The sequence below is a fragment of the Micromonospora sp. HK10 genome (assembly GCF_000982955.1).
Taxonomy (GTDB): Bacteria; Actinomycetota; Actinomycetes; order Mycobacteriales; family Micromonosporaceae; genus Micromonospora.
The window spans coordinates 1-57,671 of the sequence record NZ_KQ058874.1; the positions used below are offsets into that span (position 1 = coordinate 1).

The 57,671-nt window shown below is 74.9% G+C and carries 47 protein-coding genes and 1 pseudogene; 9 read left to right on the forward strand and 39 right to left on the reverse strand.

From position 1 onward, the window contains the following. Positions 1 to 15 precede the first annotated feature (15 nt). The 3 genes from hisB to hisD all read right to left on the reverse strand — a co-directional run bounded on the left by hisB (position 16) and on the right by hisD (position 3,192). Positions 16 to 627 carry an imidazoleglycerol-phosphate dehydratase HisB gene (hisB, locus tag LQ51_RS24940; RefSeq protein ID WP_046569734.1) on the reverse strand — a complete coding sequence of 204 codons (612 nt, stop codon included), beginning with the start codon at positions 625 to 627 and terminating at the stop codon, positions 16 to 18. A gap of 53 nt (positions 628 to 680) precedes the next feature. Continuing rightward, positions 681 to 1,802, reverse strand: a complete 1,122-nt coding sequence (locus LQ51_RS24945) for a histidinol-phosphate transaminase (protein WP_046569736.1) — start codon at positions 1,800 to 1,802, stop codon at positions 681 to 683. A gap of 67 nt (positions 1,803 to 1,869) precedes the next feature. After that, the gene (hisD, locus tag LQ51_RS24950) at positions 1,870 to 3,192 is read right to left on the reverse strand and encodes a histidinol dehydrogenase (RefSeq protein WP_046569737.1); all 1,323 of its coding nucleotides are present in this window, start codon (positions 3,190 to 3,192) and stop codon (positions 1,870 to 1,872) included. A 107-nt stretch (positions 3,193 to 3,299) separates the two neighbouring features. On the opposite strand from hisD, the gene LQ51_RS24955 reads away from it, so the two are divergent. Further along, on the forward strand, positions 3,300 to 4,001 hold the full coding sequence (locus LQ51_RS24955; protein WP_046569739.1) for an LON peptidase substrate-binding domain-containing protein: 702 nt from the start codon (positions 3,300 to 3,302) through the stop codon (positions 3,999 to 4,001). Here the strand turns inward: LQ51_RS24955 and LQ51_RS24960 are convergent. The 25 genes from LQ51_RS24960 to mraZ form a co-directional block, all read right to left on the reverse strand. After that, positions 3,967 to 4,743, reverse strand: coding sequence for a DUF2567 domain-containing protein (locus LQ51_RS24960; protein ID WP_369799892.1), 777 nt, complete (start codon positions 4,741 to 4,743; stop codon positions 3,967 to 3,969). The genes LQ51_RS24955 and LQ51_RS24960 overlap by 35 nt on opposite strands. A 605-nt stretch (positions 4,744 to 5,348) precedes the next feature. Beyond that, complete coding sequence (locus LQ51_RS24970) at positions 5,349 to 6,926, reverse strand: MinD/ParA family ATP-binding protein (protein WP_046569743.1); 1,578 nt, start codon at positions 6,924 to 6,926, stop codon at positions 5,349 to 5,351. 140 nt (positions 6,927 to 7,066) lie between these two features. Then, on the reverse strand, positions 7,067 to 7,948 hold the full coding sequence (locus LQ51_RS24975; protein ID WP_046569746.1) for a hypothetical protein: 882 nt from the start codon (positions 7,946 to 7,948) through the stop codon (positions 7,067 to 7,069). 12 nt (positions 7,949 to 7,960) lie between these two features. Continuing rightward, entirely contained in the window at positions 7,961 to 8,905 is a 945-nt protein-coding gene (locus tag LQ51_RS24980; RefSeq protein ID WP_046569749.1) for an RluA family pseudouridine synthase, read from the reverse strand. Continuing rightward, complete coding sequence (gene lspA, locus LQ51_RS24985) at positions 8,902 to 9,504, reverse strand: signal peptidase II (protein ID WP_046569751.1); 603 nt, start codon at positions 9,502 to 9,504, stop codon at positions 8,902 to 8,904. Before lspA ends, LQ51_RS24980 begins: the two co-directional genes overlap by 4 nt. A 68-nt stretch (positions 9,505 to 9,572) precedes the next feature. After that, positions 9,573 to 9,992, reverse strand: a complete 420-nt coding sequence (locus LQ51_RS24990; RefSeq protein ID WP_046569752.1) for a TraR/DksA family transcriptional regulator — start codon at positions 9,990 to 9,992, stop codon at positions 9,573 to 9,575. A gap of 224 nt (positions 9,993 to 10,216) precedes the next feature. Beyond that, positions 10,217 to 11,716: a potassium/proton antiporter gene (locus LQ51_RS24995; RefSeq protein WP_046569754.1), complete on the reverse strand. Its 1,500-nt coding sequence runs from the start codon at positions 11,714 to 11,716 to the stop codon at positions 10,217 to 10,219. A 22-nt stretch (positions 11,717 to 11,738) separates the two neighbouring features. Beyond that, positions 11,739 to 12,041, reverse strand: a complete 303-nt coding sequence (locus LQ51_RS25000; protein ID WP_082159633.1) for a DUF167 domain-containing protein — start codon at positions 12,039 to 12,041, stop codon at positions 11,739 to 11,741. Further along, positions 12,038 to 12,685 (reverse strand): hypothetical protein, encoded by a 648-nt coding sequence (locus tag LQ51_RS25005; RefSeq protein WP_046569755.1) that lies wholly within the window; start codon positions 12,683 to 12,685, stop codon positions 12,038 to 12,040. Before LQ51_RS25005 ends, LQ51_RS25000 begins: the two co-directional genes overlap by 4 nt. Before the next feature lie 75 nt (positions 12,686 to 12,760). Further along, positions 12,761 to 13,564: a DivIVA domain-containing protein gene (locus tag LQ51_RS25010; protein ID WP_046569757.1), complete on the reverse strand. Its 804-nt coding sequence runs from the start codon at positions 13,562 to 13,564 to the stop codon at positions 12,761 to 12,763. 41 nt (positions 13,565 to 13,605) lie between these two features. Continuing rightward, positions 13,606 to 13,911 (reverse strand): YggT family protein, encoded by a 306-nt coding sequence (locus LQ51_RS25015; protein ID WP_046569758.1) that lies wholly within the window; start codon positions 13,909 to 13,911, stop codon positions 13,606 to 13,608. A gap of 28 nt (positions 13,912 to 13,939) precedes the next feature. Further along, entirely contained in the window at positions 13,940 to 14,635 is a 696-nt protein-coding gene (locus LQ51_RS25020) for a cell division protein SepF (protein ID WP_046569760.1), read from the reverse strand. Positions 14,636 to 14,832: 197 nt separating this feature from the next. Continuing rightward, a complete protein-coding gene (locus tag LQ51_RS25025; RefSeq protein ID WP_046569761.1) occupies positions 14,833 to 15,579 on the reverse strand; it encodes a YggS family pyridoxal phosphate-dependent enzyme in 747 nt (248 codons plus the stop codon). A 9-nt stretch (positions 15,580 to 15,588) separates the two neighbouring features. Then, on the reverse strand, positions 15,589 to 16,704 hold the full coding sequence (ftsZ, locus tag LQ51_RS25030; protein WP_046569762.1) for a cell division protein FtsZ: 1,116 nt from the start codon (positions 16,702 to 16,704) through the stop codon (positions 15,589 to 15,591). 232 nt (positions 16,705 to 16,936) lie between these two features. Then, the gene (locus LQ51_RS25035; protein WP_046569764.1) at positions 16,937 to 17,755 is read right to left on the reverse strand and encodes a cell division protein FtsQ/DivIB; all 819 of its coding nucleotides are present in this window, start codon (positions 17,753 to 17,755) and stop codon (positions 16,937 to 16,939) included. Beyond that, positions 17,752 to 19,239, reverse strand: a complete 1,488-nt coding sequence (gene murC, locus LQ51_RS25040) for a UDP-N-acetylmuramate--L-alanine ligase (RefSeq protein ID WP_046569766.1) — start codon at positions 19,237 to 19,239, stop codon at positions 17,752 to 17,754. The genes LQ51_RS25035 and murC overlap by 4 nt, the downstream gene beginning before the upstream one ends. Before the next feature lie 31 nt (positions 19,240 to 19,270). Beyond that, positions 19,271 to 20,377 (reverse strand): undecaprenyldiphospho-muramoylpentapeptide beta-N-acetylglucosaminyltransferase, encoded by a 1,107-nt coding sequence (murG, locus tag LQ51_RS25045; RefSeq protein WP_046569826.1) that lies wholly within the window; start codon positions 20,375 to 20,377, stop codon positions 19,271 to 19,273. Then, complete coding sequence (locus LQ51_RS25050) at positions 20,377 to 21,792, reverse strand: FtsW/RodA/SpoVE family cell cycle protein (RefSeq protein ID WP_231605875.1); 1,416 nt, start codon at positions 21,790 to 21,792, stop codon at positions 20,377 to 20,379. Before LQ51_RS25050 ends, murG begins: the two co-directional genes overlap by 1 nt. Positions 21,793 to 22,035: 243 nt before the next feature. After that, positions 22,036 to 23,166 (reverse strand): phospho-N-acetylmuramoyl-pentapeptide-transferase, encoded by a 1,131-nt coding sequence (gene mraY, locus LQ51_RS25055; protein WP_046569770.1) that lies wholly within the window; start codon positions 23,164 to 23,166, stop codon positions 22,036 to 22,038. Next, positions 23,163 to 24,602 carry a UDP-N-acetylmuramoyl-tripeptide--D-alanyl-D-alanine ligase gene (murF, locus tag LQ51_RS25060; RefSeq protein WP_046569772.1) on the reverse strand — a complete coding sequence of 480 codons (1,440 nt, stop codon included), beginning with the start codon at positions 24,600 to 24,602 and terminating at the stop codon, positions 23,163 to 23,165. Before murF ends, mraY begins: the two co-directional genes overlap by 4 nt. Then, positions 24,599 to 26,173 (reverse strand): UDP-N-acetylmuramoyl-L-alanyl-D-glutamate--2,6-diaminopimelate ligase, encoded by a 1,575-nt coding sequence (locus LQ51_RS25065; protein ID WP_197087903.1) that lies wholly within the window; start codon positions 26,171 to 26,173, stop codon positions 24,599 to 24,601. The genes murF and LQ51_RS25065 overlap by 4 nt, the downstream gene beginning before the upstream one ends. Positions 26,174 to 26,226: 53 nt before the next feature. Continuing rightward, positions 26,227 to 28,431 carry a peptidoglycan D,D-transpeptidase FtsI family protein gene (locus tag LQ51_RS25070; protein ID WP_046569776.1) on the reverse strand — a complete coding sequence of 735 codons (2,205 nt, stop codon included), beginning with the start codon at positions 28,429 to 28,431 and terminating at the stop codon, positions 26,227 to 26,229. Positions 28,432 to 28,434: 3 nt separating this feature from the next. Next, positions 28,435 to 29,025, reverse strand: coding sequence for a cell division protein FtsL (locus LQ51_RS25075; protein ID WP_046569778.1), 591 nt, complete (start codon positions 29,023 to 29,025; stop codon positions 28,435 to 28,437). Continuing rightward, positions 29,022 to 30,125, reverse strand: coding sequence for a 16S rRNA (cytosine(1402)-N(4))-methyltransferase RsmH (rsmH, locus tag LQ51_RS25080; RefSeq protein WP_046569828.1), 1,104 nt, complete (start codon positions 30,123 to 30,125; stop codon positions 29,022 to 29,024). The genes LQ51_RS25075 and rsmH overlap by 4 nt, the downstream gene beginning before the upstream one ends. Positions 30,126 to 30,332: 207 nt before the next feature. Then, positions 30,333 to 30,764 (reverse strand): division/cell wall cluster transcriptional repressor MraZ, encoded by a 432-nt coding sequence (gene mraZ / locus LQ51_RS25085; protein ID WP_046569779.1) that lies wholly within the window; start codon positions 30,762 to 30,764, stop codon positions 30,333 to 30,335. 355 nt (positions 30,765 to 31,119) lie between these two features. Between mraZ and LQ51_RS25090 the strand changes: the two genes are divergently transcribed. Genes LQ51_RS25090 through LQ51_RS25100 form a run of 3 tightly spaced genes read left to right on the forward strand, consistent with a single transcriptional unit; the run spans position 31,120 to position 33,795 of the window. After that, the gene (locus LQ51_RS25090) at positions 31,120 to 32,367 is read left to right on the forward strand and encodes a MurT ligase domain-containing protein (RefSeq protein WP_046569830.1); all 1,248 of its coding nucleotides are present in this window, start codon (positions 31,120 to 31,122) and stop codon (positions 32,365 to 32,367) included. Further along, positions 32,357 to 33,079 (forward strand): type 1 glutamine amidotransferase, encoded by a 723-nt coding sequence (locus LQ51_RS25095; protein WP_046569781.1) that lies wholly within the window; start codon positions 32,357 to 32,359, stop codon positions 33,077 to 33,079. Before LQ51_RS25090 ends, LQ51_RS25095 begins: the two co-directional genes overlap by 11 nt. Then, complete coding sequence (locus tag LQ51_RS25100; RefSeq protein ID WP_046569784.1) at positions 33,076 to 33,795, forward strand: TVP38/TMEM64 family protein; 720 nt, start codon at positions 33,076 to 33,078, stop codon at positions 33,793 to 33,795. The genes LQ51_RS25095 and LQ51_RS25100 overlap by 4 nt, the downstream gene beginning before the upstream one ends. Before the next feature lie 112 nt (positions 33,796 to 33,907). Here the strand turns inward: LQ51_RS25100 and LQ51_RS25105 are convergent, their stop codons facing one another. Together LQ51_RS25105 and LQ51_RS25110 are read right to left on the reverse strand one after the other, a co-directional pair. Next, the gene (locus tag LQ51_RS25105; RefSeq protein WP_046569786.1) at positions 33,908 to 34,585 is read right to left on the reverse strand and encodes a CHAP domain-containing protein; all 678 of its coding nucleotides are present in this window, start codon (positions 34,583 to 34,585) and stop codon (positions 33,908 to 33,910) included. A 26-nt stretch (positions 34,586 to 34,611) separates the two neighbouring features. After that, a complete protein-coding gene (locus LQ51_RS25110; protein WP_046569788.1) occupies positions 34,612 to 35,010 on the reverse strand; it encodes a hypothetical protein in 399 nt (132 codons plus the stop codon). 172 nt (positions 35,011 to 35,182) lie between these two features. On the opposite strand from LQ51_RS25110, the gene LQ51_RS25115 reads away from it, so the two are divergent. After that, positions 35,183 to 37,999: an AfsR/SARP family transcriptional regulator gene (locus LQ51_RS25115; protein WP_046569791.1), complete on the forward strand. Its 2,817-nt coding sequence runs from the start codon at positions 35,183 to 35,185 to the stop codon at positions 37,997 to 37,999. A gap of 42 nt (positions 38,000 to 38,041) precedes the next feature. On the opposite strand, the gene leuS is transcribed toward LQ51_RS25115, so the two are convergent. Continuing rightward, a complete protein-coding gene (gene leuS, locus LQ51_RS25120; protein ID WP_046569792.1) occupies positions 38,042 to 40,882 on the reverse strand; it encodes a leucine--tRNA ligase in 2,841 nt (946 codons plus the stop codon). A 401-nt stretch (positions 40,883 to 41,283) separates the two neighbouring features. Here leuS and LQ51_RS25125 point away from each other — a divergent pair, with 401 nt between their 5' ends. From LQ51_RS25125 to LQ51_RS25135, 3 genes are read left to right on the forward strand one after another with little or no spacing between them, the layout of a single operon-like run. Then, on the forward strand, positions 41,284 to 42,336 hold the full coding sequence (locus LQ51_RS25125) for an AAA family ATPase (RefSeq protein ID WP_046569796.1): 1,053 nt from the start codon (positions 41,284 to 41,286) through the stop codon (positions 42,334 to 42,336). A gap of 1 nt (position 42,337) precedes the next feature. Next, on the forward strand, positions 42,338 to 43,636 hold the full coding sequence (locus LQ51_RS25130; protein ID WP_046569798.1) for a DUF58 domain-containing protein: 1,299 nt from the start codon (positions 42,338 to 42,340) through the stop codon (positions 43,634 to 43,636). Between the two features lie 16 nt (positions 43,637 to 43,652). Further along, entirely contained in the window at positions 43,653 to 46,118 is a 2,466-nt protein-coding gene (locus tag LQ51_RS25135) for a transglutaminase TgpA family protein (RefSeq protein ID WP_046569800.1), read from the forward strand. A 309-nt stretch (positions 46,119 to 46,427) separates the two neighbouring features. Here the strand turns inward: LQ51_RS25135 and LQ51_RS25140 are convergent, their stop codons facing one another. The 6 genes from LQ51_RS25140 to LQ51_RS25165 form a co-directional block, all read right to left on the reverse strand. Beyond that, positions 46,428 to 46,820, reverse strand: coding sequence for a DUF3040 domain-containing protein (locus LQ51_RS25140; protein ID WP_046569802.1), 393 nt, complete (start codon positions 46,818 to 46,820; stop codon positions 46,428 to 46,430). 115 nt (positions 46,821 to 46,935) lie between these two features. Next, positions 46,936 to 48,195, reverse strand: coding sequence for a DNA polymerase IV (locus LQ51_RS25145; protein WP_046569805.1), 1,260 nt, complete (start codon positions 48,193 to 48,195; stop codon positions 46,936 to 46,938). Between the two features lie 38 nt (positions 48,196 to 48,233). Then, positions 48,234 to 49,397, reverse strand: coding sequence for an alkaline phosphatase family protein (locus tag LQ51_RS25150; RefSeq protein WP_046569807.1), 1,164 nt, complete (start codon positions 49,395 to 49,397; stop codon positions 48,234 to 48,236). After that, positions 49,394 to 50,143, reverse strand: coding sequence for a methyltransferase domain-containing protein (locus LQ51_RS25155; protein ID WP_046569809.1), 750 nt, complete (start codon positions 50,141 to 50,143; stop codon positions 49,394 to 49,396). The genes LQ51_RS25150 and LQ51_RS25155 overlap by 4 nt, the downstream gene beginning before the upstream one ends. Positions 50,144 to 50,157: 14 nt before the next feature. Further along, positions 50,158 to 50,337: a hypothetical protein gene (locus LQ51_RS25160; protein ID WP_046569812.1), complete on the reverse strand. Its 180-nt coding sequence runs from the start codon at positions 50,335 to 50,337 to the stop codon at positions 50,158 to 50,160. A 96-nt stretch (positions 50,338 to 50,433) separates the two neighbouring features. Further along, the gene (locus LQ51_RS25165) at positions 50,434 to 54,039 is read right to left on the reverse strand and encodes an error-prone DNA polymerase (protein ID WP_231605873.1); all 3,606 of its coding nucleotides are present in this window, start codon (positions 54,037 to 54,039) and stop codon (positions 50,434 to 50,436) included. 183 nt (positions 54,040 to 54,222) lie between these two features. Between LQ51_RS25165 and LQ51_RS33525 the strand changes: the two genes are divergently transcribed. Beyond that, positions 54,223 to 54,417 (forward strand): hypothetical protein, encoded by a 195-nt coding sequence (locus LQ51_RS33525; protein WP_197087904.1) that lies wholly within the window; start codon positions 54,223 to 54,225, stop codon positions 54,415 to 54,417. A 1,220-nt stretch (positions 54,418 to 55,637) separates the two neighbouring features. Here LQ51_RS33525 and LQ51_RS34605 read toward each other — a convergent pair. Together LQ51_RS34605 and LQ51_RS25180 are read right to left on the reverse strand one after the other, a co-directional pair. Continuing rightward, positions 55,638 to 56,883: pseudogene (locus tag LQ51_RS34605) on the reverse strand (DNA polymerase Y family protein); the annotation flags it as partial. Then, on the reverse strand, positions 56,880 to 57,653 hold the full coding sequence (locus tag LQ51_RS25180; protein WP_046569817.1) for a hypothetical protein: 774 nt from the start codon (positions 57,651 to 57,653) through the stop codon (positions 56,880 to 56,882). The gene LQ51_RS25180 and the pseudogene LQ51_RS34605, both read right to left, overlap by 4 nt. Between the last annotated feature and the right edge of the window lie 18 nt (positions 57,654 to 57,671).

The following is a 57,671-nucleotide window of genomic DNA, read 5'->3' on the forward strand; positions in this document are numbered from 1 at the left end:
CACTCCTCGCGCTCATCAGAGCGCGCCCTTCGTGCTGGGGATCGCGCCGGCGTTGCGCGGGTCGATCCCGGTCGCCTCGCGCAGCGCCCGGGAGACCGCCTTGAACTGCGCCTCGACCACGTGGTGGGCGTCCGGGTGGCCGCCCGGCCGGGCCGCCCGCAGCACGTCCACGTGCAGGGTGATCCGGGCCGCCTGGCCGAACGACTCCCAGATGTGCCGGGTCATGCTGGTCGGATAGACCGGCCCGATGTACGGCGCGAGCACCGGCTCGTCGTGCAGCACGTACGGCCGGCCGGAGAGATCGACCGCGGCCCGGACCAGCACCTCGTCCATCGGGACGGTGGCCGAGCCGTACCGCCGGATGCCGGCCTTGTCCCCCAACGCCTGGTCGAACGCGGCGCCCAGGGCCAGCGCGGTGTCCTCCATCGTGTGGTGGGCGTCGATCTCCAGGTCGCCGAGGGTGTGCACGGTCAGGTCGAAGCCGCCGTGCCGGGCGATCTGGTGCAGCATGTGGTCGTAGAAGCCGACGCCCGTCTCGATGTCGGCCTTGCCGGTGCCGTCGAGGTCGATCTCGACGAGGACCTTGGTCTCCTTGGTGATCCGCTCCACCCGGGCGGTCCGGCTCATTGCTCGCCTTTCGGTCGCGACTGCGGGGCCCGCGCTCACTCCTCGCGCTCCCACTACAGCTCCTCCATGGCCGACAGGAAGGCGTCGGTCTCGGCAGGGGTGCCGGCGGTGACCCGCAGCCAGCCGGGCAGGCCGACGTCGCGGACCAGCACACCGGCGTCGAGCAGGGTACGCCAGGCGGCGGCCTGGTCGACGACTCCGGGTCGGGGCGCGGCCTCAGACGGGCCGCGCAGTTGCCGGTCGCCGCCGACCTCGAAGAGGACGAAGTTGGCGTCGCTGTCGGCGACCCGGTGCCCGCGGGCGCGCAGCTCGGCCACGATCCGGTCCCGCTGCCGCATGATCGCGGTGACGGTGCCGAGCAGGGCGTCCCGGTGCGCCAGCGCCGCCCGCGCGGCGGCCTGGGTGAGCGCGGAGAGGTGGTACGGCAGCCGGACCAGCTGCACCGCGGCCACCACCGCCGGGTCGGCGGCCAGGTAACCCAGCCGGCCGCCGGCGAACCCGAACGCCTTGCTCATGGTGCGGGTGACCACCAGCCGCGGGTGGCCGGGCAGCACGGCGAGCGCGCTGACCGTGCCCGGCCGGGCGAACTCGGCGTACGCCTCGTCCACGATCACCATGCCGGGCGCCTCGGCCAGCACTGCGGCGACCACCGCGGGGTCGAGCGCGGTGCCGGTCGGGTTGTTCGGCGAGCAGAGGAAGACCACGTCCGGCCGGTGCGCCCGGACCTGGGCCGCGGCCGCGTCGGCGGTCAGCCCGAAGTCGGCGTCGCGGGCGGCCGGGATCCAGCCGGTGCCGGTGCCGAGCGCCAGCAGCGGGTGCATCGAATACGCCGGGGTGAAGCCGAGCGCGGTGCGCCCCGGCCCGCCGAACGCCTGGAGCAGCTGCTGCTGGATCTCGTTGGAGCCGTTGGCCGCCCAGACGTGGTCGACGGTGAGCCCGTGGCCGAGGTACTCCGCCAGGTCGGCGCGGAGCGCCACGGCGTCGCGGTCCGGGTAGCGGTTGAGGTCGCGCAGCTCGGCGGCGAGGGCCTTGCCGATCGCCTCCACCACCGGCTCCGGCACCGGATACGAGTTCTCGTTGGTGTTCAGCCGCACCGGCACGTCCAGCTGCGGCGCCCCGTACGGCCTCAGGCCGCGCAGGTCGTCCCGGATCGGCAGGTCCTCCAGGGCGGTCATGCCGCCACCTCGCTCCGGTACGGGACGCCCGGCGGCCGGCACGGGCCGGGCCGGCGGGTACGCCCGGTCACGAGCCGGCCCCCGGGAAGCGCGCGCTGACCGCCTGGCCGTGCGCCGGCAGGTCCTCGACCCCGGCCAGGGTGACCACGTGCGGGGCCACCTCACGCAGCGCCTCCTGGCTGTATTCGACCAGGTGGATGCCGCGCAGGAAGGACTGCACCGACAGCCCCGAGGAGTGCCGGGCGCAGCCGCCGGTGGGCAGCACGTGGTTGGAGCCGGCGCAGTAGTCACCGAGCGACACCGGCGACCACGCGCCCACGAAGATCGCCCCTGCGTTGCGGACCCGCAGCGCCCACTCGCGGGCGTCCACGGTCTGGATCTCCAGGTGCTCGGCCGCGTACGCGTCGACCACCCGCAGCCCCGCCTCGAGGTCGGCGACGAGGACCACGCCGCTCTGCTCGCCGCCCAGCGCGGTGCCGATCCGCTCGGCGTGCTTGGCGGCCGGCACCTGCCGGGCCAGCTCGACGTCGACCGCGTCGGCGAGCGCCACCGACGGGGTGACCAGCACGCTGGCGGCGAGCGGGTCGTGCTCGGCCTGGCTGATCAGATCGGCGGCCACGTGCACCGGGTCGGCGGTGTCGTCGGCCAGGATGGCGATCTCGGTGGGGCCGGCCTCGGCGTCGATGCCGACCACGCCGCGCAGCAGCCGCTTCGCGGCGGTGACCCAGATGTTGCCCGGACCGGTGATCATGTCGACCGGCTCGCAGCGCTGGGCGCCGTCCGGGTCGACGTCGGCACCGTAGGCCAGCATGGCCACCGCCTGGGCGCCGCCGACGGCGTACACCTCGTCGACGCCGAGCAGCGCGCAGGCCGCGAGGACCCGCTGGTCGGGCAGGCCGCCGTTCTCCTTCTGCGGCGGGCTGACCACCACCAGCGAGCGCACCCCGGCCGCCTGGGCGGGGACCACGTTCATCACCACGGTCGACGGGTACATGGCCAGGCCGCCGGGGACGTAGAGACCGACCCGGTCGACCGGCACCCAACGCTCGGTCACCGTGCCGCCCGGCACCACCTGGGTGGTGTGGTCGGTGCGCCGCTGGTCGGCGTGCACCCGGCGGGCCCGGGTGATCGACTCCAGCAGCGCGGCGCGGACCTGCGGATCGAGGCTGCCCTCAGCGGCGCGGATCGTCTCGGCCGGCACCCGCAGGTGCTCGGGGGAGACGCCGTCGAACCGTTCGCTCGCCTCGCGGATCGCCGGGTACCCATGCGCCCGGACCGCCTCCACGAGGGGGCGGATCCGCTCGACGGCCACGGAGACGTCGAGCTGGGCACGGGGCAGCAGGTGGCGCGGGTCACGGAACCCGCCGCGCAGGTCGATCCGGTTCAGCACCCTTGCGAGTCTAGGCGGCCCGCCGCCGGCCCCGCCCACGCCGCCCGCACGGCGGGACGGTGAGCCGGGACACGCCCGCGCGGCGCGCGCGGGATACCCTCGATCACGTGACCGCACGGCTGCCGGTGTTCCCGTTGGGGACGGTCCTGTTCCCCGGGTTGGTCCTCCCGCTGCACATCTTCGAGGAGCGCTACCGGGCGCTGGTGCGCCACCTGGTCGGCCTGCCGGAGGGGGCGCCCCGGGAGTTCGGGGTGGTGGCGATCCGGGCCGGCTGGGAGGTCGCCCCGACCGGGTCGCCGGGCGGGCCGGCGCTCGACGGCGAGGTGACCCTGCACGAGGTCGGCTGCACCGCCGAGCTGCGGCAGGTCACCGAGCTGGCCGACGGTGGGTTCGACATCGTGACCGTGGGACGGCGGCGGTTCCGGATCGCCGACGTGGACTCCGACGCCGCGCCCTACCTGACCGCCGCGGTGGAATGGCTGCCCGAGCCGGCCGGCCCGGACGAGGGCGCCGGCCTGCTGGCCGCCCGGGTGATCTCGGTGTTCCGGCAGTACCTCGGCCTGGTCCGGCCCGACCCGCAGGAGATCTCCGAGCAGCTGCCGGAGGACCCGACCGTGCTCTCGCACCTGGTCGCCGCGACCGCGGCGCTGACCGTTGACGACCGGCAGGGGCTGCTCGCCATCGACGACACCGCCGCCCGGCTCCGCGCCGAGCTGCGGCTGCTGCACCGGGAGACGGCGCTGCTGCGCCACGTACGGGCGGTGCCGGTACCGCTCAGTGAGCTGGCCGGTCCTCCGGCCCCGAACTGATCCCGGGCCATCCGGCGTCCGGGCCCGGTCCCGTCGGCGGCCGACCGGTCGCCGGATCCGGCCCGGGCGGCGGCCAGCCGGTCGCCGGATCCGCGCCGGCCAACGGCCAGGTGGCAGCCGGCTCCGGCCGCAGCGACGGCCACCGCGACCAGCCGGCCAGCAGGGTGTACGTCACGGCCGCGCCGAACGCCGCCAGCAGCAGGTCGCCGTGCGGCACGGGGAGCAGCCCGAGATACCAGTCCACGCCGCCGGCGCGCAGGTCGGCCGGCTTGGTGAAGTCCGTCCCGTCCGGCGCGCCGGCGAGCAGCCGCTGGTAGGTGCCGAGCCCGATCCGGCGGCCGACCTGCCAGGCCAGCACGGCCGCGCCGAGCCCACCCAGCACCCCGGCGAACAGGCCGACCGGGCCGCGCCGGCGGCGCAGCAGGATCCAGAGCGCGATCGCGACGAGCACCCCGAAGCCGAGGCCGAGCAGGCTGAACCAGCCGTCGGCGGCGATCGGCTGCTCGGGCTGGCTGGTGGCGTAGACCGCGCCCTCGGCGGTCTTGCGTACCGGGGTGTCCGGCGCGACGGCCGCCCAGAGCAGCCCCAGCGGCGCCCCGAGCACGCTCACCAGCAGCGCGGCCAGGACGGTGGTGGCGACCGCCCGCAGCCGGCCGGTGCGGCGGCTGGTGGTCGGCGCCCCGGTCACCAGGCCGGCGACCCCGGGATGGCCGGCGAGCGGGTCGGCCCCGGGCGCGGTCACCGGGGTGCCGGCGGCCACCGGCAGGCCGGCCGGCCAGTCGGGCAGCTCGGGCGACGCGGTCCCGAGGCGCTCGGCCTCCGGGCCGCGCCCCGGCGACAGCTCGGGCCGCTCGGCGGCACCGGCTGCCGCGGCACGGTCAGCCTCGCCCGACGCGGCGACACGGTCAGCCTCGCCCGGCGCAGCGGCACGATAAGTCTCGCCGGGCGCGGCGACACGATCAGCCTCGCCCGACGCGGCGACACGATCAGCCTCGCCCGACGCGGCGACACGATCAGCCTCGCCCGACGCGGCGACACGATCAGTCTCGCCCGACGCGGCGGCACGGTCAGCGGCGCCGGGTCCACCGGTACGGTCGGCGGGCCGCTCGGGATCAGGGGTGTCCGGACTCACCGGGTGATCCTCTCAGGCGAGCGCCCGCCGCGGGGCCGCGGTGGCGGCGCCGGCGCGGGCGGCGGCGTCCCGGGCGGGAAGCGGCGCGGGTTGCGGCAGGTCGTGGCTTCGGGCGGGACGGATACCCCGACTTGCCGCAACCGGAGTTGATCACGCCGGTTCCCGCCGGCGACAGGCCGGCAGGCCGGCCGAGCGGCGCGCAGCGGGTCAGCGGATCAGCGGGCGAAGGGTTCCAGCATCACGGCGGCCGCCTTCAGCCACGCCTGCCGGGTCTCCGCCTGGAGCTGGTGGTACTCGATCGAGGAGCCGGTCTCCAACGCCGGGTCGTAGGGCACCACGGCGACGGCCCGGGTCCGGGTGGCGAAGTGCCGCTCCAGGTCGTCCTGGAGCGGGCTGCGCCCCGGCGTCGGGCAGGAGATCAGGGTGACCGCGTTGTCGGCCAGCTCGCCCATGCCCACCTCGTGCAGCAGGTCGAGCATCCAGTCCGCGCTGAACGCGGCGTCCTCACGCGGCACGGTGGTCACCACGAGCTGATCGGCGGCCTGCATGACGGTGCGCCAGTTCGCGCTCTCCACGTTGTTGCCGGTGTCCACGCAGACCACCTCGTGGGTACGCCGCAGCAGCTCCAGCACCCGCTTGACGGTGAACTGGTCCAGCCGCTGGGCGAAGCGCGGGCTCTCCTCGCCGGCGAGCACGTCGTAGGAGCCGTCGGAGGCGTGCCGCAGGTAGTCGTCGAGGTGCGACAGCAGCGTGTTGCCCTCCAGGATCTCGATCTGGGCGAGATCCTGGACCAGGTGCCGGATGGTACGGGCGTGCCGGGCGCTGCCGGCGCGCAGGCCGAGGGTGCCACGCAGCTCGTTGTCGTCCCAGGCGAGCACGCCCCGCCCGCGCACGCTGCCGACGGTGGCCGCGCCGAGCACGGTGGCGGTGGTCTTGTGTACGCCGCCCTTGGGGTTGGCGAAGGCGAGCACCCGGGGGGTGCCCAGCTCGCGGCGGAGCACCGCGGTGGCCCGCTCCAGCTCGGCGTCCGGTTCGGGGGCGCGCCACTCGACCCGGGCCGCGCCCGGGTAGCCCGGGGTGGGGGCCGCCGGCTCCGGATAGGACGGTTCGGTCGGCCGGTAGCGGCCGCGCTCCAGCAGCGCGTACCGGGACTCGGCCGGGGGCGGCGGCGCGGGCCGGTAGCCGCCGTCGTCGAGCAGCGAGTAGCGGGACTCGACCGGGGCGCTGGCCCGACCGCGCGGCTCCGGCTGCGCGGGCTCGGCCCGGTAGGCCGGCTCGGGCTGCGCGGGCTCGGCCCGGTACGCCGGCTCGGGCTGCGCCGGCTCGGCCCGGTACGCCGGCTCCGGCTGCACCGGCTCGGCCCGGTACGCCGGCTCGGGCCGCCAGGCCGGCTCGGGGCGGTGTTCCGGTCCCGGAGGGCGGTAGGCCGGCTCGGCCCGGTAGGCCGGTTCCCCGGCGTACCCGGGCTCGACCCGGTAGGCCGGCTCGACCCGGTAGCTGGCCTCGGCCCGGTACGCCGGCTCCGCCCGGTACGCCGGCTCGGCCCGGTACGCCGGCTCGGCGTCGTACGGCAGCTCACCGGGCGGGGCGGCCGACGCCCGGCCGGTCCAGCCGCTGCCGGCGGGCCGCCGGGGCAGCGGCGCGGCCGGTGGGCGGGGCGGGGTCTCGTCGGGGTGCCGCTCGGCCTCGCTGTGCTCCGCGCCGCGGCCGCCGAGCCGGGCCCGGTCCAACAGCGCCCGCCACCGCGGTGCCGGCTCAGTTTGCCGACCCCAGCCGGTTTCGCTGCCGTCCAAGGCTCCGTCCTCCCCCAGCCCATCGATCTCCGCCTGACAGGCTACGAACGAAACCCTATTCGGACCACACCCCTATCCGCACATCCCCCGGGGGGTCAGCACACCGGCGTCCCCGGTGGCCGGCCCCGAGCAGGCATGTCTCAGGAGGTGGGAGCCGGATTCGGCCGGTCGCGGCCGGTCGGCGTCGCGCCGGAGGGCGGTGAGAATCCGCTCACCGTCGGTGCGGCTTCCGACGAATCGCCCACCGCGGGGGCGGCCAGCCCGCTGTCGACCGGGGGTCGGGCCACGTCCCGCTGCTCGGGCAGCGGCGGGGTGAAGACCGCGCGGTCCAGCCGGATCACCTCGGGCGCCGGGTCGACCGCCCGTACGCCGGGCTGGCCGGCGAGGGCGCGCAGCACGTCCGGGGCGGCCCGCACCACGGCCGCGTACACGCACGCGCAGCCGGCCCGGTAGGCGGCCGCCTCGCGGGCCGCGACCGCGGCGCCGGTCGCGTACACCCGGCCCGCCTCGGGGTCGGCGGAGGCCGCCGGGGCGGCGGCGCGGGCCCGGTAGTCGGCGGCCTCCCGGTCCTTGCGGGTGGCCACCTCGGCCATCCCGGCGACCACGTCGTCGGGCAGCCGCAGGGCGGCGATCCGGACGATCTCGGTCTGCCGGCCGGCCAGCGGCACCCGGGCCAGCACGGCGGCGACCGGGGTGTCGCCGAGCGCGGCGGCCGCCCGCGCCGGTGTCAGGTACGTGCCGAACGAGACCAGGGCGTAGTCGCCCGGGCCGGGGGTGGCCGGGGCGGCCAGCCCGGCCAGCTCGGCGGCGGCGGCCCGCAGGTAGTCCGGGACCGAGCCGCCGTCGGCCACGCCGACCCGGGTCACCTCGCCCACGGTACGGTCGCCGGCCGGCGCGTCCCGCCGCTGCGCGACCGCGACCAGCAGCACGGCGAACGCGCAGGCCAGCGCGATCCAGGTGAGTACGGCGGGGCGCCGGGTCGGGGACGCCGGCGGTTCGGGGGGCGGTGGGTGGCGGGTCATCGGCCGGGCCGGTCAGTCGCGCAGGATCTCCAGCGCCCGGGCCAGGTCGTCCGGGTACTCGCTGACGAAGGTGACCTCCTCGCCGGTGCGCGGGTGCAGGAAGCTCAGCGAGCGGGCGTGCAGCCACTGCCGGGCGAGCCCGAGCCGGGCCGAGAGGGTGGGGTCGGCGCCGTAGGTCAGGTCGCCCACGCAGGGGTGCCGCAGCGTGGAGAAGTGCACCCGGATCTGATGGGTCCGACCGGTCTCCAGCCGTACGTCGAGCAGGCTGGCCGAGGGGAACGCCTCGATGGTGTCGTAGTGGGTGATGCTCGGCTTGCCGCCGGAGACCACCGCCCAGCGGTAGTCGTGGTGCGGGTGCCGGTCGATCGGCGCGTCGATGGTGCCGCGCAGCGGGTCCGGGTGGCCCTGCACCACGGCGTGGTAGCGCTTCTCGACCTCGCGGTACTTGAAGGCGCGCTTCAACGCGGTGTACGCCTGCTCGCTCTTGGCCACCGCCATGATCCCGGTGGTGCCGACGTCGAGCCGGTGCACCACGCCCTGCCGTTCGGCGGCCCCGCTGGTGGAGATCCGGTGGCCGATCCCGGCCAGCCCGCCGATCACCGTGGGGCCGGTCCAGCCGGGGCTGGGGTGGGCGGCCACCCCGACCGGCTTGTCCACCACCACGATGTCGTCGTCGGCGTAGACCACGGTCAGCCCCGGCACGGCCTGCGGCACCACGGTCGGCGGGGCGGCCGGCGCGGGCAGCGTCACCTCCAGCCAGGAGCCCGCCTTGACCTTGTGCGAGTTGGGCCTCGCGATCCCGTCGACCAGCGCGTCGCCGGCGTCGATCAGGCCGGCCGCGGCGGTGCGGGAGAGCCCGAAGAGCCGGGACACGGCCTGGTCCAGGCGCATCCCGTCGAGACCGTCGGGCACGGGCAGCGAGCGGTGGTCGCCGCCGGCGGCGAAGGCGGAGGTCACGCGACCTCCCGCCGGTCGGCCGGGGCGTCGCCGGCCGGCTGCTCGGCGGTGGCCCGGGAGCCGTCCCGCTGCCGGCCGGTCAACTCCAGGAAGATCGCCAGCAGCACGCCGCAGACCAGTGAGCTGTCGGCCAGGTTGAACACCGGCCAGACCTGCCCGTACGGGTCGAAGAGGCTGACCATGTCGACCACGTGGCCGACGAAGTGGCCGGGGGCGCGGAAGATCCGGTCGGTCAGGTTGCCCAGCGCCCCGCCCAGCACCAGGCCCAGCGAGACGGCCCACGGCAGCGAGCGCAGCCGCAGCGCCATCCAGGCGATCCAGCCGACCACCCCGATGGTGATCAGCGGGAACACCCAGGTGTGGTCGGAGCCGATGCTCCACGCCGCGCCGCTGTTGCGGGTCAGGGTGAGATAGACCGCGCCGCCGAGCAGGGACACCGGGCCCCGCCCGCTGAGCGAGCTGAGCGCGAGCTGCTTGGTGCCCAGGTCGGCGAGGAGCGCGACCACGGCGACGCCGACAAGGATGCCGACCGCCTTACGGCGGGGGGTACGGCCCCCTGATTCCACGGTGCCGGACCCGGCGGGCGGTGCTGCGGTCATCTGCTCCCCATCGACGCTCTCCGACGGTGGTCCTCACCGCCTGCGGTACGGCCGCCGGGGAGCGGATGTCAGCGCCGCTCCTCCAGCTGCTTGCAGGTCACGCAGAGGGTGGCCGACGGGAAGGCGGCGAGCCGCTCCACCGGGATCGGGTTGCCGCACCGCTCGCACCAGCCGTACCCGCCCTCGTCGAGCCGCTCGAGGGCGCGCTCGACCTGCGTGATCCGCTCCTTGATGCTGTTCGCGAGAGAGATCTCCTGCTCCCGCTCGAACGTCTTGGTGCCGGTGTCGGCCTGGTCGTCCCCGGCCGAGTCGGTCAGCCGATCGCGCTGCAGCTCGGTGATCTCGCTCAGCGTCTGATCGTACTCGGCATTCAGCTCGTCCCGCCGTGCCGCCAGGGCGGCCCGGATCTTCTCGGTCTCCGCCGCGCTGCGGGTGGCCTTCGCCACCGGCTTGCGGCCGGCGGTCTTGGTGTCGGCTGGCTTCGCCATCGTCAGCTCCCTCGGCCGCTTGCCGCGGCGGTCGGCGGTGCCCGGGCAGGGGTCACCTGCCGGGGCGGTCCCCACGTACGGAACGGGCGCGCGGCAAGGACGGCCGCGCACTCCGGAGGGTGGCAAGAATACGGAACGTACAGGCGTCCGACAACGTGCCGCACCGTCGCACCGCGTTTCAGCCCCGAACAGCCACCAATTGGGGCAAAAGGAACGCTAGCAGATCAGGCGTCCTGATCCTCCCCGTACTCGCCAAACCAGCGGGCCAACCGGCCCCGGCGACTCACCGCCCGCAACCGCCGCTCCGCCTCGTCGCGCACCTCGGCGGTCGCCACGATGAGCAGGCTGTCGCCCACCTTGAGCCGGGTGTCCGGGCCCGGCACGAAGCCGGTGCCGTCGCGCAGCACCAGGGTCACCGAGGCGCCCACCGGCAGCCGCAGCTCGTCCACGTGCACGCCGCCCAGCCGGGAGCCCGGCGGCACCTCGACCTGGAGCAGGTCGGCGCGCATCCGCTCCAGCGGCGCGACGTCGACCCGGATCTCCGCCGCCTCGGCGGGCGCGGTCACCCGGAGCCGGCGGGCCGCCGGGGCGAGCGTCCCCGCCTGGAGCAGCGTGAAGATCACCACCAGCACGAAGACCGCGTCGAAGAGCCGGTCCGCGCCCGGCACCCGCAACGAGAGCGGGATGGTGGCCAGCACGATCGGCACCGCCCCGCGCAGCCCCGCCCAGGAGAGGAAGAGCTGCTCGCGCAGCGCGAACCGGAACGGCAGCGCGGAGACCATCACCGACAGCGGCCGGGCCAGCAGCAGCAGGGCCAGCCCGGTCACCACGGCCGGCAGCAGGGCGGCGTCCAGCCGGCTCGGCGACACCAGCAGGCCCAGCAGCACGAAGAGCCCGATCTGGGCCAGCCAGGCCAGCCCGTCGGCGAAGCCCAGGATGGCCTGCCGGTGCGGCAGCCGGGCGTTGCCGAGCAGCACCCCGGCGACGTAGACGGCGAGGAAGCCGGAGGCGTGCAGCACCGAGCCGGCCGCGTACGCCAGCACCGTGAAGCCCACCACCGCGATCGGATAGAGCCCGGCCGAGGGCAGCGCGGCGCGGCGCAGCGCGTACCGGCCGGTGAGCCCGGCGGCCACCCCGACCGCCGCCCCGATCCCCAGCTCGTAGCCGACCAGGGCGACCTCGTACCACCACGGGTGGGCGGTGAGGTCCCGGGACAGCAGCAGCACCAGGATCACCACGGGCGCGTCGTTGATGCCCGACTCGGCCTCCAGGGTGGCCACCAGTCGCGGTGGCAGCCGAAGCCGGCGCAGGGTGGCGAAGACCGCCGCCGCGTCGGTCGAGGAGAGCACCGCGCCGTAGAGCAGCGCCAGCCGCCAGTCCAGGCCGAGCAGCAGGTGCACCACCACCCCGACCACCACGATGCTGACCACCACGCCCACCGTGGAGAGCGCGGCGGCCATGCCGAGCACCGGGCGCAGCGTGCTCCACCGGGCGCTCAACCCGCCCTCGGCGATGATCACGATCAGCGCGCAGAAGCCGAGCACCCGGGTCAGTTCGACGTCGTCGAAGCGGATGCCCAGCCCGCCTTCGCCGATGGCCACCCCGAGCGCCAGGTAGACCAGGAGACTCGGCACGCCGAGCCGGGTGGAGAAGCGCACCGCGCCCACCGCCACGAGCAGCACGGTCGCGCCGACCAGCAGCGCGACGTCGAGCCCGGCCGTCATCGACCAGCGGCCCGCGCGGGCCTCACTCGGCCGATCCGTCGCGCAGCCGGCGCAGCGCGTCGGGCACCCCGGGCGCCGCCGGCTCGACCAGGAAGAGTTTGTCGCGGCTGGCCGCGCCGGCGCGCAGCGAGACCGCCGCCGGTCGGACGCCGAGGGCGTCGGCCAGCGCCCGGCGGGCCGCCTCGGTGGCCCGCCCGTCCACCGCGGGAGCGTGCACGGCGATCACCAGGGCCGGCCCGTGTGGACCGTCGAAGCGGCCACCGACCCGGGCCCGGGACGCGCCGGGCTTCACCCGGACGGCGACGGTGAGCGGCTCCCCGCTCACCAGGACCGGTCCCGCGGCGGGTCGGGCAGCAGCGCGGTGGCCGGCGCGCAGTCGGCACACGGGGTGAAGCCCAACTGCACCGCCTCGCCGACCGGCAACGGCTCGTCGTCACGGCCGATCAGGTGGGGACAGTCGGGCAGGTGGAACCGCGGGTGGCCGTCGACCACCTGGACGTCGGCGAGGACCCCGGCCAGGCGTTCGGCCTGGGTCGGCGAGAGCGGCTGCGCGGGCGGCTCGCCCTCGAACCCGCCCCCGGCGGCCGGTGAGGTGGGCGCCGGGGCGTCCGACGCCAGGCCGGCGTCGTCGAGGACCGGCTCGCGTGGGGAGTACGCCGGCTCCGGCGCCTCGGGTGGTTGCCGCCACCCCGACGTGCCGGTGCCGACCGTCGACGGCATGTGCTGGAGCGGGATCTCCGGCTCCCCCGGCGGGGGCCCGTACCCGGGATCACCGGGGCCGGTGCGCTCGCGCGCCCGGCCGGCCGTGGCCCGGGTGGCGGCCGCCTGGCGGGCACCCGCGACGAGAGCCACGGCGGCCAGCACGCTGGCCGCGATGGAGGTGATCAGCAGCGGGCTGGAGCCACCGGCCAGCCCGGCCACCAGGAGCACGACCGCCACGACGATGAGCAGGATGCTGGCGACTATCACGGCCCACCCCTCGCCGCCTCGTGTCGGTCTGCGCCGTGCCGGCGGCCGCCCGGGGGCGGCCGCCGACGGGCGGGATCAGCGGCCGGACTCGAGCGAGCCGGCGCGACCGCCGCCGCCGTAGGAGCCGGCGAGGCCGGCGGCGGCGAGGCCGTTGCTGCCACCGGCGGCACGGTTGCCCTCGCGGTTCATCTCGACCTCGAGACCCTGGCCGCGACCGTCGAGGTCACGCAGCTGGCTCTCCAGGTACGCCTTGAGGCGGGTGCGGTACTCGCGCTCGAACTGCTTGAGCTCCTCGATGTGCTTCTGCAGCGCGGTGCGCTTGGCGTCCAGGCCGCCCATCGCCTCCTGGTGCCGCTGGCGGGCGTCCCGCTCGAGGGCGTCGGCCTTGGCGCGGGCCTCCCGGGTGACCTCCTCGGCCTTGGAACGGGCCTCGGAGAGGAGCTGGTCGGCCTCGCGGCGGGCGTCGGACACGTGGTCGTCGGCGGTGCGCTGGGCCATCATGAGCACCCGCAGCGCCTGCTGCTCGCCGTCCGGGCCGGTGGCCGGGACGCCCTGGGTGCGGACCTGCTCCAGCTCGGCCTGCATCGCGCGGGCCGCCTGCTCGGCGGCCGCCTTGTCGCGCTGCACCCGGTCGAGCTGGGCCTTGACGTCGTTGAGCTCCGCCGCGAGCCGGGCGTCGCCGCCGGGGCCGGCGGGCGCGCCACCCCGACCGCCGCGCTCCACCTGGGCGCGCAGCTCGTTGTTCTCCTCGATGAGACGGGCGAGCTCGCGCTCGACCTCGTCCAGGAAAGCGTCGACCTCCTCCTCGTCATAGCCCCGCTTGCCGATCGGCGGCTTTTTGAAGGCGACGTTGTGGACGTCGGCCGGGGTCAGCGGCATCGAAACTCCTCGGGTCAGTTGCGGCCGCGAAAGCAGCCTGATCAGGCAAACGCCTGGATCAGCTGCCCTAACACGAACTCCATCAGCACGAACAGGATAACCAGGAGCACAAGAGAGGCCAGGTCGATGCTCACGCTACCAATTCGCAGTGGTGGAATCACACGCCTCAACGCGCGCAGGGGCGGATCAGTGACGCTCCACACGAGTTCCAATCCGGCCGATGCTCCGCGCCCGGGTTGCCAGCGCCGACCGTAGGCCAGGACGGCGCTGAGGACAAATCGGGCCAAGAGCACAAGCAGGAACAGGTAGAGGACCAGGTAGAGCACCTGGAACAGGATCGACAACACGGCAGGCGACGCCCCTCGGTCGTGCGGGCTAGCTCAGGCTGAAAAAGCCGCCCTCAGCGATCTTGGCCTTGTCCTCCGCGGTGACCTGGACATTGGCCGGTGAGAGCAGGAACACCCGGTTGGTCACGCGCTCGATCGTACCGCGCAGCCCGAACGCGAGCCCGGCGGCGAAGTCCACCAGCCGGCGCGCGTCCGCCTCGTCCATCTCGGTGAGGTTGATGATCACCGGCACGCCGTCCCGGAAGTGCTCACCGATGGTGCGCGCCTCCCGGTAGGTGGTCGGGTGCAGCGTGGTGATCTGGTAGCGCTGCTCGTCCTCCGGCGCGGCGACCCGCTCCCGTGGCTGCACCTGCGGCGCCAGGGCCAGGTTGTCCCGGGTGTGGTACGTCAGCGCACCCGACGACTCCGCGCCACCCGACCGGGTGATCGACCGCACGCTGGAGCGCTCGGTCCGCTCCGGACGGTCGAGGTCGGCCCGCTCGGTGTCGACGGCACGGCTCGAGGCGCGCTCGCTCAGCCGGCCCCGGTCACCCGCCCGGCCGCGGGTCGCCGGCGGCTCCTCGGACTCCTCGTCCTCGTCGTCGGCGAACTCCTCCGCGTACCGGCTGGACCGGTAGCGCGACTCGCGGTAGCCGCCCTTGTCGTAGGCAGCGTCGTCGTACGCCCGCTCGTCATCCTCCTCGACGAGTCCGAGCCAGACCCCCGCCTTGCGCAGTGCACCCATCCCCGCGCCCTTCCGTCCGCCGTGCGGCACGCGCCCCCGTGCCGTGTCGCTTGATCACGAGTGGACAACGCAATGCCCACCGGACCGGATCGGCAATCCCCCGACGGGCGGTTTCGCGGTCCGCCCGCCACGGCCCCCGGCTACGGGAAACGCCGTCCTGAACAACACTGATGTAATTTGCTTCTTTCGCGGTCAGGCTACCGCAGCGTGGGGCGCATTCCGAGCAACGCGCTGCCGACGCGGACATGTGTCGCGCCGTACCCGATCGCACTTTCCAGATCCCCACTCATCCCGGCCGACAACACGGTCGCGCCCGGATGCCGGGCCCGGAACCGCTCCGCCACCTCGGCCAGCCGGGCGAAGGCCCGCTCCGGCTCCCAGCCCAACGGCGCCACCGCCATCAGGCCGGCCAGCCGCAGCCCGGCCGAGCCCGCCACCGCCTCGGCGACCGGATCCAGCCCGCGGTCCGGGTCCCCGACCCCGGGCAGCGCCCCGCCCCGCGCCGCGTCGCCGTCGATGCTCACCTGCACCAGCACGTCCAACGGCCGGTCCCGGACCGCCGCCGCGGCGGCATCCAGGGCGACGGCCAGCCGGACGCTGTCCACCGACTGGACCACGTCGGCGTACCGGACCACCGAGCGGGCCTTGTTGCGCTGCAACTGCCCGATGAAGTGCCAGCGCGGCGCGGCCCCGGCCGCCGCCGCCTCGGCCGCCTTCGGGGCGGCCTCCTGGTCCCGGTTCTCCCCCACGTCGGTCACCCCGAGCCCGGTGAGCGCCACCACGTCGCCGGCCGGGTACGTCTTGGTCACCGCGATCAGGGTGACCTCGCCCCGGTCCCGGCCGGCGGCCGCGCAGGCGTCCGCGATCCGGGCCCGGACCTGAGTCAGCCCGGCCGCGAGCTCGGCGCGCCGGTCCGGTCGCACCGCGCCTGGGATGTCGGTCATCGGTGCCGCTCAGGATCCGTTCTTGAGGAAGTCGGGCACGTCGACGTCGTCGAAGAGCACCCGCCGGGGCGACTGCTGCGGCGCCGGCATGGTGGTCGGCGGGCTGACCGGCGTGCTCGGCTGGGCCGGCTGGTTCTGGTTGGTCTTGCGGGTCGGCTCCACCGCCTTGTACGCCGGCGCGCCCCCGTCGAAACCGGCGGCGATCACGGTCACCCGCACCTCGTCACCGAGCGCGTCGTCGATGACCGCGCCGAAGATGATGTTGGCGTCCGGGTGGGCCGCGTCGGTGACCAGCTGCGCGGCGTCGTTGATCTCGAACAGGCCCAGGTCGGAGCCGCCGGCGATGGAGAGCAGCACGCCGCGCGCGCCGTCCATGCTCTGCTCCAGCAGCGGGCTGGAGATGGCCGCCTGGGCCGCCTCCACCGCCCGGTTCTCGCCGCGGGCGCTGCCGATGCCCATGAGCGCGCTGCCCGCGCCGCTCATCACGCTCTTGACGTCGGCGAAGTCCAGGTTGATCAGACCCGGGGTGGTGATCAGGTCGGTGATGCCCTGGACACCGGAGAGGAGCACCTGGTCGGCGGTCCGGAAGGCGTCCATCATGGAGATGTTGCGGTCACCGAGGGCGAGCAGCCGGTCGTTCGGGATCACGATGAGCGTGTCGCACTGGTTGCGCAGCTCCTCGATGCCGGCCTCGGCCTGCACCTGGCGCCGCTTGCCCTCGAACGAGAACGGCCGGGTGACCACGCCGATGGTGAGCGCGCCGAGCTTGCGGGCGATGTTCGCCACCACCGGCGCGCCGCCGGTGCCGGTGCCGCCGCCCTCGCCGCAGGTCACGAAGACCATGTCGGCGCCCTTGAGCACCTCCTCGATCTCGTCGCGGTGGTCCTCGGCGGCGTTCTTGCCGACGTCCGGGTTCGCGCCCGCGCCCAGCCCTCGGGTCAGCTCCCGGCCGACGTCGAGCTTGACGTCGGCGTCGCTCATCAGCAGCGCCTGCGCATCGGTGTTGATCGCGATGAACTCGACGCCCTTGAGCCCAACCTCGATCATCCGGTTGACGGCGTTGACGCCGCCGCCCCCGATGCCGACGACCTTGATGACCGCCAGGTAGTTGTGCGGAGGTGTCATCTCCGGTCCTTTCCCTTCGAGATTGGCATGGGCCGACCCCACACGGCTTGGCCGGACCAGCGGCGGAGCACGCCCCTGCGGGTCCTGAAACCCTCACCCTCTACTAGAGGCTTAGAGTTATGTCAACCACTGATCTCTTCGGGGCAACGTATGCGCCACCGCCCGATGAGCCAAGGACCTCTCCGGCGTGTCGCCGGCCGGAGCGGGCCGACTCACGTTCCGGGCGGCCGGCTCACCGGTACGTGACCACGTCCGGCGCGCTGACGTCGATCGTGTCGGCCTTCCGACCGAGCAGGGCGGTGGCCACAGTGGACTTGTCCGCGCCCCGGGTCGCGTCGCCCCAGAACACCGTCCGGTCACCGCGCAGCCGCAGGGTGATCCGGGCCAGCCCGGCCACGTCCACCGAGACCAGCTCGGCGCGCAGCCGCGGGCTGAGCGCGGCGAGCACCGCCAGCCCGGCCCGGGTGCCCGGGTCGTCCGGGGCCGGCGCGCCCACCCGGATCACCGGCAGCCCGGCGGGGGCCTGGGGCAGGTCCTGGAAGACCACCCCGGCGCGGTCCAGCACGACGAACCGCTCGCCCTGCGGCACCACCGCCACCGGGGTCCGCTCCACCACCCGGACGACCAGCGTCCCCGGCCAGTCCCGCTCCACCGTGACCCGCTCCACCGGGGCGAGGGCCCGGACCCGACGGGCGGTCGCGGACAGGTCCACCCGGGCCAGTGGCGCGCCGTCGGGCACCGCCGCGGCGTCCCGTACCTCGACCGGGGTGACCAGGTGCGCGCCGACCACCCGCACCTCGCGGACCCCGAACAGGCCGGTGCCGAGGACGGTCCAGGCGACCAGCCCGGCCAGCGCGAGCACCCCGGCGGCCACCGCCCAGGGCAGCGCCGCCCGCATCCGGCGACGCCGGGCCCGGGCCATGAACCGCCGGGTCGACGGGGGTACGGCGTCCGCGCCGGCCCGGACCAGCTGCCACTGCCGGACCGGGTTGCGCCGGCCACCCCCGCCCTCCTGGCCGGGAGTCCGGCCGCGGGCCGGGCCGGGGCTCATCCGGCCGTGGCGGGCGCGCCGTCCGGGTCGACGCCGGTGCCGAGCGCCGCGCCTCCCGCGGCACCGGCGCGGGCCAGCAGGGCGTCCAGGAGCTGGTCGCCCAGCAGCGAGATCGGCGGCGCGCCCATGGTGACCACCACGTCGCCGGTACGGGCCCGGCGGGCCACCTCGGCCGGCACGTCGTCCCACGCCTCGACGAAGACCTTCCGGTCGGCCGGCAGCGGCACCGCCTCGATCAGCGCGGCCGCGCCCTCCCCCGGCTGGCGCAGCTCGCCGGGGCCGAAGACCTCCAGCAGCACCAGCTCGTCGGCGATGGCCAGGGCCGCGGCGATCTCCGCCTGCAGGTCCCGGGTGCGGTAGAGCCGGTACGGCTGGAAGACCACGATCAGCCGGCCCTCGCCGGCCACCTCGCGCAACGTCTGCAGCGCCAGGCTCATCGAGGTCGGGTGGTACGCGTACTCGTCGTAGACCAGCACGCCGTCGGCGACGCCCTTGCGCTCGAAGCGCCGGCGCACCCCGGGGAACGCGCCGAGCGCCGCCTCGGCCGCCTCGACCGGCAGCCCGAGCAGGTACGCGGTGAGCACCGCCGAGGCGCTGTTCAGCCCCATGTGCCGGCCGGGCACCGGCAGCCGGATCTCGCCCAGCGACCGGCCCTCGATCTCGGCCAGGTAGCGCACCCCGCGGGCGGAGGAGGCCATCCCGCTCAGCCGCAGGTCGGCGTCGGGCGCCTCGCCGTACGTCCAGACCAGGCGCCCCTCGGCCCGCAGCGTCTCGGCCAGCCGCCGGCCGCCCGGGTCGTCGGCGCAGGTGACGATGAACCCCTCCGGGTCGGTCAGCCGGGCGAACTCGGCGAAGGCCGCCTCCAGCGTGGCCAGGTCGCCGTAGGTGTTGAGGTGGTCCGCCTCGATGTTGGTGATGACCGACACGAACGGCCGGTAGATGAGGAAGGAACGGTCGCTCTCGTCGGCCTCGACCACGAAGTACTCGCCGGTGCCGTGGTGCGCGCCCGAGCCGACCTCGGAGATCTCGCCACCGATCACGAAGGACGGATCGGTGCCGGCCTGCTGGAGCACCATGGTGACCATCGAGGTGGTGGTGGTCTTGCCGTGCGTGCCGGCCACCGCCACGGTCCGCCGGCCGGTCATCGCCGCGGCGAGCGCCTCGGAGCGGTGCAGCACCCGCAGCCCGCGCCGGCGCGCCTCGACCAGCTCCAGGTGGTCCTGCGGGATCGCCGAGGAGTAGACCACGGTGTCCACCCCGTCGAGGTTCGACGCCTCGTGGCTGGAGTGGATGGTCCCGCCGAGCGCGCGCAGACCGGCCAGGGACGGCCACTCCCGCAGTTCGCTGCCGGAGACCGGCAGGCCGCGGGTGAGGAAGAGCCGGGCCAGGCCGCTCATGCCGACCCCGCCGACCCCGATCAGGTGGATCCGGCCCAGGTCCTCCGCGGTCATCGTGCCGGCGGGGGTGAACTGCGCGGTGTTCATCAGCGGTACCTTCCGGTCGCGGTGTCCGGCGTCATCGGGCCACCGCCTGGTAGACGAAGTTCAGCAGGGCGACGTCGCCGTCGCGCCGGCCGTATCCGGCCGCGGCGGCGCTCATCGCGGCGAGCCGTTGCGGGTCCCGGATCAGCGGGATGACCGTACGCTCCAGCCAGTCCGGGGTCACCTCGGCGTCGTCGACGAGCAACCCGCCGCCGGCCTCCACCACGGGCAGCGCGTTGCGCTTCTGCTCCTGGTTGCTGTGCGGGTAGGGCACGTAGATGGTGGGCAACCCGATGGCCGCCACCTCGGCGCAGGTCATCGCGCCGCCCCGGCCCAGCATCAGGTCGGCGGCCGCGTAGCCCAGCTCCATCTCGGACAGGTAGGGCAGGGTCACGTACGGCACCGGCAGATCGGTGGGGACGGAGATCGGCTCGTTGCGGGCGCCGATGACGTGCAGCACCTGCACGCCGTTGCGGGCCAGTTCCTTGGCCGCCCCGGCCACCGCCAGGTTGATCGAGCGGGCGCCCTGCGAGCCGCCGGCGACGAAGAGCACCGGCAGGTCGGGCCGGAGGCCGAAGTGGGCCCGGGCGGCGTCCCGCATGGCGGCCCGGTCCAGCCCGGCGATGCCCCGGCGCAGCGGCACCCCGACCACCTCGGCGTCGCGCAGCGACTCGGCCTGCGCCGGCTGGTGCGGGAAGCCCACCGCGACGTGCTTGGTGAACTTCATCCCGAGCCGGTTGGCCACCCCCGGCGGCACGTTCACCTCGTGGATGACGATCGGCAGCTCGCGCCGCCACGCGGCCAGGTAGCCGGGCACCGAGACGTACCCGCCGAAGCCGACCACGGCGTCGGCCTGCACCTCGTCGATCACCTTGCCCGCCGCGCGGGCCGCCTTCCACATCCGGTCCGGGGTGCGGACCAGGCTCATGTTGACCGACCGGGGCAGTTGGTAGGCGGGGATCTGGCGCAGGTCGTAGCCGGCCGGCGGGATCAGCTCGTTCTCCAGGCCCTTCGGGGTGCCCAGGCAGGTGATCCGCACGCTGGGGTCGTGTCGGCGCAGGCAGTCGGCGAAGGCCAGCAGCGGATAGATGTGTCCACCCGTACCCCCTCCGCAGAGCACCACCGAACGCAGCGGACCCATCAGCGTCTCCTCTCGCTCGCCGTGCCGGCGCGGGCCCGGCCCGGCCGGGCGCCGCGCGCCGCGGCCTGGTCGTCGGACCGCCGCGTCCGGGACCGGGGTACGGACCCACGGTCCGGCGGTGGCGACGCCGGGCGGCGACGCCGGCCGGGTAGCGGCGGCAACGGGGCCCACACTAGTCGGACCCAGCGCGCCGGGGGACGGGCATGCAGGGCTCGGGCCGCGTCCGGCTCGGCGCGGGCGAAGGAGGCGAGCATGCCGACCGCGGCCAGGGTCACCACCAGGGCGCTGCCGCCGTCGGAGATGAACGGCAGCGGCACGCCGGTCAGCGGCAGCAGCCCGGTCACCCCGCCGATGTTGATCACGGCCTGGCCGACCAGCCAGCCGGTCGCCCCGGCGGCGGCGAGCCGGCGGAACGGATCCTCCACCCGCCGGGCGATCCGCAGCCCGGTGTACGCGAGCACGGCGAAGAGCACCAGCACCACGGTGCAGCCGACCACGCCCAGCTCCTCGGCGATGATCGCGAAGATGAAGTCGTTGTGCGCCTCGGGCAGCCAGCCGAACTTGAAGCTGCTCTTGCCCAGCCCGACCCCGAACCAGCCGCCGTGCTCGACCGCGTACCGGGCCTGGACGAGCTGGTAGCAACCCTCGAGCTGCTCCTCGAAGCAGGTCTTCGGGTCGGGCGGGTCGAGGAAGGAGGTGAGCCGGCCCAACCGGTAGTTCTCGGCGTCCCGGGAGCCGGAACCGGCCCCGAGGGAGGCGGCCGCGACCAGCAGGCCGACGCCGGCCAGGCCGACCGCGGTGAGGGTGGCGAAGACCCGCATCCGCACCCCGGCCGCCCAGAGTATCCCGACCACCAGCGCCAGCAGGCAGAGCATGCTGCCCAGGTCGTTGTAGCCGACCAGCACGAAGAGCAGGCCGACCACCGGGAACAGCGGGGTGGCCAGCTCCTTCCACCAGCCCAGCGCGGCGCCCTTGCGGGCCAGCACGTGCGCGCCCCAGAGCACCAGGGCGAACTTGGCCACCTCGACCGGCTGCACCGAGACCGGGCCGAGGTAGAGCCAGAGCAGTTCGGCCTTGAGCGGGCCGATCGCCTTCACCCGGAACAGCGACTCCAGCGCGACCAGCAGGTTGAGCACGAGCAGCAGCACCACGGCCACGCCCAGGAAGGGGCGGCTCACCGCCCGGAAGGTGCGGGCGGGCAGCCGCTGGCAGGCCCAGAACGCCACGATGCCGATCACCGCGAAGATGGTCTGCTTCACCAGCGAGGCGGAGGCGTCGCCGCGGTCGGCGTAGTCCTTCACGCTGGTCGCCGAGAAGACCATCGTGAGGCCGATCAGCAGCAGCAGGCCGGCGCTGGAGAGCAGCAGGTAGTAGGAGGCCAGCGGCCGGGCCAGCAGGCCCTGCAGCGCGGCCAGCCCGCCCGCCGGGTCGAAGCGCGGCGGCGGGGCCGCCGGCTCCGCCGGCCGGTCCTCCGCGGGTGGCCGCCGGGGCGGCGTGTCGGTCGTGCCGTCGGTGTCTCGTCCCTCCCCCACGTGCCCATCATGCTGGCTGCGCCGGCCCGCCCGTGGCGCAACCGGCCGCCTCGGCGTGTCGGCGCGAACGGAGGGGCCCCCTGGTAACGCCGGGGAGCCCCGCCATCACGATGCGGACGCGCCGGCTCAGGTGACCGCGGCGAGGAACTCGCTGTAGAACAGGCCGAGCGCGATGGCCACCCCGATGCCCGCGATGATCCAGAACCGGACCACGATGTTGACCTCACTCCACCCGGCCAACTCGAAGTGGTGCTGCAACGGCGACATCCGGAACACCCGTTTGCCGGTGGTCCGGAACGAGATGATCTGGATGACCACCGACATCGTGATGATCACGAAGAGGCCGCCCAGGATGGGCAGCAGCAGGATGGTCCGGGTGGACATCGCCATGCCGGCGATCAGGCCACCCAGGCCGAGCGCACCGGTGTCGCCCATGAAGATCCGGGCGGGCGAGGTGTTCCACCAGAGGAAGCCGACACAGGCCCCGGCCGCGGCCCCGGCGATCAACGCGATCTCCAGCGGGTCCCGCACGGTGTAGCAGTACTCCCCGGCCGGGTAGTTCGGGTCCGCGCACCAGTGCCGGTACTGCCAGAACGCGATCAGCGCGTACGCCGCGAGCACCATCACCGAGGCGCCGGTGGCCAGGCCGTCCAGTCCGTCGGTGAGGTTGACGCCGTTGGTGGCCGCCATCACCACCATGATGATCACGATCACCGAGCCGATCTTGCCGATCTCCAGGAACGGGATGTCCCGGATGAAGCTCAGCGTCGTGCTGCCGACGGTCTCGGTGTTGGTGGCCGCGCCGCTGGCGTCGGTCATGCTGCTCGGGAAGTAGAGCGCCACCACGCCGAAGATCGCGCCGACCAGGATCTGGCCGGCGAGCTTGCCGCGCTTGTTCAGGCCGCCGCTGTGCCGCTTACGGACCTTCAGGAAGTCGTCGATGAAGCCGACCGCGCCGGAGAACACCATCAGCCCCAGCAGCACCAGCGCCGTGATGGTCGGCTCGACCTGGGCGATCTGCGCGTCCGGCAGGGTGGTCAGCGCCAGGTGGCCGGCGACGTACGCGATCACCGTGGCCAGGATGAAGACCACGCCGCCCATCGTCGGCGTGCCCTTCTTGCCCTCGTTGCTGGCGAGCCCGAGGTTCGATCGGATCGGCTGGCCGGCCTTCAGCCGGGCGAACACCTTGATCGCGATCGGGGTGCCGAGCAGGGAGACGAGGAACGCGACGCCGATGGCGACGATGACCGCCCTCATGCAGCGCCGCCCTCGGTCCCGGCCGCCGGGCTCCCCGCGCGCTGAGGGCTGTTCTTCCCGGCCTCCTCACGCAGCGCGTCGACCACCTCCCAGGTGCGGTACCGGGAGCCCTTCACCAGGACCACGTCACCCGGACGCAGGTCGCCCCGCAGCACCTCGACGGCCGCCGCCTGATCGGTGAGCAGCACCGACTCTCCTCCCCAGTTGCCTACCGCTGTGGCGCCCTCGTGGATCGGCGCCGCCGGCTCGCCCACCACGAGCAGCCGGTCGACCCCCAGCTCGGCCGCGAGCCGGCCCACCTGCTGGTGCCCCTCCGCCTCGAAGTCGCCCAACTCGGCCATGTAGCCGAGGACCGCGACGGTACGCCCCCGCCCCCGCATGCTCGCCAGCGCCCGCAGCGCGGCGCTCATCGAGGCCGGGTTGGCGTTGTACGAGTCGTCGATCACGGTGACCCCGTCGGCGCGCTCGAAGACGTCCATCCGTCGGGTCGAGACCAGGCCCAGCTCACCCAGCGCGCCGGCCAGCTCGGCCAGGGGCATGCCCAGTTCCCGGGCGACCGCCGCGGCGGCGAGCGAGTTGGAGACCTGGTGCCGCCCGGTCAGCCCGAGCCGCACCGGCGCGCTCCCCTCCGGCGTGACCAGGGTGTACGACGGGCGACCCCGCTCGTCCAGGGTCACCTCGGTGGCGCGCACCTGGGCCCGCTCCGACTCGCCGTACCGGACCACCCGGGCCTCGGTGCGCGCGGCCATCGCGTCGACCAGCGGGTCGTCGGCGTTCAGCACGGCCAGCCCGTCGGCGGGCAGCGCCTCGACCAGCTCCCCCTTGGCCAGCGCGATGGTCTCCCGCGAGCCGAACTCGCCGAGGTGCGCCACACCGACGTTGAGCACCACCGAGATCCGCGGCGGCACCACGTCGCACAGGTAGCGCACGTGCCCCACCCCGCGGGCGCCCTTCTCCATGACCAGGTACCGGGTCTCCGGGCCGGCCTGCAACGCCGTGTACGGGTGACCCAGCTCGTTGTTGAACGAGCCGGGCGGCGCCACGGTGGAGCCGAGCCGCGTGGTGAGCTGGGCGATCAGGTCCTTGGTGGTGGTCTTGCCGGAGGAGCCGGTCAGCCCGATCACGGTGAGCCCGGGCAGCCGGTCGACCACCGCGCGGGCCAGCCGCCCCATCGCGGCGAGCGCGTCGGCGACCAGCACCATCGGCACGCCGGGCACCTCGCGGGTGCCGAGCACCGCCACGGCTCCCGCGGTGACGGCGGCGGCGGCGTAGTCGTGCCCGTCCACCTGCTCGCCGGGGAAGGCCACGAAGAGCCCACCCGGGGTGACCTTGCGCGAGTCGAACTCCACGGTGCCGGTGACCCGGGCCGCCGGGTCGGCGGCGACCAGCCGGCCGTCGACGGCGGCGGCCACCTCGGCCAGGCTCAGCGGGATCACCGCTGCCCCACCCGGTCACCGAAGCGGGCCCGCAGCGCCTCCGCCAGCTCCACCCGGTCGTCGAACGGCAGCACCTCGCCGTTGACCTCCTGCCCGCGTTCCTGCCCCTTGCCCAGCACCGCCACCACGTCCCCCGGCTCGGCCAACCGGACCGCCTCCTCGATCGCGGCCCGCCGGCCGGGCACCTCGATGATCCGCGCGCTCGCGTTCGCGGCGTACGCCCCGGCCAGCACCTCGGCCCGGATCGCGGCCGGGTCCTCGGTGCGCGGGTTGTCGTCGGTCACCAGCACCACGTCCGCCCCGCTGACCGCGGCGGCGCCCATCACCGGCCGCTTGCCCCGGTCCCGGTCGCCCCCGGCGCCGAGCACGCAGACCAGCCGGCCGGCGCTCAGCCCGCGCAGCGCGACCAGGACCGCCTCGATCGCGTTGGCCTTGTGCGCGTAGTCGACCACGCCGCGTACCGGGGCGTCCCCGCTGACCAGTTCCAGCCGGCCGGGCACCCCGCCGCAGGCGGCCACCCCGGCCGCCGCGGTGGCCGGGTCGACGCCGGTGGCCACCAGCACGGCGATCGCCAGCAGCGCGTTGGCCACGTTGTGCCGGCCGGGCAGCGCCACGCCGGTGGGCAGGGCCAGCCCGCCCGGGCCGTGCACGGTGAAGCGCTGGGCGTAGCCCTCGCCCTCGATCCCGTCGGCCCACCAGGTGGCGGCCGGGTCGCCGGCCGCCGAGTAGGTGACGGTGGCCGGTTTCCGCAGCGGCCGCAGCGCCGGGTCGTCGTAGTTGAGCACCTCGACCGCGCAGCGCCCGTCGAAGAGCTTCGCCTTGGCCGCGAAGTACTCCGCCTCGTCGGCGTGGAAGTCCAGGTGATCGGAGCCGAAGTTGGTGTAGCCGCCGACGTCGAACCGCACCCCGCCGACCCGGCCCATGGCCAGGGCGTGGCTGGACACCTCCATGACCACGGTGTCGACCCCCCGCTCGCGGGCCACGGCCAGCATCGCGTGCAGGTCGGTCGCCTCCGGGGTGGTCCGCACGCTGTCGATCACCAGCTCGCCGAGCCGGGTCTCCACGGTGCCGATCAGCCCGGTGGTGCGCCCGGCGGCGCGCAGCCCGGACTCGATCAGGTAGCTGGTGGAGGTCTTGCCGGCGGTGCCGGTGACCCCGATCATGGTCAGCCCGGCGGTGGGGTCGCCGTAGACGCCGGCCGCGACGTCGCCGAGCACCGCCCGCGGATCGTCCACCACCAGCACCGGCAGGCCCGCCGCGGCGGCCCGCTCGGCGCCGGCCGGGTCGGTCAGCACGGCCACCGCGCCGGCCTCGGCCACGCCGGCGGCGAACTCCGCGCCGTGCCGGCGGGCACCGGGCAGGGCCGCGTACAGGTCGCCGGGGCGGACCTCCTGGCTGGCGTGGGTCACCCCGGTGACCTCGACCGCCGCCGGGTCGCCCGCGAGGCCGCTCCGCGCGCTCGCCGGCAACCGGACGGCGAGGTCACCGAGCCGGACGGGATTCACGGTACGGGGGCGTGGATTGCCGGACACGGCGTCAGACCCTACCCGGTCGTCCGGTTCCGGGCGCACAGCCCGCCCCGGTGGTTCGTCCCCACTCACCGATGATGTCCCGCCGTGCCCGCTCAGCGCGGAAAGACCTCGAACTTGGGCGACCGGTCGGTCGCGGACGGCGGCACCCGGTAGTGGCGCAGGGTGAAGCCCATGATGTCGCGGAAGGTCGGCGAGGCCAGCGCGCCGCCCTCGCCGCCCGGGCTCCAGACGAAGACCGCCACCACGTACCGGGGCTTCTCCGCCGGGGCCATCCCGATGAACGAGGCCACGTCGCCGGGCTGGCGCTTTCCGTTGTCGTACCGCAGGCCGGTGCCGGTCTTGCCGGCCACCCGGTAGCCGGGGACGGCGGCGGCCAGGCCGGTGGCCCGCCCGTCGGGGCCGTCGACCGTGGTGACCGCCTCCAGCATGGTGCGCAGCGCGGCGGCGTTGGCCGGGCTGAGCACCGAGCGGGTGACCGGCTTCGCCGGGGTCGTCTTCTTCCCGTCCGGGCTGATCACGTTCCGGATCAGGTGCGGCTGCACGTACGTGCCGTTGTTGGCGATCGCGTTGTACGCGGCGGCCATCTGCAGCGGGGTGGCGTCCACGCTGTGCCCGATCGGCACCGACCCGTACGACGACCCGCTCCACTGGTCGGCGGGGAGCAGCCGGCCGGGGGCCTCCCCCGGCATGCCCTCCCCGGTGGCCTGCCCGAGCCCGAACCGCTTCTGGTAGTCGATCAGCCGCTCCTTGCCCAGCTTCTCGGCGATCTTGATGGTGCCGATGTTGGACGAGAAGGCCAGCATGCCGGGAATGCTCATCGTCCGCCCGTTCGCCGGGTGGGTGTCGCTGAACGGGACGCCACCGAGGGTGAGGGTGTTGGCGACCGGGAACGCGGTGTCCGGGGTGATCACGCCCTCCTGCAGGGCGGCACCGTAGGTGATCGCCTTGTGGATCGAGCCCGGGTCGACGACGAAGCTGGTGGCCGCGTCCTCCCGGTCCCGCGGCGAGGCGACCTTCTGCGGGGCGGCGGCGTTGTAGCCGGGGTAGCTGGCCTGGGCCAGCACCTCGCCGGTCGGCACGTCGATGATCACCGCGGCGCCGACGCTGTCCCGGGTCTGGGCCATCCGGGTGGACAGCATGCGCTGCGCCTGGAACTGCAGGTCCCGGTCGACGGTCAACTCCAGCGAGCCGCCCGGCTTGGCCGGGGTAGTCTCGCTGTAGCCGCCGGGGATCGGCGCGGCCAGGTCGCCCTGCCCGATCTCGTAGCGCTTCTTGCCGGCCTTGCCCTCCAGCAGGTCGTCGTACTTGGCCTCCAGGCCCTCCAGGCCGACCAGGTCCTGACTCACGAAGCCGATCAGGTTGGCGGCCAGGTCGCCGCCGGGCACCTCGCGCCGCTCGTCCCGGTGCACGTTGATGCCGGGGAGCTCCAGCGCCATGATCTGCTTGGCCTTGTCGATGTCGACGCCGCGGGCCAGGTACTCGAACTGGGACGGGACGCCGGTGGGCAGCTTGCGGGGCTTCATCCGGTCGGCCAGCTCGCTGGCGGGCACGCCGAGCAGCGGGGAGAGCAGCTTCGCGGTGGTGCGGCGGTCCTTCACCCGGGTCGGGTCGGCGAAGACGTACCGGGCCTCGACGCTGTGCGCCAGCGGGGCGCCGGTGCGGTCGTAGATGGCCCCGCGCGGGGCGGGCAGCTCGACCACGGCCAGCCGGCTGTCCAGCCCGCCGTCGGCGTACGCCGGGGTGTTGACGGTCTGCAGGACGACCAGCCGGATGCCGATGCTGGTGAAGAGCGCCAGCACGAGCAGGGTGCCCAGCCGCAGCCGGCGGCGCGGGTCGGCGAGCTTCGGCGGGCGCGGTGGCTTGCGGGACGGTCGCCGGGCGGCGGCCGGGCGCGCCGGGCGGCGCGGGCCGGGCCGGCGGCGCGGCGGCGGCGCGACGTCGTCGTCGAAGGGCTCCCGGGCGGGCCGGGCGGAGACGGTCCGCACCACGCCGGCCCGGCCGCCCGCGGCGGTCTCCCGGCGGCCGGCGCGGGCGGCCCCGGCCCGGCCGCCGTCGAGCACCTGCAGCGCCGGCCGGAACGGGTCCCCGGAGCGGGTGCTGCGCGGGGTACGGCGCTGTTCGGCGCCGCTGCCGGTGCGGGCGGTCGCGCCGCCCTCGCGGATGGTCCGGCCCCGCGGGGTGTACGCCCGGGCGTCGGAGATGCCGCCGACGCCCGGTTCCCGCGGCTCGCCACCCCGCGACGATCCGCGCCGGGAGCCTGTGGCGTCCCGGCGCGGATCCTCCGATCTCGGCGGCATCGTTCAGCCTCCGTTGCCCTGCTGGCTGGTGATGGCCGGCGCACCCTCCGCCGGGTGCGGGATGCCGATCGTCTTGCCGTCCGGCAGCCGGATGTACGCCGGGTCGTCCGACTCCACCAGGCCCAGCTTGCGGGCGTTGGCGGTCAGGTTGCCGGGTGCCTTCTGGTCGGCGATCTCCTTCTCCAGCTGCTGCTGGTCGACGTCGAGCTTGGCCTGCTGCTGCTGGAGCTTCTCCAGCTTGAAGGCGTTCTCGTTGATCTTGGTGTTGACCGCCAGGATGCCGAGCACCCCGCCGACCACGAGCACCAGGATCAGCCCGACGAACGGCGCCCGGGGCACCCGGACCGGCGGCGGCGGGGCGACCCGCAGCCGGGGCGCCGAGGCACCGGCGGGGCGGGTCCGCTCGGCCGGCCGCAGGGCGGCGCTGCCCTGGGTGGGGAACTCGCGCGCCCCCCGGGCGCGAGCCTCCCCCCGGCGGTCGAGCCGGTCGGCCCCCGTCGTCGTACGTGTGGTGCGCTGCGCCGTGGTCCGGCCCCCCGACCGCGGTGCGCGCTGCCCGACGGCGTCCCGGCCGTCGCGCTGGTCAACGTTCATGTCCCCTCCCCCTCTTCGTCCGTCCCGTCCCTCGGGGCCGCCCCCGGGTCCCGTTCGGACCCCGGTGACCCCGTCCCCGGTTGGTGCATCGCCTTGACCCGGCGGCGGTACCGTTCGCGGTCGGTACGCCCCTGCCGGGCCGCCTCCGGGTCGAGCCGTTCCGCGGCCCGCAGCCGCACCGAGGCGGCTCGCGGGTTCGCCGCGACCTCGGCCTCCCCGGGCAGCTCCGCGCCCCGGCTGAGCAGCCGGAACGTCGGACCCGACCCGGGCAGTTCGACCGGGAGGTCGACCGGGCCCTTACTGCGGACCCGGTCGGCGAGCGCCTGCTTGGTGAGCCGGTCCTCCAGCGAGTGGTAGGACAGGACCACCATGCGACCGCCCACGGTGAGCTTGTCCAGAGCGGCCGGCAGCGCCGTCTCCAGCGCTGCCAGTTCTCTGTTTACCTCGATCCGTAAAGCCTGAAACGTTCTCTTTGCCGGGTGTCCCCCGGTTCGTCGGGCTGGTGCCGGAATGCTCTCCCGGACCAGCTCGGCCAGTCGCGCCGACGACGTGATCGGCGCCCGCTCGCGCTCGCGGATGATCGCCGAGGCGATCCGCCCGGCGAACTTCTCCTCGCCGTACACCCGCAGCACCCGGGCCAGGTCCGGGTGGGCATAGGTGTTGACCACCTCCTCGGCGGTCACCCCCCGGGTCTGGTCCATCCGCATGTCCAGCGGCGCGTCCTGCGCGTACGCGAACCCGCGGTCGGGCGCGTCCAGTTGCAGCGACGACACGCCGAGGTCGAACAGCACCCCGTCGACCGTCGGGTAGCCGAGCCGGTCCAGCACCTCGGGCAACTCGTCGTAGACGGCGTGCTCGAGGTGGATCCGGTCGGCGAACCGGGCCAGCCGGACCCGCGCGTGGGCCAGGGCCTCGGTGTCCCGGTCCAGGCCCACCAGGACCGTCTGCGGATGCGCGGCGAGCACCGCCTCGGCGTGCCCGGCCAGGCCGAGCGTGGCGTCGACATGGACGGTGCGGCCGTTCCGACCCAGCGCGGGGGCCAGCAACTCGAGACACCGCTCGAGCAGCACCGGCACGTGCGTGCCGCGTAGCTCCCCCATCTCGACCCCCACTGGTTGAAACCCGCTTCCGTCCATCTCGCGTCCGTACTCGTCACGGCGCCTCGTCATACCGCCAGATCCCCATCCGCTCCCGCCCGCCGGAGGCCGCGGCCCTCCGTTACGGATCGTGCGCCTGGCACCGGGGAAGGGGTGCCAGGAACTCGAAAGCGGCTGGAGATCTCGCAGTACGTCGGGCGCCGTCACGCCCTACAGACCGCCGGGCAGCACCCCCTCCTCGATGTCGGCGAAGTCGTCTTCGCTGTCGGTGAGGTAGGCCTCCCAGGCCGCCTTGTCCCAGATCTCCACCCGGGTGCTCGCCCCGATCACGACCAGCTCCCGGTCGAGCGCGGCGTAGGACCGCAGGTGCGCGGGAATGGTCACCCGGCCCTGCTTGTCCGGCACCTCGTCGTGCGCGCCGGCGAAGAAGACCCGGCTGTAGGCGCGGGCCGCCTTGCTCGTCATCGGCTGCGCGCGCAACTGCTCGGCGATCCGCTGGAACTCGGGCATCGGGAAGACGTAGAGGCAGCGCTCCTGCCCTTTGGTGATCACGACACCCCCCGCCAGCTCGTCCCGGAACTTGGCCGGCAGGATCAACCGGCCTTTGTCGTCCAGGCGCGGAGTGTGGGTGCCGAGGAACATCGGCCCAACCCCCTCGCCCTGAGCGGCGTTCGCGGCGCCGCTGACCCCCCGGGCCGGTGTGGCCCTCCCGGCCTCACCATCGCGCCCCACTCTACTCCACTTCCCTCCACCCGCAACCAGAAACGCCCGCGTGGCGCGCCGTTTCCGCGCGCAAAAGAGCACGTCAGAAGGGGTGGAGCGGAGTGGAGGGCCGCGGCGGCGCGGCGCGCCGGTCCGCTACCCGACATTGATCGACTCCATCCGGCGGACCGCCCGCTGGCCGTCCGCCGAGCCGCCCCGGCCGAACGGTTCGCCGTCGGCGGCGGTCTGGTGGGCCCCGAGGTCCGGTAACCTCGCTCGGGTGACGGACGCGAAGATGCCCCTGCGGGCAAAGGTGGCCAGCTCCGTGTCGCGGACCGCCGCGGCGCTGTCGCGGGCCGCGGGCCGTGGCGACGGCTCGGTGATCGGCGGATGGATCGGCCTCAAGATCGACCCGGACCTGCTCGCCCACCTCTCGTCGGGCCGGGCCATCGCCCTGGTGTCCGGCACCAACGGCAAGACCACCACCACCCGGCTCACCACCGCCGCCGTCGGCGTGCTCGGCCGGGTCGCCACCAACTCCTTCGGCGCGAACATGCCCACCGGCCACACCTCCGCCCTGGCCAAGGCCGGCAGCACCCCGTACGCGGTGCTGGAGGTCGACGAGCACTACCTCGCCCAGGTCCTCGAGGCCACCGAGCCGCACGTGGTGGCGCTGCTCAACCTCTCCCGCGACCAGCTCGACCGGGCCAAGGAGGTCGCCATGATGGCGCAGCTCTGGCGCGCCGCGCTGGTCCGGCACCCGGACGTGCGGGTGGTCGCCAACGCCGACGACCCCATGGTGGTCTGGGCGGCCAGCCCGCCGGCCGACCCGGCGCACGGCCACGTCCCGCCGCACGTCACCTGGTTCAGCGCCGGCCAGCGCTGGCACGACGACTCGTGGGTCTGCCCCGAGTGCGGCTCCACCATCGAACGCTCCGGCGAGCAGTGGCGGTGCACCGGCTGCCCGCTACACCGCCCCGAGCCGCAGTGGACCGTCGAGGACGACGGCGTGCTCGACCCCACCGGCGCCTGGCACAAGGTGCAGCTCCAGCTCCCCGGCAAGGTCAACCTCGGCAACGCGGCCACCGCGCTCGCCGTGGCCGCCGAGTTCGGCGTACGCCCGGTGGACGCGGTCTCCCGGCTCGGCGTGGTCACCTCGGTCGCCGGCCGTTACGCGCAGGTCGACCGGGACGGGCGCAACATCCGGCTGCTGCTGGCCAAGAACCCGGCGAGTTGGTTGGAGGCGTTCGACATGGCCGACGAGGCGCCCACCCTGCTCTCCATCAACGCCCGCGACCCCGACGGGTTGGACACCTCCTGGCTCTTCGACGTCGACTTCTCGCCGCTGCGCGGCCGGCAGGTGCTGATCACCGGCGACCGGGCCTACGACCTGGCCGTCCGGCTGGACGTCAACGCCGTCCCGTTCCAGCACGTGCGCAGCTTCGACGAGGCGGTCCGCGCGGTGCCGCCGGGCCGGCTGGAGGTCATCGCCAACTACACCGCCTTCCAGGACATCCGAGCGGAGCTGGACCGTGTCAACTGAGAGCCTGCGCATCGTCTGGATCTACCCCGACCTGCTCTCCACCTACGGCGACCGCGGCAACGCGCTGATCTTGGCCCGCCGGGCCCAGCTGCGCGGCATGCCGGTCGAGGTGCTGGAGGTCCGCTCCGACCAGCGGCTGCCGGCCACCGCCGACATCTACCTGCTCGGCGGCGGCGAGGACGGCCCGCAGGCGCTCGGCGCCCAGCGGCTGATTGCCGACGGCGGCCTGCACCGGGCGGTGGCCCAGGGCTCGGTGGTCTTCGGCGTCTGCGCCGGCTACCAGCTCCTCGGCACCTCCTTCTTCGCCAAGGGCACCCGGTACGCGGGGTTGGAGCTGCTGGACATCTCCTCCGACCGGGGCCCCACCCGCGCCGTCGGCGAACTGGCCGGCGAGGTCGACCCCCGGCTGGGCATCCCGCACCTGACCGGCTTCGAGAACCACGGCGGGCGGACCCGGCTCGGCGCCGGCGTGTCGCCGCTGGCCCGGGTGACCGCCGGGGTGGGCAACGACGGGGTCACCGAGGGCGCCTGGCGGGGCAAGCTGCTCGGCACCTACTCGCACGGCCCGGCGCTGGCCCGCAACCCGGCCCTGGCCGACCTGCTGCTGCGCTGGGCGACCGGCATCCACCAGCTCCCCGCGCTCGACGACACCTGGGCCGACCGGCTCCGCTCGGAGCGCCGCACCGCGGTGGCCGCGGCCGCGAGGGCATGACCCGCGCCGCCCGACTGCGGCGGCGACCACCGGGCCTGCGCCGATGCGTCCGGCTGCTCCGGCAGCCGTCCGCGCGCCGGTTCGCGCTGCTGCTCCTGCTGCTCGCCGGGTTCGGCGTCGCGCTGCTGCTGGCTCCCCGCCCGGACCCGGGCGAGCTGCCCCGGCTGGCCGACTCGCTCGGCGGGTACGCGCCGGTGGCCGCCGTGGTGGGCGGCGCGCTGCTGCTCGTGGCGCTGGTCCCGCGTACCTTCGTCACCCTCGCGGCCGGGGCGATCTTCGGTCCGGTGCAGGGCGCCGCGTACGCTCTCGGTGCCGCGCTGCTCGCGGCGGCCCTCGGCTTCGCGGTCGGCCGCCTGCTGGGCCGCCAGTTCGTCGCCGAACGGGTCCGCGGCCGGCTGGCCCGCCTCGACGGCTGGTTCGCCCGGCAGAGCGTGTTCGGCGTGATGACCGTCCGGCTGCTGCCCATCGCCGGGTTCGGCCTGGTCAGCTACGGCTACGGCACCACCGGGGCGCGGGTGCTGCCGTTCCTGGCCGGCAGCGTGATCGCCGCCGCCCCCACTGCTATCGGTTACGCGGCGATCGGCGCGGCGGTCAGCTCCCCCGACTCGATCAACTGGTACGCCGCCGCGCCGGCCAGCCTCGGCCTGATCGCCAGCGCGATCATCATTCACCGCTGGTGGCGGGCCGAACGCCAGCGGCGGGCCGGGACGAGCTGAGGCGACCGGCGCCGGGCAGCGGCCGGCCGGCGGCGTCCCGGCCGGCGCGCCACCCACGCGGGACCGGCCCGGGCCACCAGGCACCGGACCGGTCGCGCGTTCGGAGCGGGTGCTACTTCTTCGCCGGCGAGGCGTAGCCGACGACGCTCGACTCCCAGTTGCGGTGCAGGAGGTGCGTCACCGCGTTCGACTGGTTACCACCGACCACGTAGTAGTCGCCGTCGGTGGTGGTGTCGTAGTAGGAGGTCACGATCGCCACGTGGTCCATGGACCCGTTGCCGTCCCAGTCGAAGACCGCCGCGTCCCCCTTGCGGGGGATGTAACCGCTGCCGCGGCCGTGCCAGGTGCCGTTGTTGATGCCGTAGGTGCGGAAGCTGGCGGCGGCGGCGTTGAGCCCGGTGTACTTCGCGCCGCCCCAGTAGAAGGCGAACTTCGCGAAGTCGGCGCACCACGCCCGGGGGCGCCACTGCACGTCGTCCCAGGTCTTCGACCCGTTCCGGTACATGTAGCCCGGGCTCACCGGCCCGCAGGGCTTGTACTGGCTGGCCAGACCGTCGTACCGGTCGTTGATCGGGTCGGCCCAGAAGCCGGTGTAGAAGTTGCAGTCCGCGCCGCTGCGCTCCTCCCGCCGGTAGACCACGTCGGAGTTGGTGGAGGTGAACTGCTCCCAGGCGATGTTCCCGACGTCGATGCCGAGCTGGGTGTCGGCAGCCTGCGCGACGCCGGGGACGGCGACGAGGCCGGCGGCGACGACGACCAGGGCCGTCAGCGCCGTACGGATGGTCTTCATAGGGGTTCGAATCTCCAGTCCGCGGTTCACAACCAGGAACCGCAACGTCGGTTGGTGTTGGCGTTACTCGTGCAGACCTTGAGGTAGACGCCGGAGCTGAACGGGCCGTACCACTCGTCCTCGGCCCAGTCGCCGACACCGCCGGTCGCCTCGTCGAGCTTGATGCCGCTGGACGAGGTGCTCGGCGTGCGGATCCACACCTCGGCACGGCGGCCGTCCTTGACGGTGTCCTCCAGGAAGTAGCTGAGTCCCGTGGTGTACGCCTCGGGACAGATCTGATACTGCAGGCGCGCGCCGGAGATGCTGTCCGTGCCGCCGCGGCAGGCCGCCGCCGAGGCCGCCGTCGGCGACAGGACCACCGCGGCGGATCCGACGAGTCCGGTGGCGACGGCGATCCGCAGGCCGCGGTGCCAGGTACTGCTCACACTGGTCCTCCCGTGGGAATGTGGCGACCCTCTGCCGCCCCCGTGCAACCACCGTCCCGGCAACCGGTGGAACCGGCGTGGAAGACGGGTGCAGACCGGGTTCCCCGGCGATCGGCCCGGATCGATAAGCTGGGTGGCCGGAGCGACGCTCAGGGGCACGGAGGGCTCTCGGATGGCGCAGTTGCGGATCGCCGTACTCGGTCCGCTCGAGGTCGAACGCGACGGCGCCGCCCTGCCGCTCGGTCCTCGGCAGGCGGAACTCCTCTCGGTGCTGGTCCTCACGCTGGGCCGACCCGTGCTGGCCAGCCGCCTGGTCGACCTGCTCTGGGGCGCCCGGGCCGGCGACGGCGCCGCGGCGACCCTGCGCAGCCACGTCTCGCACCTGCGCCGCACCCTGGCCGGCGGTCGGTGCGCGGACGACCGGGACCCGGTCGTGGCCACCGTCGGTGCCGGCGCCGGCCTGGCGTACCGGCTGGACCTCCCGCCCGACGGGCTCGACGCCCACCACTTCGAGCGGGAGATCACGCAGGGGCGGCGGCTGCTCGACGACGGTGATCCGGCGGGCTTCGCGCGCGCCGCGGAGCTGTTCGCCGCCGCGCTGGCCCGCTGGCGGGGCCCGGCCTTCGCCAACGTCGCCGACCGGCCGTACGCCCTGTCCGAAGTGGCCCGGCTGGAGGCGCTCTGCCGCACCGCCCGGCGGGGCTCCGCCGAGGCGCTGATCGCGCTGGGGCGGCACGGCGCGGCGATCGGCGACCTGACCGGCGCGGTCGCCCAGTTCCCGTACGACGAGAGCCTGCGCCGCCTGCTCGCCCTGGCCCTCTACGCCGAGCAGCGGGTGGACGAGGCCGCCGAGGTGTGCCGCCAGGGCACCGCCCTGCTGCGGGAACGGGGCATGGACGCGCCCCAGTTGCAGCGGCTGCACGCCGCGATCCTGCGTCGCGAGGAACTGCCCGGCGCGGTGCGCGCGCCGGCAGCCGGCCCGGTGCCGGCGGCGCCGGTGAACCTGCTGCCGCCGGACCCGCCGCACTTCGTCGGCCGGGCCGCCGAGCTGGACGACGCCCGGCGGCACTGCGTGGCCCCGGACCGGCGCCGGATCCTGCTGGTCAGTGGACCGGCCGGGGTCGGCAAGACCAGCTTCGCCGTCCGGCTGGCGCACCTGCTGGCCCGCGACCTGCCGGACGGCTGCCTGTACGTCAACCTCCGGGGCTTCGACCCCGGTGGCGCGGCGCTGTCGGGCGACGAGGCGGTGCGCCTCTTCCTGGACGCGTTGCACGTGTCACCCGGCCGGATCCCCGCCAGCGAAGAGGGCCGGGCCGGTCGCTTCCGCTCCCTGGTGTCGACGCGACGGATGCTGATCGTGCTGGACAACGCCCGGGACGCCGAGCAGGTGCGCCCGTTGCTGCCCGACGCGTCGGGTTGCGCGGTGGTGGTGACCAGCCGCTCGCAGCTACCCGGCCTGGTGGCCGCCGAAGGCGCGCATCCGGTCACGCTCGGCCTGCTCACCATGACTGAGGCCCGCGAACTGCTGCGGACGCGACTGCGCGACGGCCGGGTGGCGGCCGAGCCCGGCCCGGCCGACGACATCATCGAGCGGTGCGCCCGGCTGCCCCTGGCGCTGGCCGTCGTCGCGGCCCGTGCGGCCGCCCACCCCGGCTTCTGCCTCACCGCGCTCGCCCGGGAACTCGTGGCGTCGCAGGGCAGCCTCGACGGCTTCGCGGCCGGGGATCCCGTCACCGACCTCCGCTCCGTCTTCTCCTGGTCCTACCACGCCCTCGGCGAGCCCGCGGCCCGGATGTTCCGCCTGCTCGGGCTGCACCCCGGCCCGGACCTGTCGGTGCCGGCCGCGGCCAGCCTCGTCGCCCGGCCCGAACGGCAGGCGCGAGCCGCCCTGGCCGAGCTGGCCCGCGCGCAACTGGTGACGGAACGGGAGCCCGGCCGGTACACCTGCCACGACCTGCTGCGCGCGTACGCGACCGAGCTGGTGGAGTCGGAGCCCGCGGAGATCCGCCAGGCCAGCCGGCTGCGGATCGTGGACCACTACCTGCACAGCGCCCGCGCCGCCGACGAGCAGCTGTCCCCGCTGCGCGAGCCGACCGCGCCGTCGCCGCCGCCGTCGGGGGTGACGCCTGAAGAACCCGCGGACAACGCGGCGGCGCTGGCCTGGTTCGCCGAGGAACACGAGGTCCTCGTCCGGGCGGTCGGCATGGCCGGGCGGCACGGCCTGCACCGACACGTCTGGCAACTGGCGTCCTCGCTCACCACGTTCCTGAGCCGCCGCGGCTACTGGGAGGATCTGATCGTCGTCCAGAACCACGCGCTGGCCGCGGCCGAGCGGGCCGGCGACCCAGCGGCGTCGGCCCAGGCGCACCGCGACATCGCCGCCGCCTACTCGGAGACGGCCCGGCTGCCGGCAGCCCGGGCCCACCTGAAGTCGGCGCTGCTGCTGCTCGACGGGCAGGCCGACCGGGTCGGCCAGGCGCACACCCTGCTGAGCCTGGGCTGGGTCAGCGAGAAGGAGGGCGACCAGGCGACGGCGCTGGGCCACGACCAGCTCGCGCTGCGACTCTTTCAGGCCGCCGGCGACGAGGCAGGTGAGGCGCGGGCGCTGAACGCGGTCGGCTGGGACCACGCCGTGCTGGGCGACTACCCGGAGACGGTCCGGCACTGCCAGCGGGCGCTGATGCTGCAACGACGCCTCGCCGACGCGGTCGGCGAGGCGAACAGCTGGGACAGCCTGGGCTATGCCCTGCACCACCTCGGTCACCACCGGACGGCGGCCCGCTGCTTCCGGCGGGCCCTGGCGCTCAGCCGCGAGCTGGGGCACCGCTACAACGAGGCCGAGGCGCTGCAGCACCTCGGGGACAACCACGCGGCCCTCGGTGACCCGGTGACCGCTCGCCGCTGCTGGCGGGACGCGCTGGAGATCCTCACCGAGATCGCGCATCCGGCGGCCGAGACCCTCCGCGGCAAACTCGCCCCGGCGCGCTGACGGGGCGCGGGCGCGCTCACCCGAGCGCGCCCGCGCCACTGCTCAGACGACGACCGAGACCATCCGGCCCTTCACCACGATCACCTTCCGGGGCTCCCTGTCGCCCAGCACCCCGGCCACCGCCGCCAGCGCGGCCGACCGGACGTCGTCCTCGGACGCGTCGGCGGCCACCTCCACCCGGCCACGGACCTTGCCGTTGACCTGCACCGGGTAGGTGACGGTCTCGGCGACCAGCAGGGCCGGGTCGGCGGTCGGGAAGTCCGCGTACGCCAGCGAGGCGTCGTGGCCCAGCTTGCGCCACAGCTCCTCGGCGACGTGCGGGGCGAACGGGGCGACCATCAGCACCAGCGGCTCGGCCACCTCGCGCGGCGTCTCCGCCAGCCGGGTCAGCGCGTTGGTCAGCTCGATCAGCTTGGCGATCGCGGTGTTGAACCGGATCGCCTCCATGTCGGCGCGGACCCCGTCGATGACCTTGTGCAGCAGCCGTCGGGTCGCCTCGTCGGCCGGGGCGTCGGTGACCCGCAGCTGGCCGGTCTGCTCGTCGACGACCGCGCGCCAGACCCGCTGCAGGAACCGGTACGAGCCGACGACCGCCCGGGTTTCCCAGGGGCGGGAGACCTCCAGCGGGCCCATCGACATCTCGTACACCCGGAAGGTGTCCGCCCCGTACGCCGCGCACATCTCGTCCGGGGTGACCACGTTCTTCAGCGACTTGCCCATCTTGCCGTACTCGCGCCGAACCTCGGTCTCGCCGTGGAAGTAGCGGCCGTCGACCTCGACGACCTCCTCGGCCGGCACGTACGCGCCGCGCGGGTCGGTGAACGCGTACGCCTGGATGTAGCCCTGGTTGAACAGCCGGCGGAACGGCTCGAACGACGTGACGTGGCCCAGGTCGTACAGCACCTTGTGCCAGAAGCGGGCGTACAGCAGGTGCAGCACGGCGTGCTCGGCGCCGCCGACGTACAGGTCGGTACCACCGGGGTCGCCGGCGGAACGCGGCCCCATCCAGTACGCCTCGTTCTCCGGCTCGGCGAAGCGCTGCGCGTCGGTCGGGTCCAGGTAACGCAGCTCGTACCAGCAGGAGCCGGCCCACTGCGGCATCACGTTGGTCTCCCGGGTGTAGCGCTTCGGGCCGTCACCCAGGTCCAGCTCCACCTCCACCCAGTCGCGCCGCCGGGACAGCGGGGTCTCCGGGTCGGACTCGGCGTCGTCCGGGTCGAACGTCTTCGGCGAGAAATCCTCCACCTCGGGCAGCTCGACCGGCAGCATCGACTCGGGCAGCGCGATCGGCGCCCCGGTCTCGTCGTACACGATCGGGAACGGCTCGCCCCAGTAGCGCTGCCGGGAGAACAGCCAGTCCCGCAGCCGCCAGGTGACCGCGCCGGCACCGTGCCCGTTGGCCTCCAGCCACTCGATGATCCGCGCCTTGGCGTCGGCCACCCCCAGGCCGTTCAGGTCCAGGCCGCGGTCGGGCGCGGCGCTGTTGATCGCCGGGCCGTCCCCGGTGTACGCCTTGCCGTCGAAGCCCGCCGGCGGCTGCACGGTCCGCACGATCGGCAGGTCGAAGACCTCGGCGAAGTCCCAGTCCCGCTCGTCCTGGGCGGGCACCGCCATGATCGCGCCGGTGCCGTAGCCGGCCAGCACGTAGTCGGCGATGAAGACCGGGACCGGTCCGCCGGTGGCCGGGTTGGTGGCGTAGACGCCGACGAAGACGCCGGTCTTCTCCTTGCTCTCCGCCTGCCGCTCCACGTCCGTCTTGGCCGCGGCGGCCTTCCGGTACGCGTCGACGGCAGCCCGTGGGCTGGCGTGCCCGCCGGTCCAGGCGTCCTTCGTCCCGGCCGGCCAGGCGGCCGGCACCAGCACGTCGACCAGCTCGTGCTCGGGGGCCAGCACCAGGTAGGTGGCGCCGAAGACGGTGTCCGGCCGGGTCGTGAACACCCGCACCGGACCGGCCACGGTCGGGAAGTCGATGTGCGCCCCGGTCGAGCGGCCGATCCAGTTGCGCTGCTGCAGCTTGATCGGCTCCGGCCAGTCCAGGGCGTCCAGGTCCTCCAGCAGCCGGTCCCCGTACGCGGTGATCCGCATCATCCACTGCTTCAGGTTTCGCTTGAAGACCGGGAAGTTGCCCCGCTCGGAGCGACCGTCGGCGGTGACCTCCTCGTTGGCCACCACCGTGCCCAGCCCCGGGCACCAGTTCACCGGCGCCTCGGACACGTACGCCAGCCGGTGGTCGTCGACGATCTTCCGCCGCTCACCCACGGTCAGCTCGGCCCACGGCCGGCCGTCCGGGGTGGGCCGGGTGCCCCCCTCGAACTCGGCGATCAGCTCGGCGACCGGACGGGCCTTCTTCGCCTGGGGGTCGTACCAGGAGTTGAAGATCTGCAGGAAGATCCACTGGGTCCAGCGGTAGAAGGCGGTGTCGATGGTGGCCACCGAGCGCCGCTCGTCGTGGGCCAGGCCCAGCCGGCGCAGCTGCGCCTTGAACCGCTCGATGTTCGCCTCGGTGGTGGTCCGCGGGTGGGTGCCGGTCTGCACCGCGTACTGCTCGGCGGGCAGGCCGAACGCGTCGAAGCCCATCGCGTGCAGCACGTTGCGCCCGGCCATCCGCTGGTAGCGGGCGTAGCAGTCGGTGCCGATGTAGCCCAGCGGGTGCCCGACGTGCAGGCCGGCGCCCGACGGGTAGGGGAACATGTCCAGCACGTACAGCTTCTCGGCGCCCGCCCGCGGGTGGTCCGGGTCGGCCAGCGGGCCGGTCGGGTTCGGCGCGTGGAAGGTGCCCGCCCGCGCCCAGCTGTCCTGCCAGCGGTGCTCGATCTCCTCGGCCAGGGCCGCGGTGTACCGGAACGGGGGAATGTCGGTCGCCGGTGCGGCTGCCTCACTCATGGCGTGTCTCCTCGGCGCGGGTCAGGTCGGAAATGGGAGGTCTGCTGCGGGCACAAAAAAGCCCCTCGCGCAGGAGGGGCGGCCGTGCTGTCGCGCGCTCAGCGCATCAGCACGGCTCGGTAAGAAGCAGGAAGACTCCGGCCATGACCGGCAGTGTACCCCGCCTACCCGTGGGCCATCCCGCCCGCACCATCGGTCGGGACATTCCCCCGGTCCGGCGAATATTCCGGGCGTAACCGACCGACCGCCTGCGGGGGTCGGCGACAACGAGAAACATGGTTAGCCTGAGAGGCCAGTGAGATTTGAGATTCTTGCGGCAGACGAGGCTCGGCGTCGCGAACCCAACGGCGGGTCCAGGTGCTCTATAAAGAGCTGCCGTCCAGGCGACGAGGAGGAGGCCCGTGACACAACAGACCTGGGACGAGGTGGGCGGTCTGCTGCCGCACGACGAGTTCCGCGCCGCCAGCGAGGCCATCGTGGCCAACATCGAGCAGGTCATCGAGGGCAAGACGGCCACCGTCCGGCTCGCCCTGGCGGTGCTGCTCGCCGAGGGTCACCTGCTCATCGAGGACGTGCCGGGCGTCGGCAAGACCAAGCTCGCCAAGGCCCTGGCGCGCTCCATCGACTGCTCGGTGCGCCGCATCCAGTTCACCCCCGACCTGCTGCCCAGCGACGTCACCGGGGTCAGCGTCTACAACCAGGAGACGCACGACTTCGAGTTCCGGCCGGGCGCGGTCTTCGCCAACCTGGTCGTCGGCGACGAGATCAACCGGGCCTCGCCGAAGACCCAGTCGGCGCTGCTGGAGTGCATGGAGGAGCGGCAGGTCACCGTCGACGGGGTGACCTACCAGCTGCAGACCCCGTTCATGGTGATCGCGACGCAGAACCCGATCGAGATGGAGGGCACCTACCCGCTGCCGGAGGCGCAGCGCGACCGGTTCACCGCCCGCATCGCGATGGGCTACCCGGACGCGGGCGCCGAGCTGGCCATGCTCGACGGGCACGGCGCCGCCGACCCGCTGAACGGGCTGCGCCCGGTCTCCGACGCGGCCACCGTGCGCCGGCTGATCGGCCACGTCCGGCAGGTGCACGTCGCCGACGCGGTCAAGCAGTACGCCGTCGACCTGGTCACCGCCACCCGCGAGGCCAACGACCTGCGCCTCGGCGCGTCCCCACGGGCCACCCTCCAGCTGCTGCGCACCGCCCGCGCGGTGGCCGCCCTGGAAGGGCGGGACTACGTCCTCCCGGACGACCTGCAGGCCCTCGCGGTGCCGGTGCTGGCGCACCGGATCATCCCGACCGCCGACGCGCAGCTGGCCCGCCGCACCACCGACGCGATCGTCGCCGAGCTGGTGCACCGGCTGCCGCTGCCACACGACCGCAAGCGCTCGCCGTACGACACCCGGCCCGCCCCGAACAACGGCCGCGGGCCGTACGAGCCGCGGAGGCCGTGACGTGCGCGACGGGCTGCGCGGGCTGACCACCCGCGGCCGCTCCTTCCTGGCGGCCGCGGTCGCCGCCGCCATCTCCGCCGCCATCCTCGGCGAGAAGGACCTGCTCCGGGTGGCCATCCTGCTCGCCATCCTGCCCCTGCTCGCCGCGGCCTACGTCGGCCGCAGCCGCTACAAGCTGGCCTGCAGCCGCTCGCTGGAGCCGCACCGGGTGCCGGTCGGGGCCAGCTCCCGGGTGGTGCTGCGGCTGCAGAACCTGTCCCGGCTGCCCACCGGCACGCTGCTGCTGGAGGACCGGCTCCCCTACGCCCTGGGCAGCCGGCCCCGGGTGGTGCTGGAGCGGCTCGGCGCGCACCAGGCCAGCTCGGTGGCGTACACGGTCCGCGCCGACGTGCGCGGCCGGTACGAGGTGGGGCCGCTGGTGATTCGGCTGACCGACCCGTTCGGGCTCTGCGAGCTCAGCCGGGCCTTCCCCAGCACCGACCACCTGACGGTGATCCCGCAGGTCACCCCGCTGCCCCCGGTGCGCCTGCCCGGCGAGTACGCCGGCAGCGGCGACAGCCGGGCCCGCTCGGTGGCGGTGCACGGCGAGGACGACGCCGCCACCCGGGAGTACCGGATGGGCGACGACCTGCGCCGCGTGCACTGGAAGTCGACGGCGCGCACCGGCGAGCTGATGGTGCGCCGGGAGGAGCAGCCCTGGGAGAGCCGCGCCACCGTGGTGCTGGACACCCGGGCCTTCGGCCACCGGGGGGACGGCCCGACGGCCAGCTTCGAATGGGCGGTCTCCGCCGCCGCCAGCATCGCCGTGCACCTGCGCCAGGCCGGCTACAAGCTGCGCCTGGTCACCGGCGACGGCGCGGACGTGGACGCCACCGAGGCGGGCGGCGACGGGCTGCTCCTCGACCACCTCGCCGAGGTACGGCTGGACAAACGCGGCGAGATCACCTCACTGGTGCAGCAGGTCCGGCAGCGGGCCGACGGCGGGCTGATCATCGCGCTGTTCGGCACGCTCAGCACCGCCGAGGCGGAGCTGCTGGCCGGGCTGCGCGGCAACGGCGCCACCTGCGTCGGCTTCCTGCTGGACAGCACCACCTGGCTCAACCTGCCGGACAAGGCGCGGGCGGAGGCGGCGCACGCGCACGGCACCGCGGCGCTCACCCTGCTGCAGAACGGGTGGCGGGTGATCGGGGTGGCGCACGGCGGCCGGCTGCCGGTGCTCTGGCCGCAGGCGGCCCGCGGCTCACAGGGCTTCGCGCTGCGCGCGGCGCTGGCCGAGACGGTGGCCGGAGGCGTGCGATGACCGGAAGGGTGGTCCCGTGACCCCGACCCGCAACCTCGGCTTCGTCGCGGCGGCGGCGACCCTGCTGGCCGCGGCACCGCTGTCGGCCATCTTCGAACGCTGGACCTGGCTGATCCAGGCGGCCATCGCGGTCGTCGTGGTGGCCGGGGCCGCCGCGCTGAGCCGGCTGGCCCGCTTCCCGCTGTGGGGGCAGGTCCTCGCCATGCTCACCGGCCTTCTGCTCGGGCTGACCTGGATCTTCCCGGGCGGCACCGAGCTGCTGGCGTTCGTGCCCACGCCGGGGACGTTCGCCCACTTCCGTGACCTGATGGGCGCCTCGCTGCAGGACATGCGGACGTACGGCGTGAAGGTCCCGGACGTCGACTCGCTGCTCTTCCTCACCGTGCTGGGCATCGGCGGCGTCGCGGTGGTGGTGGACGTGCTGGCCGTCGGGCTGCGCCGGCCGGCGCTGGCCGGGCTGCCGATGCTGGCCATCTACTCGGTGCCGGTGGCGGTCTACGTCGACAGCGTGCCGGCCACCCCGTTCGTGGTGGGCGCCTGCGGCTACCTGTGGCTGCTGGTCACCGACAACGTGGACCGGGTGCGCCGGTTCGGCCGCCGGTTCACCGGCGAGGGCCGCGACGTCGACGTCTGGGAGGCGTCGCCGCTGGCCGCGGCGGGCCGCCGGCTGGCCGTGGTCGGGGTGGCGCTCGCGGTCGCCCTGCCGCTGGCCGTGCCCGGGATGACCGGTGGGCTGATGGAGGCCGTCGGCAACGGCACGGGCGACGGCAACGGGCGGCCCGGCCAGGGCGGCAGCCCGGGCCGGATCGACCTGTTCGCCGCGCTCAGCGGCCAGCTCAACCAGTCCGAGGTGGCCGAGATGGTCAAGGTCAGCACCAACGAGCCCACCCCGTTCTACCTGCGCTTCGGCGTGGCCGATGAGCTGCGCCCGGACGGTTTCCGGGTGCGGGTGCCGACCGGCCGGTCGGTGAACCGCGGCCTGCCCGACCCGACCGAACGCACCGGCCGGGCCGTGGACCAGCGCCGTTACCGGGCCACCGTCGAGGTGAAGAACCTCAACATGCCGCTGCTGCCGGTGTACGCCGAGCCGGTGAAGACGGAGGACCTGAACAACAGCTGGCTCTACGACCCGAACCTGCAGATCCTCTTCTCCAACCGGGAGAACTCCCGCGGCAAGCGCTACGCGTTCGACTACGTCCGCTCGACGTACAGCCCGGCGCTGCTGCGCGGGACGCCGTCGCTGCCGGCCGACGACCCGGTGCTGCGCCAGCAGACCGTCACGCCGGCGGTCCGGGCCGTCGACCGGCTGGTCGCCCAGCTGGTCAAGGGCAAGCAGAACGACTACGACAAGGTCCGGGCGATCTACGACTACTTCTCGGTGGAGAACGGCTTCACCTACTCGCTCTCCACCCGGGGCGGCACCAGCGGCGACGACATCACCGACTTCCTCGCCACCAAGGCCGGGTTCTGCCAGCAGTACGCCGCCGCGATGGCCTGGCTGGTCCGGGCCGCCGGCATCCCGGCCCGGGTGGCGTTCGGCTTCACCAACGGCAGCAACTCCGACGGCGGCACGTACGTGCTGACCAACCGGAACCTGCACGCCTGGACCGAGGTCTACTTCGGTGGGGTCGGCTGGGTGCCGTTCGACGCCACTCCGGCGGCGAGCGTCGCGGGGGCGGTCCGGTCCGCCTGGGCGCCGGACACCGACGCGCCCGAGGAGAGCACCCCGCTGCCGGGCAGCACCGCCGCGCCGAGCGGGGCCGACCCGTCTGCCGGCGCCAACGACCCGGACCGGCTGGACAAGGACGCCGACCAGGGTTTGAGTGTCGGCGGCGGCGACGCGGCCCAGCAGAACCCGGTCTGGCCGTGGTGGCTGGCCGGGGTGCTGGTCCTGCTGGTACTGCTCGCCCTGCCGGCGCTGCGGCGCTCCGCGTTGCGCCGGCGCCGCCGGGTCCGGGCGGTCGCACCGGCGGCCAGCGCGGTGGCGACCGTGCCCGGTCCGCGGGGTGCGGTCCGGGACCTCACCGTCGGGGTGGACCCCGAGCGGGCCCGGGCGGACGCCCACGCGGCCTGGGACGAGTTGCTGGACACGCTGGTGGACTACCACGTCCGGGTGGACCGGACGGAGACCCCGCGGGCCACGGCCGAGCGGCTGGTCCGGGAGACCCTGGTCGAGGATGCCGGGGCGGTCACCGGCATCCGGCTGCTCGGGCGGGCCGAGGAGCGCGCCCGGTACGCCCGCGACCCGCTGACCGGGGAGCCGCTGCATCCGGCCCTGGGTTCGGTACGCGGCGCGCTCGCGGCCCGGGCCGACCGGCGTACCCGGATCATGGCGGCCCTGCTGCCACCGTCGGTGCTGCTGCGCTGGCGCACCGCGGTCACCGACCGGTCGATGGGGCTGGTGGCCACGTCGGGGCGGGTGCGCGACCGGCTGTTGCGCTGGAACCCGCGCCGCCTGCTGGCGGGCCGGGTGGCCCGCTGACGTCGGGTCCGCCGGCGCTCCCCGCCGGCGGACCGGCCGCCCCTCGCCGGCGGCCCCCGATCAGCACCGGCCGCCCTCGGTCAGGATCGGCCGCTCAGGACCGGCCGCCCTCGGTCAGGACCGGCGGCCCTCGGTCAGCACCGGCCGCCCTCGGTCAGCACCGGCCGCTCCCGGTCACGCTGCCTGCGCAGCTACTGGTGAAGCCCACCGCCTGAGATCGGCGGCGGGCTGTTCGGGGCGCGTGGCAGCCACCACGGTCGCCGGCCGTCCCGGCGTCCCGTCGTGGCCCCGGCCCTCAGTGGGACGTGGTCAGCGGTGCCCCTCCGGGCGATGCCGCCAACGGTCCTCCATCCGGTCGAGGAACGAGCCCCGCCGGCCGGACCGGCCGCGGGGGCGACGGCTGGTCGTGCCGCCCACCACGTGCAGGTCCGGCGACTGGGAACGCCGGTGCGACTGCACGGCGTAGCCCAGCGAGGCAAGCATGACGACGAAGCCCGCCACGGCCACCACGGGAAGCTTGATCACGGCCCCGTAGATCAGCAGGGCCAGACCAGCGATGACCACGCCGGCAGCGACGAGCACGCGACGCCGCGCGTGGAATCGCGGGTCGCTGGCGCGCACGGCCGAGGCGAATTTGGGGTCCTCGGCAAGCGACCGCTCGATCTGCTCGAACAGCCGCTGCTCGTGCTCCGAGAGCGGCACGGCACTCCTCCCCGGTCACGTTGGTCGGCCCGGTCGGGCCGACAGACCGTGGCAGCCAACCGGCTGCTTACCCGCAAGTCTACGAGGGGGCTCGCGCGTCGGAAAGCGGGACGACCTACGGCCGGGTCGGTTTTTCGACGCGACGCGGATCGGCCCGGCCGAGAAGACTGGCCGGACCTATGACGGACCGCCCGAATCGGGCGGCCGCGGCGTCCGCCGCCATCTCCGCCTCCCGCCAGCCGCGCTCCGGCGCGCCCAGGGTGAGCTGCTGGGGCGTCTCCTCGACCCCGGCCAACCCCTCCATCCGCACGCCGACCAGCCGGACCGGCTCACCGGGCGCCAGGGCGGTCCAGAGCGCCCAGGCCGTGTCGAACATCTCCCGGGCGGTGTCGGTGGGCACGGTCAGCGTGCGGGACCGGCTGACGGTGCGGAAGTCGGCCAGCCGCACCTTCAACGCCACGGTCCGCCCGACCTGGCCGGCGGCGCGTAACCGGGCGCCCACCTTCTCGGCGAGGGCCAGCAGCGCCCGGCGGATTTCCACCGGGTCGGTCACGTCGACGTCGAAGGTCACCTCGGCGCCGATCGACTTCTCCACCTGCTCCGGGGAGACCGGGCGCGGATCCCGCCCCCAGGCCAGCTCGTGCAGGTGGGTGGCGGACGCCTCGCCGACCGCCCGGCGCAGCAGGCCCGGCGGTGCCTCGGCCAGGTCGCCGACGGTACGCAGCCCGAGCCGCTGCAACGCCTCGGCGGAGCGCTCCCCCACCCCCCACAGCGCCGCCACCGGCAGCGGGTGCAGGAACTCCAGCACCCGGGCGGCGGGCACCACGAGCAGCCCGTCCGGCTTGGCCCGGGTCGAGCCCAGCTTGGCCACGAACTTGCTCGGCGCCACCCCGACCGAGCAGGTCAGGCCCTGCTCCTCGGCGACCCGGCGGCGGATCAGCCGGGCGATCTCGGCCGGCGCGCCGAACAGCCGCCGGGCGCCGGCCACGTCGAGGAACGCCTCGTCCAGGGAGAGCGGCTCGACCAGCGGGGTGACGTCCCGGAAGATCCGCATCACCGCGCGGGAGGCGGCCGAGTATTGCGTGAAGTCCGGCGGCAGGTAGACCGCGTCCGGGCAGAGCGCCCGGGCCCGGGCGGTGGGCATGGCGCTGCGCACCCCGTAGCGGCGGGCCTCGTAGCTGGCCGAGCTGACCACCCCGCGCGGGCCGACACCGCCCACCACGACCGGCCGGCCGCGCAGCTCCGGACGGCGGCGCACCTCCACCGAGGCGAAGAAGGCGTCCATGTCGACGTGCAGGATCGGGCAGCCGGTGTCGTCGGCGTCCGGCCCGAAGCGCGGATCACCGCCCCGGGGCAACGACTGGCTGCGGCCCATGCCGGCAGGCTATCCGGCCGGTCCGACAACCGGGCCGGTCAGCCCCGCAGCACCAGCAGCGGGACGGTCATCTCGGCCGCGGTGTCCGAGCCGTGATACGCCACCAGCCGGGACGCCATCGGCGGTTCGGAACGGGTGGCGAGCACCGCGTACGTGTCCCGGCAGACCACCACCACGTCGCCGATGCGGGCCAGGTGCTCCTCGGGCACCGGACCGAACCAGCCGGTGGCCACCGCCTCGGCCCGGGTGGCCACCCACGCCGCCGGGCCGAGCACCGCCGACCAGGCGGCCACCACGTCGGCCTCAGCGCCCGGCTCGACGTGCAGGTAGCGGACCCGCGGCTCGCCGGCGACCACCCGTACGCCGGCCCGCAGCCGGGGGTCGGTGTCCAGGTCGAACCGGTGCCCGGCGGGCACGTTGAGCTGACCGTGGTCGGCGGTGACCAGCAGCGCGGCGTCCGGCGGCAGCCCGTCGACCAGCCGGGCGAGCAGCCAGTCGACGGTGGCGGCGGCGAGCCGCCACGGCGCCGAGTCGACGCCGCTGAGGTGCCCGTGCCGGTCCAGGTCGGGGTGGTAGCCGGAGACCAGGGTCGGCCCGGCGCCGGCCGCCAGCGCGGCGAGCATCCGGACGGCGAGCGCGTCCGCGTCGGCGGCGCCCCGGTAGTCGCCGCCCCGGTTCGCGGCCAGGGTCAGGCCGCTGCCGGCGAACTCGGGACGGCTGACCACCGTCACCGCCACCCCGGCCGCGCGGGCCCGCTCGTACCAGGTCGCGACGGGCTGCCAGCGCAGCGGCTCCGGGTCGCCGCGCCACTCGATGTGGCTGAGCACCCGGTCGGTGCCGGGCACCCGGACCGTGAAGCCGAGCACCCCGTGCGGGCCCGACGGGGTGCCGGTGCCGAGGCTGACCAGGCTGGTCGGGGTGGTGGACGGGAAGCCGACGGTGAGCGGGACGCCGGCGGTGGCGGCCAGCCCGGCCAGCGTCGGGGCGTACGGCGCGGCCGTGGGGATCTGGTACCAGCCGAGCCCGTCGACCAGCAGCACGGCGATCCGGCGTACCCCGGCCAGCCGTGGCTGCAGGCCGAGCAGGTCGACCGCGCCGGACACGCCGAGCAGCGCGCACGCGCTGGGCAGCACGTCGGCCAGGCTGCCGCCGCCGAAGCGGGGCGCGACCGGTTCGAGCGGTCCGGGGACCGGGCCGATCATGCCGGGCGGCGGGCGAACAGGTGCAGCTGGGCGGCGAGGTCGCGGTACGGCGAGCGGGCCGCCAGGGCCCGCTCCAGCTCCACGAGGGCGGCCGGTTGGCCGTCGGCCACGGCGGCGGGCAACAGGTCGGCCAGCACGCGTACCCCGTGGATCTCCTCGACGGTGAGCCCACCGGCGGTGAGCAGGGCGGCGGCGGCCTCGACGTCGTACCGGCGGCGCAGCGTGTCCCGGGGGCCGGCGGCGCCGGCCGGGTCGGCGGCGAGCGTGGCCGCCACGTCCAGGTGCCCGTTCATCGCCCGGGCCAGCACGGCGGCGGCCCGGCCGGCGACCAGGACGCTGGCCGCGCCACCGGGGCGCAGCGCGGCGGCCAGGGCGGCCACCACCGGCGCCGGGTCGTCGACGACCTCCAGCACCGAGTGGCAGAGCACCAGGTCGACGGTGGCCGGCTCGACCAGCCCGGCGAGCGCGTCGCCGTCGCCCTGCACGGCGCGTACCCGATCGGCGACGCCGGCCTCGGCGGCCCGGCGGGTCAGCGCGGCGAGCGCGTCGGGGCTGGCGTCGACCACGGTGACCCGGTGGCCGGCCTCGGCGAGCGGGACGGCGAAGCCGCCGGTCCCGCCGCCGACGTCGAGCACGGTGAGCTGCTCGCCGGCCCGCCGGTTCAGCTCGGCCCGGAGCACCGCCCAGATCACGGCGGTACGGGGGGTCAGGGTTCGGGTCTGCTCCACCCCGCCGAGCCTAGTCATCCCCGGGCCCGGGGTCAGGACTCGCCGCCGCCGGCCGGGTCCTCCTCGGCGCGGGAGCGCTGGGCGTTGGCCACCGGCCCGTCGGTCACCTGGTATTCCCGCTGCTCCACCTCGTGGTTGGGCGCCCAACCGGCACCCAGCCGGGTCCGCCGGACGTTCGCCACGCCACCGGGGTACGTGCTGTGAAAGGTCATCGGTTCATCCCCCATACCCGGGTGGGCCACTCTGCCCACCCGTGCCGGGAGTCTCCCGCCTCCGGCCCCGGGAAACCGTAATGTGGATCACTACGGTCAACGAAAATCCCGGGACGCCGGCGTGACGGGGGGCTCGATCGCGTCCAGCCGGTCGGCGGTGAGGGTGATGACGCCCTCGTACCGCTGCAACCGGCCCCGCACCACCAGTGCCCCGCTGGTGCGGGCGATCCGACGGTAGCGCTGCCAGAGCCCCGGAGAGCAAGTGACATTCAGCATTCCGGTCTCGTCCTCCAGGTTGAGGAAGGTGACCCCGCCCGCGGTGGCCGGCCGCTGCCGGTGGGTGACGATCCCGCCGACCCGGATCCGCCGGCCGGGCTCCACCCGCCCGAGCCGGGCGATCGGCACCGCGCCGAGGGCCTCCAGCCGGTCCCGGATGAACCGGGCCGGGTGGCTCTCCGGGGACAGGCCGGTGGCCCAGACGTCGGCGACCAGCCGGTCCACCGCCTCCATCCCGGGCAGGGTGGGCGGGGCCGTACCGGTCACCGTGCCCGGCAGCCGGCCCGGCCGGTCCTGGGCCGCCGCGCCGGCGGCCCAGAGCGCCTGCCGCCGGGTCAGCCCGAAACCGGCGAACGCGTCCGCGGTGGCCAGCGCCTCCAGCTGCGCGGCCGTCAGCCCGACCCGCCGGGCCAGATCCGGCATGTCGGCGTACGGCCCGTGCGCGGCCCGCTCCGCCTCGATCCGCTCGGCCACCTCGTCGCCGAGCGTACGCACGCTGCCCAGGCCGAGCCGCACCGCCGGACCGTTCAGCCCCCAGGCGTGCGGTGGCTCCCCCGGCACGCTGCCCCACCGGGTCTCCGCCGTGGACTCCAGCACCGCCTTCGCCCCGCTGGCGTTGATGTCCGGCCGGCGCACCTCGACGCCGTGCCGGCGGGCGTCGTCGACCAGGGTTTGCGGCGAGTAGAAGCCCATCGGCTGGGCGTTGAGCAGCGCGGCCAGGAACGGGCCCGGGTGGTAGCGCTTGAGCCACGAGCTGGCGTACACCAGGTAGGCGAAGCTCATCGCGTGGCTCTCCGGGAAGCCGTAGCTGGCGAACGCGGTGAGCTTGCGGTAAACGTCGTCGGCCAGCTCGCCGGTGATGCCCCGCTCGGCCATCCCGGCGTAGAGCCGGTCGGCGATCTGCGCCATCCGCTCCACCGAGCGTTTCGCCCCCATGGCCCGGCGCAGCTGGTCGGCCCCGGCCGCGTCGAAGCCGGCCAGGTCGATGGCGAGCTGCATGAGCTGCTCCTGGAACAGCGGCACCCCGAGGGTCTTCTCCAGCGCGTTGCGCATCAGCGGGTGCGCGAAGGTCACCGGCTCCTGGCCGTTCTTGCGCCGGATGTACGGGTGCACCGAGCCGCCCTGGATCGGGCCGGGACGGATCAGCGCCACCTCCACCACCAGGTCGTAGAACTCGCGGGGCTTGAGCCGGGGCAGGGTGGCCATCTGGGCCCGGCTCTCCACCTGGAACACCCCGACCGAGTCGGCCCGGCAGAGCATGTCGTAGACCTCGGGGTCGTCCAGGTCCATGTCCCCCAGGTCCAGGCTGGACCCGATCAGGTCGTAGCCGTAGTGCAGCGCCGACAGCATGCCCAAGCCGAGCAGGTCGAACTTGACCAGGCCGACGGCGGCGCAGTCGTCCTTGTCCCACTGGAGCACGCTGCGGCCGGGCATCCGGCCCCACTCCACCGGGCACACCTCGATCACCGGCCGGTCGCAGATCACCATGCCGCCGGAGTGGATGCCCAGGTGCCGGGGGAACGTCTGCAGCTCGTTGGCGTACGCCACCACCTGCTCGGGGATGTCCTCGACGTCGACGGTGGCGACCGAGCCCCAACGGTCGATCTGCTTGCTCCAGGCGTCCTGCTGGCCGGGCGAGAACCCGAACGCCTTGGCCACGTCCCGCACCGCCGACCGCGGCCGGTACGAGATGACGTTGGCGACCTGGGCGGTGTGCTCCCGGCCGTAGCGGGCGTAGACGTGCTGGATCACCTCCTCCCGGCGGTCGGACTCGATGTCCACGTCGATGTCGGGCGGGCCGTCCCGCTCGGGGGCGAGGAACCGCTCGAAGAGCAGCCGGTGCCGTACCGCGTCCACGTTGGTGATCCGCAGCGCGTAGCAGACCGCCGAGTTGGCCGCCGAGCCCCGACCCTGGCAGTAGATGTCCTGTTCCCGGCAGAACGCGACGATGTCGTAGACCACCAGGAAGTAGCCGGGGAAGCCCAGCTCCTCGATCATCCGCAGCTCGTGCTCCAGCTGCGCGTACGCCTCCGGGTGCGCCTCGGGCGGACCGTAGCGTTCCCGGGCGCCGGCCATCGTGAGGTGGCGCAGCCAGCTCATCTCGGTGTGCCCCGACGGCACCGGGTACGCCGGCAGCTGCGGCGCCACCAGGTGCAGGTCGAAGGCGAGCTCCGCGCCGAACTCGGCCGCCCGGGCCACCGCCCCCGGGTACGCGGCGAACCGCGCCGCCATCTCCGCGCCGCTGCGCAGGTGGGCAGTGGCGGCGGCGGGCAGCCAGCCGTCGATCTCGTCGAGGCTGCGCCGGGCCCGCACCGCCGCCACGGTGGTGGCCAGCCGGCGGCGGGCCGGGGTGGCGTAGTGCACGTTGTTGGTGGCCACCGTGGGCAGTCCCGCCGCGGCGGCCAGCTCGGCCAGGGCGTCGTTGCGGTCCGCGTCGACGGGGTGGCCGTGGTCGGTCAGCTCCACCGCCACCGTCTCGGCGCCGAACAGCGCGGTGAGCCGATCCAGTTCCCGGGCCGCCGCGTCGACCCCCTCGGTGAGCAGCGTGGCCGGCACGTGCCCCTTGCGGCAGCCGGTCAACACCAGCACGTGGTCGCGCAGCTCCTCCGCGACCTCCTCCAGCTCGCCGTAGACCGGGCGGCCCTTCTCCCCGCCGCGCAGCTGGGCCCGGGAGATGGTGGCGGCCAGTCGGGCGTACCCCTCGTGGCCGTGGGCGAGCACCAGCAGGTGCCGGCCGAGCGGGTCGGGCTCGCCGTTCTGCGGGCCGGGCAGCCCGAGGGACAGCTCCGCGCCGAAGACCGTCGGCAGGTGCAGCGCGCGGGCCGCCTCAGCGAAGCGCACCACCCCGTAGAAGCCGTCGTGGTCGGTGACGGCGAGCGCGGTGAGCCCCAGCCGGGCGGCCTCCTCGGCCAGCTCCTCCGGATGGCTGGCCCCGTCGAGGAAGCTGAAGTTGGAGTGCGCGTGCAGCTCCGCGTAGGGCACCGCGCCGTCCGGCCGGGGCAGCTCGGGCGGCGCGTACTGCTGCCGCTTGCGGCTCCACGCCGGGGAGTCACCACCGTCGGCGTCGACCGCGAGCGGGTCGACGACGTGCAGGTGCCGCTCGCCCCCGGCCTTCCGCCCGGCACCGCCCCGCCCGGAGCCGGGTGGGGCGGCGCTGCCCCGCCCGATGCCGCCCCGCCCGGTGCCGGGTGGGGCGGTGCTGCCTTGCCCGGCGCTGCCCCGCTCGGTGCCGGGTGGGGCGGTGCTGCCTTGCCCGGCGCTGCCCCGCCCGACGCCGCCTTGCCCGGTGTCGCCCTGCCCGACGCCGCCTTGCCCGGCGCAGCCTTGCCCGGTGCCGCCCCGCCCGGTGCCAGCGCCGCCGCCCGGCCGCCCGGAGAGCACCTGCTCCAGCTCCGACCAGGGCATCTTCGGGTTGTGGAAGCTCACCGCCCCACCCCTCGCCCGACTCTCGTCGAGATCTTGGAAGCTTCCGGCCCTTCCCGGGGCCGAAATCTTCCAAGATCTTTCCCGGCGGTCTCGCGGACCGGACGGCAGATGACTCGCGAGCGCCTACGAACATGATGACGTGGATGAATCAGGGCGGCAGCACCGGCGGCGAGGACGGTGGAGGTGGAGGTGGCGGTGGAGGTGGCGGTGGAGGTGGCGGTGGAGGTGGCGAGGACGGTGGAGGTGGAGGTGGAGGTGGCGGTGGAGGTGGAGGTGGCGAGGACGGTGGCGGTGGCGGTGGCGGTGGCGGTGGCGGTGGCGGTGGCGGTGGCGGTGGCGGTCCAGCATGGCGATCCGTTTGCGTCATCAAGTCGGTAGCGTCCGGAGGGTCCTGCATGGCGCAGCCCGCCGACCGGACCGGACCACAGCCCGCCCACCCGACCAGGCCACAGCCCGGCCACCTGACCAAGCCACAGCCCGCCCATCCGACCAGGCCACAGCCCGCCCGCTGCCCGCTCGGGCCCGGTCGTACGTCGCTCAGTCATAGATCGCCTCCACCAGCCACTGGCCGCCCCCTACCGCGAGCAGTAGGGCTGCGCCGTCGGCCAGGGAGACCTGGAACCGGGCCCGACGGCGTGCCTCGCCCGGCGCCCACCAGCGCTCGTCCACCGGCCACGGGCCGGCCCAGCCGACGATCTCGGTTGGCCGGCCGGCGCCGACGGTCAGCCGCGCGGGCGGGGCGCTCACCGCCAGCCGGGCACTCACCACGACCGGCTCCCCGGCGGCGTCGTGCACGGTGGCGAGGATCGGGGTGGGCAGCACCACGGCCGGCGCGGGCGGCGGCATCCGCCCCGGCCACGGCGGATCGACCGGTGTCCCGGTGGACCGCACCCCACCGGTCCGCCCACCACCACCGGTCCGCCCACCACCGCGGCCGACCCGCTCACCACCCCCGACCCGCTCACCGCGACCGGCCCGCTCACCGCCGCCGACCCAGCCACCACCCCCGACCCGCTCATTGCCGCCGACCCGCTCACCGCCGGACGCGCCGCCGCCCGCTCGCAGCGCGCCGTCCGTCCTGGCCACACCACCCGACCCAGCCACGCCACCCGACCCAGCCACGCCACCCGACCGCGCCACCCCACCCGACCGCGTCACCCCTGACCCGGCCGGACGGCCCACCCCCGCCACGCCGCCCGTCGCGGCCACGGGTGCTGCGCTCGGGATGCGGCAAGTCGGGCCTTCCGTAGCGGGAAAAGCCACGGTTTGCGTCCATCCTGTGTGGATCAAGGGCTGCCTGCCGGGCCTGGTCGACTCCGGCCCTTCCGGCAGGGCCGTCTCGGCCACCGAGGCCGAGGACGCCGCTGAGGCCGGGGACACCGCCGAGGGCAGGGACACGGGAGACGCCGCCGAGGCGGGGGACACCACCGAGGGCAGGGACGCCGGGGGCGCCACCGGAGCCCGGGACACCACCGAGGGCGGGACAGCCGGGACATCCGGAACAGCCAGGACCGCAGGGACCGCCGAAACCCCCGGATCCGCCGGGACAGCCAGGGCCGCGGGCGGGACCGCCGGGACAGCCGGGACAGCCGGGACGGGCGGGACGGGTGGGCCGGGGCGGGCGGGGCGGCGTTCGTCACCCCAGGGGACCAGGCGTACCTGGTCGGCCGGGGAACGGCCGCCGCCGAGCACGGCGGTGACCACCGCCTCAGGGCCGAGGATGCCCTGCACCCGGCTCAATGCGCGGTGCGCCCGCTCCCGCTCCTCGCCGGTCTCCCCCCACAACCCGGACTGCAGGCCGGCCTGGGCGAGCACCCCGTCCGGCACCAGCCGCAGCCGGATGATGCCGGCGGTGGGCCGGGCCGGGCGGGCGCCGCCCCGACCGTTGCTGCCGGAGAGCCAGCCGTCCAGCTGCCAGCGCACCCGGTCGGCGATGGCCGCGGCGGTGAGCAGACCGTCGTGCCGCCAGACCCGGTGCAGTTCCTGGCCGTGCGCGGTGACCGCCTCGATGCCGAGCCGGGTGCAGGCCAGCCCGTACGCGGCGAGCCGCTCGTGCAGTTGCTCGGCCAGGGTGCGGGCGGCGAACGCCGCGGCGTCGACCCGGTCGACCGGGTCGTCGTAGTCGGCGGTGACGGTCAGGTCGGCCGGCGGTTGCCGGACCGCGAGCGGCCGGTGGTCCCGGCCGGCGGCGAGCCGGTGCGCCAGCGCGCCGTCGAACCCGAACCGGGCCAGCACGTCGCCGGCGGGCAGCGCGGCGAACTCGCCGAGGGTACGCACCCCCAGCCGGCGCAGCAGGTCGGCCAGCGCCGGCCGGCCGAGCGCCTCCACGGGCCGGGTGGCCAGGAACTCCGGGCTCCCACCGGGCGGCACGATCCGCCCCTCCCGGGCGGCCAGGCCGGCGGCGAAGACCCCGTCGGCGACACCGACCTGGCTCTCCACGGCGCAGGTCTGGGCGACGTGCTCGACGATCCGCTCGGCCGCCGCCTCCTCCCCGCCGAGATACCGGCTCGGCCCCCGGGCGGCCAGCGCACAGGCGCCGGGGCGGAGCACCTCGACCCCGGCGGCCACCTCCTCGACGGCCGCCACCACCGGTTCGAACGCCCGGGCGTCCCGGTCTGGGTCGTGGTCGACGACGGTGAGCTGCGGGCAGCGCCCCTGCGCCTCCCGCCGGCGCAGCCCTCGGCGTACGCCCTCGGCGCGGGCCCGCTCCGAGCAGGCGACCACTCGGTTGGCGTGCAGCACCACGACCGGATCGGTGGCCGGCACCCCGTCGACGATCTCGGCGGCGAGGACCGGCCAGTCCGGGCACCAGAGCAGCAGGGTCCGCACCGGAGCACCGGTCATGCCGAGCCGACCATGGTGCGGGACCGGGCGGCCGGGCCGCCCGTCACCACCCGGAACCGTGGCGGCGCAGGGGTGGTGGTGGCAGCCGCGACGCCGCCGGCCGCCCGGGGGATGACCCGGGTCAGCTCGTCGCTGGGCAGCCAGACCTTGATCTCCTTGGGGCGGGCCGCGGCGCCCCGCCCGCGCGCCGAGACGGTGACCTCCCGCCGCCGCAGCCGCCCCCGGCCCGCCCCGAGCCCTTCCCAGACCCCGCGCACCACCTGGAGCGTGACGTCCGCGCCGTCCCACCGCCCGTACGGGACGAGCACGCTGCCGCGCTGCCGGGCCCGGGCGGCCAGCCGGTTGGCGACGGAAGCGGAGACCGTGGTCGGCACGGCGGTGACCACCACGTCGACCCCGTCGATGAGCGCGGCGACGACGGTGGGCCACTCCGGGCCGGGGTTCGGCACCAGGGCGAGCCGGTCCAGGGCGATCCCGGCCTCGGCCGCGGCGCCGGCGCCGAAGGTGGGCACGCCGACCACGGCACACCAGGAACCGGCCCGGGACGCCTCGGCGAGCAGGGCGAGGATCAGCGACGTGCCCCCGCTGCGTCGGGGCTGCCCGACACCGACCGCGATCGTGCTGCCGCGCCGCAGCCCGCGGTGAGGCAGCAGCCCGGTCAGCTCCGGCCGGACGGGCAGCACCCGGTGGCCGCCGGCCGGGTCGGGCGCGCTCGCCGGGCGCACCAGCTCGGCCAGCGCGGCGGAACCGACCACCATCCGGCCCGCCATCGGACCTACCCCCTGTCG

Excerpts from the sequence above, each read along its gene's own strand:
- LQ51_RS25070 (WP_046569776.1), bottom strand. The coding sequence starts at position 28,431 with ATGCCGCCGAGATCGGAGGATCCGCGCCGGGACGCCACAGGCTCCCGG.
- mraZ (WP_046569779.1), bottom strand. The coding sequence starts at position 30,764 with ATGTTCCTCGGCACCCACACTCCGCGCCTGGACGACAAAGGCCGGTTG.
- LQ51_RS25100 (WP_046569784.1), top strand. The coding sequence starts at position 33,076 with ATGACCCGCGCCGCCCGACTGCGGCGGCGACCACCGGGCCTGCGCCGA.
- LQ51_RS25105 (WP_046569786.1), bottom strand. The coding sequence starts at position 34,585 with ATGAAGACCATCCGTACGGCGCTGACGGCCCTGGTCGTCGTCGCCGCC.
- LQ51_RS24990 (WP_046569752.1), bottom strand. The coding sequence starts at position 9,992 with ATGGCGAAGCCAGCCGACACCAAGACCGCCGGCCGCAAGCCGGTGGCG.
- LQ51_RS25150 (WP_046569807.1), bottom strand. The coding sequence starts at position 49,397 with ATGATCGGCCCGGTCCCCGGACCGCTCGAACCGGTCGCGCCCCGCTTC.
- LQ51_RS25155 (WP_046569809.1), bottom strand. The coding sequence starts at position 50,143 with ATGACTAGGCTCGGCGGGGTGGAGCAGACCCGAACCCTGACCCCCCGT.
- LQ51_RS25180 (WP_046569817.1), bottom strand. The coding sequence starts at position 57,653 with ATGGCGGGCCGGATGGTGGTCGGTTCCGCCGCGCTGGCCGAGCTGGTG.
- LQ51_RS25025 (WP_046569761.1), bottom strand. The coding sequence starts at position 15,579 with ATGACCGACATCCCAGGCGCGGTGCGACCGGACCGGCGCGCCGAGCTC.
- leuS (WP_046569792.1), bottom strand. The coding sequence starts at position 40,882 with ATGAGTGAGGCAGCCGCACCGGCGACCGACATTCCCCCGTTCCGGTAC.
- ftsZ (WP_046569762.1), bottom strand. The coding sequence starts at position 16,704 with ATGACACCTCCGCACAACTACCTGGCGGTCATCAAGGTCGTCGGCATC.
- lspA (WP_046569751.1), bottom strand. The coding sequence starts at position 9,504 with ATGACCGCAGCACCGCCCGCCGGGTCCGGCACCGTGGAATCAGGGGGC.
- LQ51_RS25020 (WP_046569760.1), bottom strand. The coding sequence starts at position 14,635 with ATGGGTGCACTGCGCAAGGCGGGGGTCTGGCTCGGACTCGTCGAGGAG.
- LQ51_RS25075 (WP_046569778.1), bottom strand. The coding sequence starts at position 29,025 with ATGAACGTTGACCAGCGCGACGGCCGGGACGCCGTCGGGCAGCGCGCA.
- LQ51_RS25090 (WP_046569830.1), top strand. The coding sequence starts at position 31,120 with ATGCCCCTGCGGGCAAAGGTGGCCAGCTCCGTGTCGCGGACCGCCGCG.
- LQ51_RS25145 (WP_046569805.1), bottom strand. The coding sequence starts at position 48,195 with ATGGGCCGCAGCCAGTCGTTGCCCCGGGGCGGTGATCCGCGCTTCGGG.
- LQ51_RS25115 (WP_046569791.1), top strand. The coding sequence starts at position 35,183 with ATGGCGCAGTTGCGGATCGCCGTACTCGGTCCGCTCGAGGTCGAACGC.
- LQ51_RS24975 (WP_046569746.1), bottom strand. The coding sequence starts at position 7,948 with ATGACCCGCCACCCACCGCCCCCCGAACCGCCGGCGTCCCCGACCCGG.
- rsmH (WP_046569828.1), bottom strand. The coding sequence starts at position 30,125 with ATGGGGGAGCTACGCGGCACGCACGTGCCGGTGCTGCTCGAGCGGTGT.
- LQ51_RS24945 (WP_046569736.1), bottom strand. The coding sequence starts at position 1,802 with ATGACCGCCCTGGAGGACCTGCCGATCCGGGACGACCTGCGCGGCCTG.
- mraY (WP_046569770.1), bottom strand. The coding sequence starts at position 23,166 with ATGAGGGCGGTCATCGTCGCCATCGGCGTCGCGTTCCTCGTCTCCCTG.
- murG (WP_046569826.1), bottom strand. The coding sequence starts at position 20,377 with ATGGGTCCGCTGCGTTCGGTGGTGCTCTGCGGAGGGGGTACGGGTGGA.
- hisB (WP_046569734.1), bottom strand. The coding sequence starts at position 627 with ATGAGCCGGACCGCCCGGGTGGAGCGGATCACCAAGGAGACCAAGGTC.
- LQ51_RS25160 (WP_046569812.1), bottom strand. The coding sequence starts at position 50,337 with ATGACCTTTCACAGCACGTACCCCGGTGGCGTGGCGAACGTCCGGCGG.
- murC (WP_046569766.1), bottom strand. The coding sequence starts at position 19,239 with ATGAACACCGCGCAGTTCACCCCCGCCGGCACGATGACCGCGGAGGAC.
- LQ51_RS25035 (WP_046569764.1), bottom strand. The coding sequence starts at position 17,755 with ATGAGCCCCGGCCCGGCCCGCGGCCGGACTCCCGGCCAGGAGGGCGGG.
- LQ51_RS24995 (WP_046569754.1), bottom strand. The coding sequence starts at position 11,716 with ATGACGGCCGGGCTCGACGTCGCGCTGCTGGTCGGCGCGACCGTGCTG.
- LQ51_RS25010 (WP_046569757.1), bottom strand. The coding sequence starts at position 13,564 with ATGCCGCTGACCCCGGCCGACGTCCACAACGTCGCCTTCAAAAAGCCG.